The 57,671-nt window shown below is 59.3% G+C and carries 39 protein-coding genes (2 of these 39 running past the window's edge); 13 read left to right on the top strand and 26 right to left on the bottom strand.

Annotated elements, in window-relative coordinates; genetic code table 11:
* Positions 1-681, top strand: partial view of an energy transducer TonB family protein gene (locus tag NQ491_RS09530; RefSeq protein ID WP_019245798.1) — the 3' portion only. 162 nt of this gene lie to the left of the window's left edge; the window shows 681 of its 843 coding nt (coding positions 163-843); the start codon falls outside the window, past its left edge; it ends in the stop codon at positions 679-681.
* Between the two features lie 59 nt (positions 682-740).
* Complete coding sequence (locus NQ491_RS09525) at positions 741-1,592, top strand: enoyl-ACP reductase FabI (protein WP_019245799.1); 852 nt, start codon at positions 741-743, stop codon at positions 1,590-1,592.
* Between the two features lie 398 nt (positions 1,593-1,990).
* Here the strand turns inward: NQ491_RS09525 and gldE are convergent, their stop codons facing one another.
* The 14 genes from gldE to NQ491_RS09455 all read right to left on the bottom strand — a co-directional run bounded on the left by gldE (position 1,991) and on the right by NQ491_RS09455 (position 21,125).
* Positions 1,991-3,295, bottom strand: a complete 1,305-nt coding sequence (gene gldE / locus NQ491_RS09520; protein WP_019245800.1) for a gliding motility-associated protein GldE — start codon at positions 3,293-3,295, stop codon at positions 1,991-1,993.
* Between the two features lie 118 nt (positions 3,296-3,413).
* A complete protein-coding gene (gene ftsZ / locus NQ491_RS09515) occupies positions 3,414-4,859 on the bottom strand; it encodes a cell division protein FtsZ (RefSeq protein ID WP_019245801.1) in 1,446 nt (481 codons plus the stop codon).
* 80 nt (positions 4,860-4,939) lie between these two features.
* Complete coding sequence (ftsA, locus tag NQ491_RS09510) at positions 4,940-6,403, bottom strand: cell division protein FtsA (RefSeq protein WP_019245802.1); 1,464 nt, start codon at positions 6,401-6,403, stop codon at positions 4,940-4,942.
* A 1-nt stretch (position 6,404) separates the two neighbouring features.
* A complete protein-coding gene (locus NQ491_RS09505) occupies positions 6,405-7,238 on the bottom strand; it encodes a cell division protein FtsQ/DivIB (RefSeq protein WP_019245803.1) in 834 nt (277 codons plus the stop codon).
* Positions 7,239-7,379: 141 nt separating this feature from the next.
* Entirely contained in the window at positions 7,380-8,765 is a 1,386-nt protein-coding gene (gene murC / locus NQ491_RS09500) for a UDP-N-acetylmuramate--L-alanine ligase (RefSeq protein ID WP_019245804.1), read from the bottom strand.
* Entirely contained in the window at positions 8,762-9,895 is a 1,134-nt protein-coding gene (murG, locus tag NQ491_RS09495; protein ID WP_019245805.1) for an undecaprenyldiphospho-muramoylpentapeptide beta-N-acetylglucosaminyltransferase, read from the bottom strand. Before murG ends, murC begins: the two co-directional genes overlap by 4 nt.
* 167 nt (positions 9,896-10,062) lie before the next feature.
* Entirely contained in the window at positions 10,063-11,385 is a 1,323-nt protein-coding gene (locus tag NQ491_RS09490) for an FtsW/RodA/SpoVE family cell cycle protein (RefSeq protein WP_019245806.1), read from the bottom strand.
* Positions 11,386-11,635: 250 nt separating this feature from the next.
* A complete protein-coding gene (gene murD / locus NQ491_RS09485) occupies positions 11,636-12,982 on the bottom strand; it encodes a UDP-N-acetylmuramoyl-L-alanine--D-glutamate ligase (protein WP_019245807.1) in 1,347 nt (448 codons plus the stop codon).
* A gap of 2 nt (positions 12,983-12,984) precedes the next feature.
* Positions 12,985-14,232 (bottom strand): phospho-N-acetylmuramoyl-pentapeptide-transferase, encoded by a 1,248-nt coding sequence (mraY, locus tag NQ491_RS09480; protein WP_019245808.1) that lies wholly within the window; start codon positions 14,230-14,232, stop codon positions 12,985-12,987.
* Between the two features lie 14 nt (positions 14,233-14,246).
* Complete coding sequence (locus NQ491_RS09475; RefSeq protein WP_019245809.1) at positions 14,247-15,812, bottom strand: outer membrane protein assembly factor BamB family protein; 1,566 nt, start codon at positions 15,810-15,812, stop codon at positions 14,247-14,249.
* A 17-nt stretch (positions 15,813-15,829) separates the two neighbouring features.
* Positions 15,830-17,278, bottom strand: coding sequence for a UDP-N-acetylmuramoyl-L-alanyl-D-glutamate--2,6-diaminopimelate ligase (locus tag NQ491_RS09470; protein WP_034282850.1), 1,449 nt, complete (start codon positions 17,276-17,278; stop codon positions 15,830-15,832).
* Positions 17,279-17,389: 111 nt separating this feature from the next.
* Positions 17,390-19,666 (bottom strand): cation:proton antiporter, encoded by a 2,277-nt coding sequence (locus tag NQ491_RS09465; RefSeq protein WP_259800660.1) that lies wholly within the window; start codon positions 19,664-19,666, stop codon positions 17,390-17,392.
* A 343-nt stretch (positions 19,667-20,009) separates the two neighbouring features.
* On the bottom strand, positions 20,010-20,549 hold the full coding sequence (locus NQ491_RS09460) for a hypothetical protein (protein ID WP_147524820.1): 540 nt from the start codon (positions 20,547-20,549) through the stop codon (positions 20,010-20,012).
* 177 nt (positions 20,550-20,726) lie between these two features.
* Positions 20,727-21,125 (bottom strand): hypothetical protein, encoded by a 399-nt coding sequence (locus NQ491_RS09455; RefSeq protein ID WP_157365667.1) that lies wholly within the window; start codon positions 21,123-21,125, stop codon positions 20,727-20,729.
* An 824-nt stretch (positions 21,126-21,949) separates the two neighbouring features.
* On the opposite strand from NQ491_RS09455, the gene NQ491_RS09450 reads away from it, so the two are divergent.
* Positions 21,950-22,456, top strand: coding sequence for a hypothetical protein (locus tag NQ491_RS09450; protein ID WP_147524821.1), 507 nt, complete (start codon positions 21,950-21,952; stop codon positions 22,454-22,456).
* Between the two features lie 274 nt (positions 22,457-22,730).
* Here the strand turns inward: NQ491_RS09450 and NQ491_RS09445 are convergent, their stop codons facing one another.
* Both NQ491_RS09445 and NQ491_RS09440 read right to left on the bottom strand, forming a co-directional pair.
* Entirely contained in the window at positions 22,731-24,935 is a 2,205-nt protein-coding gene (locus NQ491_RS09445) for a penicillin-binding protein (protein ID WP_019245816.1), read from the bottom strand.
* Between the two features lie 3 nt (positions 24,936-24,938).
* The gene (locus NQ491_RS09440) at positions 24,939-25,373 is read right to left on the bottom strand and encodes an FtsL-like putative cell division protein (protein WP_019245817.1); all 435 of its coding nucleotides are present in this window, start codon (positions 25,371-25,373) and stop codon (positions 24,939-24,941) included.
* A gap of 724 nt (positions 25,374-26,097) precedes the next feature.
* On the opposite strand from NQ491_RS09440, the gene NQ491_RS09435 reads away from it, so the two are divergent.
* The 4 genes from NQ491_RS09435 to NQ491_RS09420 are packed head-to-tail and all read left to right on the top strand — an operon-like array spanning position 26,098 to position 36,229.
* Positions 26,098-29,337: a SusC/RagA family TonB-linked outer membrane protein gene (locus tag NQ491_RS09435; RefSeq protein WP_232423199.1), complete on the top strand. Its 3,240-nt coding sequence runs from the start codon at positions 26,098-26,100 to the stop codon at positions 29,335-29,337.
* 19 nt (positions 29,338-29,356) lie between these two features.
* On the top strand, positions 29,357-31,297 hold the full coding sequence (locus NQ491_RS09430; RefSeq protein ID WP_026089632.1) for a RagB/SusD family nutrient uptake outer membrane protein: 1,941 nt from the start codon (positions 29,357-29,359) through the stop codon (positions 31,295-31,297).
* A 39-nt stretch (positions 31,298-31,336) separates the two neighbouring features.
* Positions 31,337-34,408 carry a SusC/RagA family TonB-linked outer membrane protein gene (locus tag NQ491_RS09425; protein WP_019245821.1) on the top strand — a complete coding sequence of 1,024 codons (3,072 nt, stop codon included), beginning with the start codon at positions 31,337-31,339 and terminating at the stop codon, positions 34,406-34,408.
* Positions 34,409-34,450: 42 nt separating this feature from the next.
* On the top strand, positions 34,451-36,229 hold the full coding sequence (locus tag NQ491_RS09420; protein WP_019245822.1) for a RagB/SusD family nutrient uptake outer membrane protein: 1,779 nt from the start codon (positions 34,451-34,453) through the stop codon (positions 36,227-36,229).
* Between the two features lie 984 nt (positions 36,230-37,213).
* Here the strand turns inward: NQ491_RS09420 and mdh are convergent.
* The 5 genes from mdh to NQ491_RS09395 form a co-directional block, all read right to left on the bottom strand.
* Positions 37,214-38,155 (bottom strand): malate dehydrogenase, encoded by a 942-nt coding sequence (gene mdh / locus NQ491_RS09415; RefSeq protein WP_026089634.1) that lies wholly within the window; start codon positions 38,153-38,155, stop codon positions 37,214-37,216.
* An 80-nt stretch (positions 38,156-38,235) separates the two neighbouring features.
* A complete protein-coding gene (gene gcvH, locus NQ491_RS09410) occupies positions 38,236-38,613 on the bottom strand; it encodes a glycine cleavage system protein GcvH (RefSeq protein WP_026089635.1) in 378 nt (125 codons plus the stop codon).
* A gap of 104 nt (positions 38,614-38,717) precedes the next feature.
* Complete coding sequence (locus NQ491_RS09405; RefSeq protein WP_259800659.1) at positions 38,718-39,806, bottom strand: endonuclease/exonuclease/phosphatase family protein; 1,089 nt, start codon at positions 39,804-39,806, stop codon at positions 38,718-38,720.
* Between the two features lie 189 nt (positions 39,807-39,995).
* A complete protein-coding gene (locus tag NQ491_RS09400) occupies positions 39,996-41,072 on the bottom strand; it encodes a glycosyltransferase family 9 protein (protein WP_034282989.1) in 1,077 nt (358 codons plus the stop codon).
* Between the two features lie 11 nt (positions 41,073-41,083).
* On the bottom strand, positions 41,084-41,686 hold the full coding sequence (locus tag NQ491_RS09395; RefSeq protein WP_026089636.1) for a DUF4254 domain-containing protein: 603 nt from the start codon (positions 41,684-41,686) through the stop codon (positions 41,084-41,086).
* Positions 41,687-41,867: 181 nt separating this feature from the next.
* On the opposite strand from NQ491_RS09395, the gene NQ491_RS09390 reads away from it, so the two are divergent.
* The 3 genes from NQ491_RS09390 to NQ491_RS09380 all read left to right on the top strand — a co-directional run bounded on the left by NQ491_RS09390 (position 41,868) and on the right by NQ491_RS09380 (position 44,468).
* Positions 41,868-42,854, top strand: a complete 987-nt coding sequence (locus NQ491_RS09390; protein ID WP_026089637.1) for a glucosaminidase domain-containing protein — start codon at positions 41,868-41,870, stop codon at positions 42,852-42,854.
* Between the two features lie 78 nt (positions 42,855-42,932).
* Positions 42,933-43,625 carry a hypothetical protein gene (locus NQ491_RS09385; RefSeq protein ID WP_019245829.1) on the top strand — a complete coding sequence of 231 codons (693 nt, stop codon included), beginning with the start codon at positions 42,933-42,935 and terminating at the stop codon, positions 43,623-43,625.
* 69 nt (positions 43,626-43,694) lie between these two features.
* Complete coding sequence (locus NQ491_RS09380; RefSeq protein ID WP_019245830.1) at positions 43,695-44,468, top strand: 3-keto-disaccharide hydrolase; 774 nt, start codon at positions 43,695-43,697, stop codon at positions 44,466-44,468.
* 956 nt (positions 44,469-45,424) lie between these two features.
* Here the strand turns inward: NQ491_RS09380 and dusB are convergent.
* Positions 45,425-46,447: a tRNA dihydrouridine synthase DusB gene (gene dusB / locus NQ491_RS09375; RefSeq protein ID WP_019245832.1), complete on the bottom strand. Its 1,023-nt coding sequence runs from the start codon at positions 46,445-46,447 to the stop codon at positions 45,425-45,427.
* A 301-nt stretch (positions 46,448-46,748) separates the two neighbouring features.
* Between dusB and argS the strand changes: the two genes are divergently transcribed.
* Entirely contained in the window at positions 46,749-48,533 is a 1,785-nt protein-coding gene (gene argS / locus NQ491_RS09370) for an arginine--tRNA ligase (protein ID WP_019245833.1), read from the top strand.
* A 440-nt stretch (positions 48,534-48,973) separates the two neighbouring features.
* Positions 48,974-50,470: a lipopolysaccharide biosynthesis protein gene (locus NQ491_RS09365; protein ID WP_019245835.1), complete on the top strand. Its 1,497-nt coding sequence runs from the start codon at positions 48,974-48,976 to the stop codon at positions 50,468-50,470.
* A 260-nt stretch (positions 50,471-50,730) separates the two neighbouring features.
* Here NQ491_RS09365 and NQ491_RS09360 read toward each other — a convergent pair whose 3' ends face one another.
* The 3 genes from NQ491_RS09360 to NQ491_RS09350 form a co-directional block, all read right to left on the bottom strand.
* A complete protein-coding gene (locus tag NQ491_RS09360) occupies positions 50,731-51,774 on the bottom strand; it encodes a 2-oxoacid:ferredoxin oxidoreductase subunit beta (RefSeq protein WP_019245836.1) in 1,044 nt (347 codons plus the stop codon).
* A 2-nt stretch (positions 51,775-51,776) separates the two neighbouring features.
* Positions 51,777-53,627 (bottom strand): 2-oxoacid:acceptor oxidoreductase subunit alpha, encoded by a 1,851-nt coding sequence (locus NQ491_RS09355; RefSeq protein ID WP_019245837.1) that lies wholly within the window; start codon positions 53,625-53,627, stop codon positions 51,777-51,779.
* A 94-nt stretch (positions 53,628-53,721) separates the two neighbouring features.
* Complete coding sequence (locus NQ491_RS09350; RefSeq protein WP_019245838.1) at positions 53,722-55,272, bottom strand: glycosyltransferase family protein; 1,551 nt, start codon at positions 55,270-55,272, stop codon at positions 53,722-53,724.
* Positions 55,273-55,404: 132 nt separating this feature from the next.
* On the opposite strand from NQ491_RS09350, the gene NQ491_RS09345 reads away from it, so the two are divergent.
* Positions 55,405-56,730 carry an acetyl-CoA hydrolase/transferase family protein gene (locus NQ491_RS09345; RefSeq protein WP_019245839.1) on the top strand — a complete coding sequence of 442 codons (1,326 nt, stop codon included), beginning with the start codon at positions 55,405-55,407 and terminating at the stop codon, positions 56,728-56,730.
* A gap of 342 nt (positions 56,731-57,072) precedes the next feature.
* Here NQ491_RS09345 and NQ491_RS09340 read toward each other — a convergent pair whose 3' ends face one another.
* Positions 57,073-57,671, bottom strand: the 3' portion of a protein-coding gene (locus tag NQ491_RS09340) for a DUF4251 domain-containing protein (protein ID WP_019245840.1). 19 nt of this gene lie beyond the right edge of the window; only the last 599 of its 618 coding nucleotides appear in the window; the start codon falls outside the window, past its right edge; it ends in the stop codon at positions 57,073-57,075.

The following is a 57,671-nucleotide window of genomic DNA, read 5'->3' as shown; positions in this document are numbered from 1 at the left end:
TTCGGTATCGTGTTCGTTTCGGCCAAAATCGTTCTCCAGCAGCGCGTCACCTACAATACGATCTACATGGACCTGACCGATCTGCAGGCGGCTCTTCCCGAAGAGCAGGAGCCCGAGCAGCGGGACGAGCGCAGCGACTATCGCGACGTAAGGAATCTGGTCTCGGACGAGAACGGCCGCAACGAGTCGGTCGGAGAGCGGAGCGCGTCGTCGGGAAACCTTTCCGAAGCGACCGAAGAGTTCATGGAGAGCCTCGACGAGGAAGCCGCCGCCGTCCGGGGCAGAATGCAGGCCTCGCGCGAGGCGTTCGAGCGGGGCCGCCGCGAGGAGCGCGAAATGATCGCCCGGCACAAGGCCCAGCGGGAAGCCAAGGACGGAGAAAAGCCGAGCGGCGTGAAGCAGAAGGGACGCGTGCTGGTCTCCTACTCGCTGCCCGGACGGACGGACGTCTACCTGCACACGCCGGCCTACCAGTGCGAGGGAGGAGGCGAGGTCACCGTAGCGATCACCGTCAACCGCAACGGCAAGGTAACGGCAGCCTCGCTGAAGGAGACCACGACGTCGAGCAATTGCATCAACGAGACGGCCGTCACGGCCGCGCGCAATTCCCGGTTCAATGTCGACGGCTCGGCCGCCGACCGTCAGAGCGGGACCATCACCTATATCTTCGTACCGCAATAGGCTTTTGGCAGTTTGGCATATTTCGCTACCTTTGCCCGCGACTAAAAGGATTAGGAAATATGTCTTACAATTTGCTGAAAGGGAAGAAGGGGCTGATTTTCGGCGCCCTGAACGAGAATTCCATCGCATGGAAAGTGGCCCGGCGCGCCGTTGAGGAGGGAGCCGAGATCGTGCTGACGAACACGGCCGTATCGATCCGCATGGGCACGATCAACCAACTGGCCGAGCAGTGCGGCACGATCGTCGTACCGGCCGACGCCACGAGCGTGCCCGATCTGGAACGCCTCATCGACCGGACCATGGAGCACTTCGGCGGCAAGTTCGATTTCATCCTCCATTCGATCGGCATGTCCCTCAACGTACGAAAAGGACGCAAATACGACGATCTGGACTACGATTATCTGGCCAAGACGCTCGACATATCCGCCATTTCGTTCCACAAGGTCATTCAGGTGGCCCGCAAGAAAGACGCGCTGAACGACTGGGGGTCGATCGTCGCGCTGACGTATATCGCCGCCCAGCGCACGCTCTACGGATACAACGACATGGCCGACGCCAAGGCGCTGCTCGAGTCGATCGCCCGCAGCTTCGGCTATATCTACGGCCGCGAGAAGCACGTCCGCATCAATACGGTCTCGCAGTCGCCCACCCCGACGACGGCCGGCAGCGGCGTCATGGGAATGGGCGACCTGATGGATTTCGCCGACCGGACCTCGCCGCTGGGCAACGCCACGGCCGACGACTGCGCAGGCTATGTGCTCACGCTGTTCTCCGACCTGACGCGCAAGGTTACGATGCAGAATCTCTATCACGACGGGGGCTTCTCGAGCATGGGCATGAGCCGGCGGGCAATGAAGCTCTACGAGAAAGGGCTCGAAGTGGAATATCAGGATATCAAAAACAAGATATAGATAGCCACTCGGGGCTTGTCGCCGGAGCGGTTCCGCGAGTCCTTCGGGCGCACGCCGTGTACGGAAGCGGACGGGCGCATCCTCGAAGCAGGCGAGAGAACGCGTCTCCGAGCGGGCACATTCGGAAGCGGACAGGTCGTCGGGCCTGTCCGCTCTTATTTCGGCCTGTTCCTGCGCCGGCATGCGCCGCACGACTCCTGCCGAACCGGCCACAGGGGAAACGGCTGTCGAACAAACCGCCCGACAAATAAGCCTCAGCGGCTATTACGGAACATGGAATTAAGAGACAGGGGAAAATCGGTTTCTCAGGCTCGAAAGGCAACCTGCTCCGGCATGCGCATCGTTTTACGGCACTCGGCCGGCATACGGTCCGCCAGAATATTCCGCGATCCTCGGGCTCAATCCTCCGAGTCGGCGACCGTAACCCGTATCTTATCGATCCGGCGACCGTCCATCGCGTCGACACGGAGAGTCAGCCGGCGATACGCGAGCGTCTCGCCCCGGCGCAGAAAATCCTTCCTGATCTCGAGCATCAGTCCGGCCAGCGTCTCGGCTTCGCCTTTCGCCTCGTCCAAATAGTCTTCATCGAACGAAAGCACCTTCAGGAAATCGTTCAGATGCGTCTTGCCGTCGAACAGATAGGTATTCTCGGACAACTTCGTGTAAAACGACTGCTCGATGTCGGACTCGTCCGAAATCTCGCCGACGATTTCTTCCAGAATATCCTCCAGCGAGACCAGACCGAGCGTCGACCCGTACTCGTCGACGACGATCGCCATATGAATCTTGTTGTTCTGGAACTCTTCGAGCAGATCGTTGATCTTCTTATGCTCAGGCACGAAATAGGCGCGGCGGATCAGGTGCTGCCACTCGAAGTCGTCGCCGTGCGAAATATAGGGCAGCATGTCCTTTACGTAAAGCACGCCTTTCACGTCGTCGATCCCTTCCTCGCAAACCGGAATCCGCGAGAAGCCCGACTCTATGATCACGCGGCGGACTTCGGCGAAATCGTCCTTCAGATCGAGCGCGACGATATCGACGCGAGGCTTCATGATCTCGACGACTTCGGTATGCACGAAACCGACGATGCCGGACAGCATCCGTCTTTCCTCGACGGTCTGGTCGGTGGTCATCTCGATGGCGTTCGACAGCTCGTCGATCGAAATATTGACCCGCTTCTTGGCCACGCTCTCGTTGATGTAGCTTCCCGAACGGATCAGCACATAAGCCAGCGGACGGAAGACCGACTTGAGCAAAAGAAGCGGAATCGAAGTCATCCGGGCAACGCGCAAGGGGTTGTACGACGCGAATATTTTGGGCATGATCTCGCCGAAAAGCAGCAGCAGAAACGTCACGACGACCGTCTTGACGACGAACTCTAGCCCGGCCGCTCCGCCGAAATCCGTCAGCGAATCGATCAGTCCGTTGGACAGGATCACGATGCAGATATTGACCAGATTATTAACGATCAGAATAGTGGCCAGCAAATATTCCTGCACCGACAGCAACTTCAGGATCGCCCGGCCGCTGCGGCTGCGACCCGTCTTGAGCTGAGCGATGTTACGCGGAGTCAGCGAGAAAAAGGCCGTCTCGGAACCCGATACCAGCGCGGAGCAGCCGAGCAGCACCGCGATGACGATCGACACGGCAACGTCGTGGCCCGTAAACGGGCGAAACATCACGGTTTGTATGATACACTCCATCAAGGCTTCGGTATGAAATATGATCGGAACGCCGCCGGGTACGCCCGGTCTCCGGCCGTACCCGCCCCCGACTCATCCGTTCGGTCGCGGTTCGCGGCTCGGACGACGAAACGCCGCGCTAATCGAACAGCGAGCTGTTCTGGGTCTTGTCGCTCGGCGCGCTATCGTCCTTGAGAGCCACGCGCGAGCTGCGTCCTCCCTCCGCCGAATTGTCTTTGACGAACTTCACGTTACGACGCACGAAAGCCGGACGGTTCTCCAGCTCGTCGATATCGATATCGGACTCCTTGTCGCGCTTCGAAGCGATCGTCTGCTGAGCGACCGGAGCGGCGAAAGGATTTTGCGCCTGAGGCGCGGCCGGTCTCGGAGCGGGCCGTTCGAACGGGCGGGGCGCTTCCGGAGCCGACGGCTGCGCCGCCGGAGCGACCGGCTTGCGGATCCGAGTCTTGAACGGACCTTCCGGCTCGCGGGCCTCCGGTTCGACGGACGGTTCCTCTTGCTCCGCCTGCATCCCGGGCTCCTCGGTCGGCACGCTTTTGCGCAGCGAGTCCTTATAGCCCTGCAGGGGCGAATACGACACCATATTCATTTGGTTGTAGTCGAAACCGGTCGCAATGATAGTCACCTCGATGTCGGAGCCCAGCGAGTCGTCCTTGCCGGCGCCCCAGATGATGTCGGCGTTGTTTCCGGCGCGCTCCTGAATGTACTCGGTAATCATGTACGTCTCCTCGAGCGTGATCTCCTCCTCGCCCGAAGTAATGTTGATCAGTATGTTCTTCGCTCCGGCAATGTCGTTATGGTTCAGCAGAGGCGACTCGAGCGCCATGTTGGCCACCGCCATCGCCCGGTCCTCGCCCGACGCGCGTCCCGAACCCATCAGCGCGACGCCGCTGTTGGTCATCACGGTCTGCACGTCGGCGAAGTCCACGTTGACGGTGTTTTCGCGCGTGATGACTTCGGCGATGCCCTTGGCCGCCGTGGCCAGAATGTCGTCGGCCTTGTGGAACGCCTCGGTCAGCGTCAGTTTGCCGAAAATCTCCTGTATGTTCTCATTGTTGATCAGCAGCAACGAGTCGACGCACTCCCGCAGCTCGTCGATACCCTGATAAGCCTGCTTCATCCGCTTCGGCCCCTCGGTCTTGAACGGAATCGTCACGATCGCGACAGTCAGAATCCCCAGTTCGCGGGCCGCTTTCGCAATGACCGGAGCAGCTCCCGTACCCGTGCCGCCGCCCATTCCGGCCGTGATGAAGACCATTTTCGTCCCCTCGCGCTTGTAAATCTCGACGATCTCGTCCAGACTCTCCAGCGCCGCCTGCCGTCCTTTCTCGGGATTGTTGCCCGCTCCGAGCCCGTTCTGGCCCAAGCGCACTTTGACCGGCACCGGACTGTTGCGCAACGCCTGAGGGTCCGTATTGCACACCATGAACGACACGTCGGCAATCTCCATTTCGAACATGTGATTGACGGCATTGCTTCCGCCGCCGCCGACGCCCGTCACCATAATAATGGACGGGGAAAGTTTCGGAATCTCAAAATCGATGATCTTATCTACCTCGGGCATATCGTTTCCGCTTCGTTTTGTTCTGTTTCCGTCAATATATTGTGCCGCACGCTTCGGAGCAGGCCTCCGCAACGTGCGTACTAAATCTCGTTATCGTCGATCTCCTCGTCGAACATGTTGATCATTTTCTCCTTGATCTTGGAGAAAAATCCGGGTCCCCGGCTTCCTTTCTGCTTCTTGGCCTTCTTCGGCTCGAACTCCTCTTCCTCCTCTGCGACGGACTCGCCGGGAACGGACTGTCCGTAGCGGGACGCTCCCGCGTCGTTCCGATACAGATCGTTGATCTTCTGCCGGCTGACGCCGGCCTTGGGCTCGGTCGCATCGTAAGAACCGGAAACGGGACGGGGCGAAGAAGCTTTCGGGCGGGCCGAACGCGCCGGACGGTCTTCGGCGAAAGCCTTGGCCAGAATTCCGACGGCCGTAGACATATCGGGGCCCGTCACCTCGTCGGGGCTATCGGCCGCGAGCACCGCCTCGGGGCCCGCCACGCGGACGTCCATGCCCGTATAGCTTTTGAACAGCGCGTCCAGATCGCGCAACTGCGCGCCCCCGCCCGTCAGTACGACGCCTGCGGAGAGTTTGTTCTGGTATCCCGACTTTTTGATCTCCTCGACCGCGAAATCGATGATATCCTGCATGCGGGCTTCGATGATCGCGGCCAGATTCTGGCACGAAATCTCCTTGGGCGCCTTCGCGCTCAGGCCGGGCGTGGTGATGAACTTGTCGGGCTGGGCCTTCTCGCGCATCGCCCCGCCGTAACGGGTCTTGAGGCTCTCGACGTGCTTCTCGAGTATTCCGTAGGAGCGGATATCCTTATTGACCACGTTACCGCCCATCGGAACGATCCCGACATGGCGGATGATATTCTTCTCGTAGACGGTCACGTCGGTCGTGCCGCCCCCGATGTCGATCACGGCGACGCCCTCCTGCTTTTCGTCCTCGGAAAGCACCGCCTCGGCCGAAGCCACGGCATTCAGGAACAGGCCCAGCGGAGCGACTCCGCCGCGCTTGAGCGCCATCTCGACCCGGCTGATCGCCGTCGAGTCGCCCAGCAGAATGTTGAACGTCGAGGCGAGTTTGGTGCCGAACGTGCCCACCGGGCTCGAGGTTTCCTCCTCGTCGTCAACGACATAGCTCTGCGGAATGATCTGCAGTATCTTTTCCCCCTCGGGAGCCGGCACGTTGCGCATGCTGTCGTGCAGATGCTGCACGTCCTCCTGACGGATCTCGCCGCCCCGGCTGAACACATGGTACGGATGTTTCACGCAACGGATATGCTGGCCCGAAACGCCGGCGTAAGCCTCCGTGATCCGGATCTGCTGCCGTTGCTCGATGGCCGCTACGGTTGCCTTGATGCTCTGCGAGACAAGCTCGATGTTCTTGATCTCGCCGCGGACCATGCCCATCCCCTGCACGGGGGAAACCTCCCGGTCCACGATCCGGATCCGGCCGTCCTCATCTTTCGTACCGACGACCGTGACCACCGTGTTGGTTCCCAAATCGATCGCAACGACGTAATCTCCGTTTTCCACTCTGTTTTCCATATTATTTGACGCAGACAATCTGATCCTTGTATTTCAAATTCACGTACCGGTAACGGTCCCATCCCTCGTAAAGCACCGCCTTGCGGTAAAAGCTCATCAGCTTGTCGAGCTTCTGCTCATACGCGTCGATCCCTCCGAGCGCGATCACCTGATCGCCCGCCCGGGGCACGATCTCCACCTGAGGCTCGCCTTCGGTCTGAGGATCAGCGCCGTTCACGCGTATTTGCACGATGAACGCGTTCCAGAAGTCATCATAACCGACGAATTTTACAAAATTAATCAGTTTAGCCAAAAACAAATAATTTTTCTCTACTTTTTTTTCGCCGCCTCCGGCCAGCGAGTCGAGCGGTCCGACATAGTCGCGGGGGAACGGCAGCTCGAAACGGCCCGTCACGATCGGGACATAACAGGAGAACTGTCTCTGCTGCGGCAGGACATAACCGTCGTCGGTCACATAGAAGTTATACCCGTCGTCGGTATTGAATCGCATAACGGGCTTCCGCTGGGCGATCTCGATCGTCAGGACGCCGTCGATCGACGCATAGACGCGGGCCGAGCGGACATATCCCCTCCGCCGGACGAAACGCTCCAGCTCGAGCGTATTGATCGACGAGAGCTCGCGTCCGACCAGCGGAATCTTTTCCGAGGCGAACCACCCCCGTACCATGGCCGGCGTGATGAACCCGCGCTCGGCGCTGTCGAGCACCACGACACGCACCTCGCGGCACGGTCTCTGCTGCTTCCGCTCGCGCGTGTAGCGCGACGACAGCAGCAGATAGACGAGGATGGCTGTCCACGAAAGCACGTTCAGGGTTATGACGAGCGGCCTTTTCAAAACACGACGCTATTTTTCGTTCCGGTCTTCTCCGGCAAGAAGACCCGATTCGTTCCGTTCAAAATTAAGCACAATCGCGGTATCCGCGAAATTCGGGCCGGAAAATCTCCGGTCTGCCGGCCGGGAACCGCAGGAAATCTCTCAATCGGCTTTCGCGGCGGGCCGACCCGGGACGGACAGCGTCTCCGCGATCCGGCCGCAAAAGCGGTCGATGTCCCCTGCGCCGAAAGTCACGAGCAGTTCCGGATTCTCGTCCCGGATCGCATCGAGCAGTCCGTCCTTGGACACGACGCGCGCGGGAACGGTCAGCAGCGGCAGCAGCATCTCGGAACGGACGCCCTCGATCGGCTCTTCGCGCGCCGGATAGATCGGCAGCAGCAGCACCCGGTCCGCCAGCGAAAGCGCCGAGGCGAATTCCTCGCAGAAATCCCGCGTGCGGGTGTAAAGGTGCGGCTGAAATACGACGGTCAGCCTCCGGCCGGGAAACATCTCGCGCAGGGAACCGATCGCCGCCCGCAACTCGTTGGGATGATGCGCATAATCGTCCATATAGACCCGACCGGGCTCGTTGACGTAGAAATCGAACCGCCTCCGGACTCCCGAGAACGAGGCGATCGCCTCGCGGAGCTTCCGCTCGTCGAACCCGGCAACCCAGAGCAACGCGGCGGCGGCCACGCAATTCTCCACGTTGACGCGCCCCGGAATGCCGAGCGTACACTCCTCCAGCCTGCGGTCGGGGAAAACCAGATCGAAGCGATACCGCCCGTCGTCGAGCACGCGGATCCGGTCGGCATAGAAATCGCAGGGCCCGTCGTAGCCGTACCGGTAAACCGAAATCTCCGGATTGCGCAGATCGAGCTCGACTCCCCGCTTGACGATCAGCGCTCCGCCGGGCTTGATCTGCGCGACAAACTGCGCGAAAGCCTCCTTCACGGCCTCGTGCGTGCCGTAAATGTCCAAATGGTCGGCATCGGCCGCCGTCACGACGGCCGCATCGGGATGCAGCTGCAAAAACGAGCGGTCGAACTCGTCGGCCTCGACGACCAAGCGCGGTCCGGGTCCCAGCACCAGATTACTCCCGAAATTTTTCGATATGCCGCCCAGAAAAGCGCTGCCCCCTCCTCCGGCGACACGGTTGAACCAAGCGGCCATCGTCGTAGTGGTCGTCTTGCCGTGCGTGCCGGCAACGGCCATCACGTACTTTCCCTCCGAAATCGCGCCGAGCAACCGCGAGCGCTTGACGACCTCGAAACCGCCGTCGCGAAAGAAGCGCAACTGCGGATGATCCTCGGGGATCGCCGGCGTATAGACGACCAGCGTATCGTCGCTGCTGCGGAAATCGGCCGGTATCGCGTCGGTCGACTCGTCATAGGTCACTTCGGCGCCCTCGCGCCGCAGCTCGGCCGTCAGCTCCGAAGGCGTGCGGTCGTAGCCGGCCACGCGCCGGCCTTCGTGCAGAAAATAGCGCGCCTCGGCGCTCATGCCGATTCCGCCTATGCCCAGAAAATAGACTTTCCCGTATTTCATTCCGATCGTTTTACGACTTTCAGTATTTCATCCGCCACGCGGTCGGCCGAGTCGGCGACGGCCAGCGCGCGTATGTTCTTTTCCATTTCCGAGCGTACCGCATCGTCGGCCAGCAGCCGCCCGGCCTCGGAGAATACCCGGGCGACGGCCTCGCGGTCGGGCACGACGAGCGCGGCCCCCCGATCCGCGAGCGCCATGGCGTTCTTGGTCTGATGATCCTCGGCCACGTTGGGCGAAGGCACGAAAACGACCGTCTTGCCGACCAGGCAGAGCTCCGAGACGGTGCCTGCCCCGGAACGGGCGACGACGACGTCGGCCGCCGCATAGGCCAAGTCCATCCGTTCGATGAAGGCCCCTCGCCAGATGCCGCGCGCATCGCGGCCGCGCATGAACTCGTCCATCTCCCGTTCGTAATACTTCCCGGTTTGCCAGATAACCTGAAACCGACCCTCGCGCACGATCTCATCCGCATGGGCCTTCATCGCCTCGTTCAACGTCCGGGTGCCGAGGCTTCCCCCGACGACCAGCACGACCGGTTTGCCGGCCTCCAGCCCGAAATGGGCCAGCGCCTCGGCTTTCAGCGCGGCGGCGTCCCCGGAAGCGGCGAAACGGCCGCGCAGCGGATTGCCCGTCAGCACGATCCGATCGGCAGGGAAAAAGCGCTCCATGCCCTCGTAAGCTACGCAGATGCGCCGGGCCCGCGATGCGAGCAGCTTGTTCGTAACGCCCGCATAGGAATTCTGCTCCTGAATCAGCGTCGGAATGCCCATCCGCTGCGCGCTCCACAGCACCGGAGCGCTGGCGTATCCCCCGAAGCCGACGGCCACATCGGCCCCGAAGCGGCGGATCACCCGCCGGGCCTTAACCAACGACGCGAGCACTTTGGCCGGAACGGTCAGGTTGCGCAGCGTCAGCCGCCGCTGCAGCCCCGCCACGGGCAGGCCGACGATCGGATAGCCGAGCGCCGGCACCTTCTCCATTTCCATCTTGCCCTCGGCCCCGACGAACAAGACGTCCACACGGTCGCCCAGCCGGCGTCCGAGCGCCTCAGCGACGGCGACGGCCGGATAGATATGGCCTCCCGTGCCTCCGCCGCTCAGTATGACTTTCAATTTGCGTTCCTCGCTCATTTTGCGTTTCAACTTGATAGATCGAATTAAAAAATCCCGTCCGACATCCGGCCGGGACGTCGCTCCACCTGTCCCGCCGTAACGGGATTCAGGCCCCTTTCTCCCCTCCATCGCCGATTCGCCGACCGGCCGGGCTTCGGATTCGGAATATCCGTCCGCCGGCCCGCTCAGTCGAGCATCGTCTCTCCCCGGGGCCGGTCCAGCGACTGCTCCTTGACCTGACGGCTGATGCCCAGAATCAGCCCGAGCGCCACGCAGGTGAACACGATCGACGACCCGCCGAGGCTGACCAGCGGCAGCGTCTGACCCGTCACGGGAAATATGCACACCGACACGAGCATATTGCAGATCGCCTGAAACGTAATCATCAGGCACAGCCCCAGCACGAGCAGGCTCGGGAATGCCGTTCCGCACCGCCGGAAAGTCACGATGCCCCGGAAGAAAATGCAAAGGTACAAAAACAAAATGCCCATGGCGCCCACGAAGCCGTATTCCTCGACAATGAACGCATAGGCGAAGTCGGAATAGGAGTGCGGCAGGTTCGAGCGCTGGGTGCTGTTGCCGGGCCCCTTGCCCAGCAGTCCGCCCGAGGCGATCGCGATGCGCGCTTGCTCCTGCTGCAGGTTGTCGTCGTCGCTCTGCTCGGCGACCTGCTCCGTCTCCCCGATCAGCGAACCGATCCCCAGCCGGTTGACCCAGGTGTGCGAGCGTCCGATGTCGAAAACGTACATGAACGAAACGGCCAGCACCATCGCAACGACCACCAGCGCGACGAGACGCCACAGTTCTCGCACGCGCACGCGTCCCATGTAAAGCATGATGCAGCAGGTGCAGAACGTAATGGCCGCCGTCGAAAAGTTCGACATGAAAATCGCCCCGCAGGCGATCGCGATCGGTCCCAGCACGGGAAGGGTCGTCTGCGTGAGAATATCGAGATTTTTCCGGGGGTTCTTGCGCCAGCCCCGCACGGTGAGCGCCGGAAGCAGCGGAATCCGATGGATGAAGCGCTGGCGCTTGGCCAGCTGCTGCGCGAGGATCGCTATCAGCGCGATGCGCAAGAAGTCGGAAGGCTGGAACGTCACGCCGATCACCGGAATCCGAATCCAGCGCGACGCGCTGTTCAGGTTGACCCCGATAAAAAAGGTCAGCAGCATGAACAGCAGCGCGGCGACGAACACCAGAGCCAGCAGCCGGGGCCGCGCATAGCGCTGGTAGTTGAGTCGGTGCACCGCGATCATCGCGGCGAATCCGAGCACGATGAACTTCAACTGGGCGAAAAAGTAATGCGACGTGTCGCCCCCGGCCTTACGGTAGGCCATCGACGCCGTCGACGAGAAGATCACGAGCAGCGAAGCGACCGACAGAATCGCGATAATCACCCACAGCACGCGGTCTCCCCCGAAAAAACGGTCGAAAAACCCCGGCTTTTCGGCCGATTCGGCCGAAAGCCCCCGCGTTTCCATTTTCCGGATATTCCCGTTCAGTTCCATTCCATCGGTTCTCTTTTAATTCCTCATGCGCGTCCTCGGCAGGGCCGCTGCCCCCGTCCGTACCGAGAAACGGCCCGGACGAATACGCACGACCGCAAGCCTCGCTCCGGGACACCGCTTCTCCGGACCACATCCCGTCCGCTCCGCCGGGAGGCTCCGGATGCGGGAAATTCTCCCCGTCCGCACGATCCGGACATTTCGTCCCGTCGGCCCTCCCGCCTCCGGAAGGCGAGCCCCGGCACGGCTGTCGTCAACGGTGCTTCTGCGAGAGCGTCGCCACCCACTCCTTGAACTGACGCCCCCGTTCCTCGTAATTCTTGAACAGGTCGAAGCTCGCGCAAGCCGGCGAAAGCAGCACCGTATCGCCGGAGGAAGCCGCAGCCCGCGCCGCAGCCATCGCGTCGTCGAGCGAGTGCGTGTCCTCGATGCGGGGAATGCGCCCGTCGAAGGCACGGATCAGCTTCTCGTTGTCGACGCCCATGCAGACGAGCGCCTTGACTTTCGCTCCGGCCAGATCGTACAGTCTCGAATAGTCGTTGCCCTTGTCGGTTCCGCCGGCGATCCACACGACCGGCCGCGTCATGCTCTCCAGAGCGTACCATACCGAATCGACGTTCGTCGCCTTCGAGTCGTTCACGTACTCGACGCCGTCGATCTCGCCGCAAGGCTCCAGCCGGTGCTCGACTCCCTCGAACGAGCGGAGCGTCGGCAGAATCGCGTCCGGCTCGATCCCGGCGGACAGAGCGGCCAGCACGGCCGCCATCACATCGTATGTGTTATGCATCCCTTTGATCCGAAGCTCGGAAACCGGAATTTCCAGCCGGCGGCCGGCAGCCTCGGCCCGTATCGTCCCGTCGCGCAACACGGCGGCGCAATCGCCGCGCCGGACGCTGAACGGGAGCGTCCGCATGGAGAGCGGATGCTTCGGCAGATTCTCGAGCGTCAGCGGATCGTCGGCGCAATAGATAAAGCAGTCCTGCGGACGCTGGTTGCGCAGGATGCGGAATTTGCTGTCGACATAGTTCTGCAGCCGGTACTCGTACCGGTCCAAATGATCGGGCGTAATGTTCGTCAGCACTCCGATGTCGGCCCGGAAATCGTAGCACCCGTCGAGCTGAAAGCTGCTCAGCTCGATCACGTACCAGTCGCGCCGCTCCGTGGCGACCGACAGCGCGAAACTCCGGCCTATGTTGCCCCCCAGAGCGACGTCCGCGCCCGCGCGACGCAGAATCTCGTAGGTCAGCGTCGTCGTGGTCGTCTTGCCGTTACTGCCCGTGACGCAGATCGTGCGAGCCGATGTGTACGGGGCGGCGAACTCGATTTCGGACACGACCGGAATTCCGCGTTCGCGGACCGCCTTCATCATCGGCGCCTTGTCGGGAATGCCGGGGCTCTTGACGACCCGGTCGGCATCGAGTATCCGCCCGGCCGTATGCTGTCCCTCTTCGTAGGGCACGTTCCATTCGGCGAGCAATGCTTTATACTTGGGCGCGATAACGCCCATATCCGACAGGAATACGTCGAATCCTTTCACGCGGGCCAGCACGGCCGCCCCGCAGCCGCTCTCGCCTCCTCCCAACACGACAATCTTCGGCATGGCTATCTGATTTTAAGCGTAACGAGCGTAACGGCCGCCAACAGCAACTGCACGATCCAGAAACGCACGACGATCTTCGACTCGAAATATCCTTTTTTCTGATAGTGGTGATGCAGCGGAGCCATCAACAGCACGCGCCGGCCCTCGCCGTAACGTCTTTTCGTATATTTGAACCAGCCGACCTGAAAAATGACCGACAGGCTCTCGACGAAGAAGATTCCGCACAGGATCGGCAGCAGCAGTTCCTTGCGGATCAGCAGCGCGAACACGGCGATGATCCCGCCGATGGCCAGGCTTCCCGTGTCGCCCATAAATACCTGCGCCGGATAACAGTTGTACCACAGGAAGCCGAACAGCGCCCCGGCGAAGGCCGCCGCATAGACGACCAGCTCGCCGCTCGACGGAATGTACATGATATTCAGGTAATCGGCATAAATCACGTTGCCCGACAGATAGGCCAATATGCCGAGCGTCACGACGATCGTGGCCGACACGCCCGAGGCCAGCCCGTCGAGTCCGTCGGTCAGATTCGCCCCGTTCGACACGGCCGTAATGACCAGAATCGCGACCGCCACGTAGGCGATCCAGCTCCACCGCTCGGAGCGGGGACCGTCGCCCGGAATCAGCCAGTGGTAGTCGAACTCGTTGTTCTTGACGAACGGGATCGTCGTCCTGACGCTTTTCTCGGCCGGCGTCACATAGACCGGACTGCTCTGGCCGTTCTCGGTCACGTACTCGATCTGGGCGCGAGGCGACTTGCCTTCGAGCTTCTCCTTGACGACGATCTGCGGACTGAGCCACATCGCGCAGCCCACGATAACGCCGAGTCCGACCTGACCGACGATCTTGTACCGGCCGCTGAGACCTTCCTTCCGCTTGCGGAACACCTTGATGTAGTCGTCCAGAAAGCCGATCAGCCCCAGCCATACGGTCGAGACGATCATCAGCTGCGTATAGACGTTCGTCAGATCGCCCAGCAGGAGGATCGGAACCAGAATCGACAGCAGAATGATCAGACCGCCCATCGTCGGCGTGCCCCGTTTCTGAAGCTGCCCCTCGAGGCCGAGATTGCGCACTTCCTCGCCGATCTGTCGGCGCTGCAGCAGGCGGATGATCTTCCGGCCGAAAATCATGCCGATCGTCAGCGCCAGAATGATCGCCATCGCCGCGCGGAACGACAGCGAGAGAAACATCCCCACGCCGGGAATGTCGAAATGCTGCGAGAAATATTTGACCAAATGGTATAACATAAACTACACGTTTTCTAATGATTCCATCGATTGTCGGCGACGAACGCTTTTTCGAAAGGATCAGGATCGTTCCAGTCGCGTCCGAGCGACGGACTCAGATCGACTTTCACCAGCGAGTTCTGGTCCATGATGCAGTACAAAACCGGCGCATGCAGAGATACCGGCACGCCCACCTTCATTTCCGCCCGGACTTTCCCGTCCGATCCCACCAAACGGGTCAGCTCTTTGTCGTACAAAACGCTCAGATCGCCGACACGGGCGAAACAAAAGATCAGGGCATCCGTAACGTACTGTCGCCGTATTCTCAGGCTATCGTCAAGCACGGCCAGCCATCCGTCGTCGGTCCGGATCGCCCACTCGTCCTCTCGGTCCACTACGGGCCGGAATCCCCCGCTCTCCGGAGCGAACCAATCGCACTCGTCGGAAAAGATAGAATGGATTTCTCCCTCGGAAACGGTAGCCAAGGTATTCTCGGCCAGCAATTCCCCGTTTTTCGCGTAAAGCGCTATTCTTTTTTTTCCCGCCAACAGCAGGCGGTCGTCCGACCAAGGAATCGAAAAGTAGACGGCGTCTTCCTTTGTCTCTCCGATTCCTTTGAAAAACGTCATCCGGCCGTCTTGCTTGGCGAAAATCGCCATATATGCCAATCCGTAAGGCACCGGCCCGTACGCCGAGCCGGCCACCCCTTTATTGACCAGAACAATCGTAGTATCCGTCTCGTAAATCCGCGATATGCCCGACTTGCCATCGGGCAGCGGGGTCGCCCACAGAACGTTCCCCCGGAGATCGAATGCGAACATACTGTCGCAGGACGCCTGATACAAAACGGGCTCCGAAAGCATCGAACCCGAGAGAATCACATTGGAAGTCAGGGGATGCTTCGTATCGCTCAGCGAATTCCGGAACGTCCGCAACGGACGATCCCACCCCTGTCCCGAATACAGACCGACCCAATGGAGTCCTGCCGCGGAAATCAGAACCGCCGAGTCGCCCGCGATCACCTGATTCCACCGGTCTCCATGAAACTTCAATTCCCGCGTCCACAACTCCTCTCCCGTTCTCAAATCGATTCCCTTGAGTTGCTGCGGCCGGACTTTATCGTACCCCAAAGCGATGCCGGCATCGCTCAGATAATACAGTCCGTAACGGTTCTCGGACAACAACTCGCCGCTCGTCGCATCGAAACACCGGTTTCGGAGGCCGTCGGATTGGACCAGAACGTCTCCGCAAAGCCTCACGGAGTTCTGGTATGCGCCTCCCCCGGGATACCGAACGTCCTGCGCCCAGCGAACTTCCCCCGTACGCATATCCCACCCGATCAGTTTGCCGAAAGACTGGATATACTTGCACATCGGCGCCAGCTTGCTCAACTGACAGATCGCCCAATCGCCCTCGGGACGGGCGTCGAAACCGGAAACCGCATACCGAGAAGTAAAACCGTACCGCACGGCCGAAAGACGCTCGCCGGTCACGGTGTCGCGGCCGGCGACGATCGTATCGACGCGCATGCCCAGCGCGCTCGGGTCCCGAGCCGCCACGGCCGTGCATAAAAGCGGGAGCAAAAGCAAAAGGCGTTTCATGTCGCAGTCCGTTTCTTCTATTCCAGTCCCATCGCCCGGCGAACCTCCTCGCGGTCGTCGAAATGATGCTTGACGCCGCCGACGTCCTGATAGGTCTCGTGTCCTTTGCCGGCCACCAGTACGATGTCGCCCGGCCGCGCCAGCGCGACGGCCGCCTTGATCGCCTCGCGCCGGTCGGCAATGCAGAGGTAACGCGAGGAAGCGTCGAGCCCGGCCTTCATTTCCGCAAGAATCGCCTCGGGATCCTCCTTCCGGGGATTGTCCGAGGTGAGCACGGCCAGATCGGCCCCGTCGGCCGCGATGCGAGCCATTTCGGGACGCTTCGTCCGGTCGCGGTTGCCTCCGCAGCCTACTACCACATACAGCTTCCGGTCCTTGCCCCTGATTTCGTCGATCGTATCGATGACGTTCTGCAACGCGTCGGGCGTATGCGCATAATCGACGATCGCCGTCACGCCGTCGTGCGAGCGGATCGATTCGAAACGGCCGTCCACCGGACCCAGGCCACTCAGCGTGCGCAGCACCTCGTCGCGGTCGGCGCCGAGCAGCAAGGCGGTCGCATAGACGGCCGTCAGGTTGTAGGCATTGAAACGCCCCAGAAACTTCACCCAGACCTCGCGGCCGTCCAGATCGAGCTGCATGCCGTCCAGCAGCATCTCGACGACGCGGCAGCGGAAATCGGCCATCGTGCGCAACCCGTAGGTTCTGACGGAAGCCTTCGTGTTCTGCACCATGACCGCGCCGTTGCGGTCGTCGGCGTTCGTCAGCGCGAACGCCTCTTTTCCCAGCGCGTCGAACAGCATTTTTTTCGCGCGGATATACTCGGCGAACGTATGGTGATAGTCCAGATGGTCGTGCGTGATATTCGTGAACACGGCCCCGGCGAAATGCAACCCTTCGGTGCGGTGCTGCACGAGGCTGTGCGAGCTGACCTCCATAAAGCAGTACTCGCACCCCCGATCGACCATCTCGGCCATCATCCGGTTGAGCCGGACGCTGTCGGGAGTCGTGTGCGTCGACTCGCGCCGATCGGAGTCGATGCAGTACGTCACCGTCGAGATCAGGCCGACCTTATAGCCGAGGCTCCGGAACAGGCGGTACAGCAGCGTCGCGGTCGTCGTCTTGCCGTTGGTCCCCGTCACGCCGACCAGCCTGAGCGACCGGCTCGGGTCGCCATAGAAAGCGGACGCCATGCGTCCCAGCGCGACCGACGAGTCGGCGACGCGCAGATAGGCTACTCCCTCGGCCAACCGCGCGGGTATCGTCTCGCAGACGACCGCAACGGCCCCCGCCCCGACCGCCGCCTCGATGAAAGCATGCCCGTCCGCCTGCGTGCCTCGCGTAGCGAAAAACAGCGCGCCGGGAGTCACCCGCCTCGAGTCGAACTCGAGCGACGAGACGTTCGCCGAACAATCGCCCGCAGACTCCAGTACGTCCGCCGCTTTCAAAAGATCGTTCAATAACATGCCTTGCACTTTTTATCCAATGTACAAAAGTAGGGTTTTCATACGCAGAAATACAAAACGAGACGCCTTTTAATCGACAACTTATCGACAATGCGACCCGGCACGGCCGACCTACGACCGCTCCCGCGGAGAGTGTTCCGGAGCTTCCTTGCGCACCGTCTTGGGCCCATGCTCCCCGGCTCCGGCGATCACCCGGTCGATCGACTCCTTGTCGCCGGCCACCCATACCATGTCGTAAGGGCGGAAACGGACCAGACTGAGCGGTCGGACGTAAGTTCCGTCGCTGCGGTCGATACCGATGATCAGACAGCTTCCGCGCGTCATCATGCCGAACTGGGCGACGGTCATGCCGATCAGCACCGAGCGCTCGCCTACCGAAAACTGGTACATTGTCACATCTTCGCGGTCGACCGGCGACAGAGGCACCTCGACCGCACGGGCGAACTGCTGCAACTGCTCGTCCGTACCGACGACGGAAATCCGGTCGGCCGGCATGAAAACGGTCTCGGCATGCGGAGCATTGACACGGTGACTGCCCCGCAGGACCGAAACGACCGTCACGCCGTAGCGCAAACGCAGGTTCAGCTGTCCGAAGCTGCGGCCTACCAGCGGACTGTCGCCCGACACGGTCAGCCGGGCCAGATGCAGATGCTTCGCCTGCGAATCGGCCGTACGGACGACCGTGCTGAGTTCCTTCTCGTTCAGATTGGCGAAGAACCGCTTCTCGAAACGCAGGAACTGCCGTTTGATCCGCTTCCAGAACAGAATCAGCGACAGCAGCACCAGAGCGAACGTAATCAGCGAGCCGAACCGGGAAGTGCTCAAATGGGCCACGACCGTCATCAGAAACATCAGCGCGACGAGAATTCGCAGCACGACGAGCGTCACGATCAGCCCGTGATTGAATCGCGGATCGTTCCACAACGGCACGAAAAGCCGTTTGCTGAGGTGCCTCAGCGCGAGCGCCCACAGCAGCGGAGCCATGACGAGGACGGTCGTCGTCGTCGCGATCAGTTTGCCCCAGAAACCCTCGAACTTGCTCTCGATCCAAGGAGCGTAGTAGCTCGAAGAGATCCAGACGACGCCCCCCAGCAGAATCGAGTAGAGCGCGATATTGAGCAGCGACCTCTTCAAGAACCTCATCCACTCGCGCTCGGTGTTGACGGTCTGAGTACCGGCGTCGTAACGCTTGAGCAGGCTCTTCACATGCGCGGGCATGATCCGGTCGAGCCAGCGGTAAGCCGGCTCGCTGAGCCGGATGATGAACGGAGTGGTGAAGGTCGTGACGACCGAGACGGCCACGGCCACCGGATAAAGGAACGAACTGGTGACACCCATCGTCAGTCCGAGCGAGGCGATGATGAAGGCAAACTCGCCGATCTGCGCGAGCGAGAACGACGACTGGATCGCAACCTTCAGATTTTGCCCGGCAGCCAGAAAGCCGAGCGTCGCATAGAAAATCTGCCCGACCACCACTACGAACGTCAGGAACAGAATAGGACCGAGGTATTGCACGAGCACGGCAGGCTCGACGAGCATGCCGACCGATACGAAGAAGATCGCTCCGAACAGGTCCTTGACCGGAGCGGTGATCTTCTCGATGCTCTCGGCCTCGGTCGTACCGGCCAGAATGGACCCCATGATGAAAGCGCCCAAGGCGGGCGAGAACCCCGCGTAGGTCGCCACGACAACCATGCCCAGACAGAGAGCCAGCGACACGACGAGCAACGTCTCGGCATTAAGGAAGCGCCGGATACGCTTGAGGAAAGTCGGAATCAGATAGATGCCCACGACGAACCACAGCACCAGAAAGAAAACGAAACGGAAAAGCTGCCACGACACGGACAGATCGGCCACCGCCCTTTGGGCGAAAAGCGTCGAGAAGAGCACCATCAGCACGACCGCGAACAGGTCTTCGACCACCAGCACACCGAACACGAGCGACGTAAACCGCTGATTGCGCAGCCCCAAATCGTCGAACGCCTTGATGATGATCGTCGTCGACGACATCGACAGCATGCCGCCCAGAAAAACGCTGTCGGTCGACGTCCAGCCGAGCAGCTTGCCGGCCATGAACCCGGTGCACATCATCCCCGTGATGATGACCAGCGCGGTCAGCAACGCCGGGCCGCCCACGTTGACAAGCTTCTTGAAGCTGAACTCCAGTCCCAGCGAGAAAAGCAGGAAGATGATGCCGATCTGAGCCCACAGGTCGACGTTCGCCATATCGGAAACTCCCTTGAGCAGGAAATTGCCGCTGCACAGAAAGCCGGCTACGACATAGCCCAGCACGACGGGCTGCTTGAGTCTTTTGAAAAGGAGCGTCGTGATTCCCGCCACGGCGAGGATCAGCGCCAGATCGGATATCAGCGGATCGAGATGCGACATAGCCTGAAAATATACCCGCTTCCGTCACGGCCGACCGAAGCGCGGCGTACAAGAATTTTCCGGCGTGAAACGCCGGGCTCGCGACGAAGCTGGCACGCGGACCCGGTCAAGACACGAAACGACGGGAAAGCCGCCGTACGTCCTGTTCTCCGCCCTTAGGACCGCCCCGAACAGGTACAAAAGTAATGCTTTTTCAACCCAAAAACGCGGATCATGGCAATTTTCTCATGCTACGGCGGCTGCGGCAGGAGAAAATTCCTGCCGCAGCCGCCGTAGTTTAAGGAAAAGCAAACGGAGAATCCGCCTCTTCTCCGGATCAAAAGACGAGGTCCCGCCCCTACCCTCAGAGCATAGCGGCCACAGCACGCCCTTGCTCGGCAGAGAAAAGGACCACCTCGGTCACAGGCTCGAAAGCGTGCGGCACATATTCCAGTACCTGAGCCATTGCGAAAGAGCCGCTACCGGTCGCATACAGGGTCAGCAGCACTCCGCTCGTGGATCCGCCGCGCGGAATCCGGGAGAGACGATCCGCATCCCCCGCCTCGAGGGCGGCGCACAGCTCCTGCTTCCGGGCCGTGTCGTAATAGATGCTGCCGCGCCGGATCCTTTCGCCGGTCGGTTCGTAGACCGGCGAGCCGGAAGCGAGCGCGATGCCTGCCATGATCAGTCCGACCAGCGCGACGCCCCCTCCGAGCAGCATCAGTATGGAAGCCAGATTTTCATGCTCGGACATAGAGGAAGCCGTCAGGCTCCAGATCGCCAGTCCGGCACCGGCTACGCCGATCAGCAAGGCCGGAAGCGGATTTTTCCTGCGGCGGACGATCCGCCCCTCCGTTACGGCATACAACACGTCGTCTATCGATTCCGATTTTTTCTTGTCCATTTTTTCAAAATTCAGTCGGTTCATAAATACATTCCCGGGAGGCCCGGCCGCATACCCTTGCGATTCGCGACCGTACCCAAACGACATTTCGGCACGGACTCCCCGGGAAAGTCCGCCCATGCCTGCGGCAGGGAACCGCATCGGAGACGCGTCCCGCTCGCCTGAAACTCGAACCGGCTAAATAATGATTTTCCGCAAGGCCAGGACATAATATCCCGCTTGCGCGAGCGAGGCGCAGAAGCGCTCGCAACAGACACGCTGAACGGCGAAAAGAATTTCGGAGCGCCCCTCTTCCGCCGGACGCTCCGGGACCGGACACTGCCAGCCGTCCCGCCCATGCGACGGCAGCCTCAGAACGGGAATATGGACCTGAACGGAGTTCGATCCGCAAACGGCCGGAACCAAATCGCACGCCCATGCGGAAACGATCAGCTCGTGCAATTCATCGAGCGTCCCTGCCGCAGCAATCGTCTCGACAGGACCGGCGCAAGGGAGAAGCCGGGAGCGCGACGGCTGCAAACAAGCCGCATGCAACGCGAAAATCATCGCGACCGCCGCCCATACCGCATATTTCATCCGTTTCCCCATAAGGTCCCGAAAACAATTACCGCACAAATATAACGCTATCGCCGGCCTTTTACAAAAAAGTTCGGCGCACAAACGGTCTCTCCCGATCCGACGCGACAACAACGAACAGAAAGCGCACAGGCAAAACGCCGTGTAGATCTATCGTCCAATCATCGCCGCCGACAAATTCCGCAACGCCGACCGAACCGGCAAAACGTTTTTCCGTCCCGACCGCTTCTCCGACAAGAGCGGCACCGCGCAGAGAATCGGCGGAACGTTAACGTAACCTCAATTTTAACCTAGGCCATACTTACGCTGACTATCAGCAATATACCCATATATAATTATACTAAATTAGTACTATACAGGAAAACGGTTAGAAACGATTTATAGATAATTTACGGTCGTTAACTTTATTTATTAGCCTTGATTTCATTCTTTTGGTGATGCTGTTCTGTGGGAAAGTAAGGCTGGTGAAAAGAAAAACGGATAGGGGCATTTCTCTTTTCCCCCGTATATATTTATAAGTTTGGTTCAGTATAGGTGTATATATCTAATTCCCAACCAAACTTATTTTTTTGCACAAGCTATTGACATGAGCCTTAAAATGTTGTAACTTTACAGTTGATCGAGTGAAGTTCCATCACGACATTTTGAAAAATAAGAAGCGTTATGCTTATCTCTTGAGAGTGGAAACCTGGTAACTTCGACAGACAAGAGTAGCATAGTGGTTCTCACGCTATGGCGTGGCATTGCAGTCCCACACTTCGTGATCTATAATTGCACTTATGGTAACTGAGGTGCGTCATGAAGTTTTCAAAATAAGGTTTTGTATGAAAAAAATTCTATCCTTTCTTGTGTTTGTGTTTCCTTTTATTTCAATTCAGGCGCGATCTCAAGATTCACTGCCCCAAAATCCACAAGTAGAAAAACAAACACTTGTTCAGAGAGTTGATTCTCTTGAACATGAATTATCATATCTAAAATTGACATACGAACTTTATACACTTAATTCAGACATAAAAATGTTTGCAAACGAAGTGGACACTAAATCTATTGAAATTCGGTTAGACCTCTATAATCGGAATTTTAATTACAAATTAGGTGATTCATATAAACAATATTATGAATCATGCCAACATCACCAACAGTCCATTTTTAGACTGATTGAAGCAAGGAAAAAATTTTTCGCTCTTAAAGTCATGACATATCCTTATTCAGAAAGTGAGCTAAATACATTAATGGCAAGTTACAATGTAGTCAATGAAGCATATGACATCTTGGACAGATCTATGAAAAAGCTGAAAATCATAATAGACGCATATAATGAATTAATGTGATTGCACTATGGATTCTAAAGGTTGACCTTTGGAATATTGGGGATATTTTCAGCGTTACCTTGGCAATGCGGCTCGGAAAGTTCCCTAATATGCCAAGGACCGCTTTCCGCCGAACCTTCGAACAAGCCACCCGCGCTTTCGGCTTCCCGCCGTTCGTAAAATCGCCCCGCACGGCAGTCCTCCGTCGCCGAAAGGTTCCTCGACGGACGCGCCCGCGCCCGAAAGAGCGCCTCAGACCGATTGCCCCCGGATGCGCATCGGCCCTCAAAAATTTCTATTCCGTCCGGCGGGTCTTCTCGTGCCGGACCGTCTCCCCCTCGGGCAGCGGCTCCACGCCGAGAATCAGCGAGACCGTCTGTCCTCGCCGGGCCTTCGAGCCGGCAGGCACGGACTGGCTCAAAACCGTCCCCGCCCCGGAAAACGAGACGATCATTCCCTGTCGCTCGAGCAGGTAGATCGCATCCTTGAGCCCCATGCCGACGACGCAGGGCACCGTTCCGCCGCGCTCGTCGTACTCCGTATAGACCGCTCCGGCCGAATCGATCGAGGCCAACTCCTTCCACGGCTTTTCGCGGCGACGGCCCTCGTAAGGAATATCGAAACGGTAACCGACTTCGCGCATCTGCTCGACGCGGCCGGCCTTGACGAAAGGCTTCTTCGCGGACTTGTCGCCCGTTTCCGAAACGGGTTTCTGCCAAGCCGTATTCTTCGCATACACCCGGTCGGCGATCGCCTTGAACACCGGCCCTGCCACCGTACCCCCGTAATAATAGCGGCGATGCCCCGGCGCATTGTACGTCTTTACGGCGACCAAGCAACTGTACTTGGGATCGTCTTCCGGGAAATAGCCCACGAAAGTGCCCAGATAATGGCGGCCGCCGTTGCGGTCGGTGTAACCGCTGCGTCCCATGGCGATCTGGGCCGTGCCGGTCTTTCCCCCGACCGAATAATACCGGCTCCGCATCCGGCGCGCCGTTCCTTCCTCGACGACTCCCCGCATCGCCTCGCGCACCTCCTCGAGCGTCTCGCGCGAGGCGATCGACGAAACCATCGTCCGCGCACCGAACGTCCGCAGCGTCTGTCCGTACTGCCGCAGCTCCTTGACGAGCAGCGGGCTGACCATTTTTCCGCCATTGGCTACGGCGTTGTAGAAAGTCAGCGTTTTGAGCGGAGTGAGGCGCAGCGCATAACCGTACGACATCATCGTCAGCGTAGTGCCGTCCCACCACTTGTCACCGGGCTTCCGGATAACGGGCTTCTGCTCCCCGGCGATCTGAAGTCCGAGCGGCTGATCGAGTCCCATCTTGCAAAGATGATCGACGAAGCGTTTCGGATCGTCCCGGTAATACTTGTTGACGGCCATTGCGAACCCGACGTTCGACGACTTCTCGAAAACGCCCTTGAGCGTCAGTAATCCGCACGCATGCGAATCGACCACTTTGGCCCGGCCGATCACGATCCGTCCGTCGCCGGTATCGTACGTCTCGTCGAGACTGGCCCCGGCATCGTCGAGCAGCGTAATGAGCGAAGCCAGCTTCTCGGTCGAGCCGGGCTCCAGATTCATCCCGATCGCGTAGTTGAAATCCTCGACGACCCGCTCGTCGCTGTACCGCGTCAGGTTCGCCATCGCACGGATCTCGCCCGTAGCGACCTCCATCAGGATCGCCGTGCCCCAATCGGCCTGCATGGCGATCAACTGGTCGCGCAGCGCTTTCTCGGCCACGTCCTGAATATCGACGTCGAGCGTCGTCACCACGTCGATTCCGTCCACGGGATCGACGTTCATCTCGTCGGGCACGGGTACGCGGAAACTGCCCGAAACGCGCTGCATCATCACGCTGCCGTCGATACCCCTCAGCACGCTGTCGAACGCCCCTTCGATCCCGAGCCGCGTTCCCGCCTCGTTGACCATCCCGATCGTACGGGCGGCCATCCGCCCGTGAGGCAGCATCCGCTTATTGATCTGCCGGGCGATGAAACCGCTGCTGTTCTGTCCCAGACGAAACAGCGGGAATTTCGCGATCTGTTTTATTTCCAAATGATTGACCCTTCGGGGGGAAATCAGCGTATACCGGTTCTTTTTCCTGTTGCGGAACGCATTGACCAGCATCAGCTTGTATGCGCCTTTGCTCTTGTCGCCGAAAAAGGAAGAGAGACTACCCGCCAGCGAATCGACGTCGCGCAGAAAGACCGAGTCGATCAGACCGTTCGCCGCGAAGTCCATGCGCACTTCGTACATCGGAACGGACGTAGCCAGAATGCGTCCGTCGCAAGCCAGCACGTCGCCCCGGTCGGCCTCCAGCTTGACGCGCTCGTAAGTGATCGTCGTCCCCTTGTTACGTAAGGCGGGTCCCTTGGGGCCGTATTGCAAGTAGAGAATCTTGCCCGCAATGAGCATTCCGACGAAAAAGAAAAGCGCGTACAATACCCGGACACGCCGGAATATGCCTTTCTTTATATCCGTTCTGCCCTCGCTCATCGTCTATTTCTCGATCACTTTCGGGGGACTCAGCGACTCCTCGAGCGGAATTCCCCGCAGTTCCAGCTCCCGGATAATTTCGCTCTGCCGCGTGGAGATCATCCTCAGCGACGACACGGTCAGCGACCGCGCCCTCAGTTCCTTGACCTGCTCGGTCAGACGGTCGTGACGGCGGTGCAGCTTCTGAATATGAAACCCGTTGGCGATATACAGAAACATCAGCAAAGCCATGAACAGCACGTAGGGATACTGCCGCCGCACTTCGGCCCGCATCAAGAAGCTGCCCGAAAGCATTTGCCCCACATAACGCTCGAAACGCGAGGGTGGACGCACGGGCTGCGGATCGGGCTGTCGCTCCCGCTCCGGCACGGCGGCAGAGGGACCTTCCGCAGGTCCGTCCTGTCGCCACGATCGCCCGAAATCATCCTCCATATCCATACCCGGCCAATTTGTACGAACAAAAGTAATATTTTTATCCGAACAAAAAGCCTCCGGCAGCATCGAAACCGAAGTCCCGCACCCGAACCGGCCCGAAGAATCCGGACTGCGGATAAAAAAAGTAAAGGGAGCTCCCTGCCCAAGAACAATCGTGCAACAAGGAAACGCCGGAATCCGAGGCCAGCCGGAAACGATGTACCGGCAACCGGCAGGACAATATCATCGCTTCCGTCGAACGATAAGCCCGCACGCTTCGGACAAAAGTCGCCACAGACACCCCCCCAATTTTGAAAGGGAAACATTCTCAAACGCGCTCGATTCTTCCGATCGGACCGCGCCGTAACGCGTTTCTTTAATAATACTACCTACGGTCCGAAATTTGTTTCAAAAAGGCTTTACTAGAAATATTGTATTGAATATCAAAACGTTAACCCCATATTTTCTTATACCCTCTCATTATGCCGCTTTGAAAATCAAACCATTCGCATCCGTCCCCGACTTTACATGGCATATCCTGCCGATTTTTGTTATTAAAAAGGCGGAAAATCATTCCAGGATTTCAAAAAAAAGGCCAAAACACATGAAATTTAACCGGTTAAATACAAAAAACATTCCCCTACGTTCTTTTTTAAATAATAAAACTTTTATATTTACGGAAGTTTTTGTCTTACGACTACACCAGGAATAGTCCTAAAACTTAATTTTTAACCTAAAATTTCTATCTATGAACAAACCTCTACTCAGCGTATGGACATGGATGACAGCAACGAGCGGCACCCGAGCCGGAGCGAGGATATTCGCCGCACTCGCTCTGCTGGCGTCGGCTCCGTTCGGAGCCTATGCTGCGGAGAGCGGCCATCTCGGAGCGGCCCCGTTATCCGCCCAGCAAGCCAAGCAGCCCGTTTCGGGTACCGTTACCGACGAGTCGGGCGAACCTCTGGTAGGAGTGACCGTCATGGTCAAGAACACCACTACCGGCACGACGACCGATGCGCAGGGACATTTCCAGCTCTCGGTCGAACCCGGGGCTACCCTCGTATTTTCTTATTTGGGCTACAACACTCAGGAGATAGCGGTCGGCAACAAGACATCCTTGAAAGTAGCTCTTCAGGACAACTCGCAGAACATCGACGAAGTCGTCGTCGTAGCCTACGGAACCCAGAAAAAAGTTTCGGTAACCGGCTCGGTTTCGTCGGTTCAGACCAAGGAGCTCAAGCAAAGTTCGTCGGCGAACCTCTCCACGGCCTTGGCCGGACGCCTGTCGGGTCTGACCTCCCTCCAGCAGAGAGGCGGCCAGCCGGGTAAGGACCAATCGACGCTGATGCTTCGAGGTGCCGCTACGATCAACGGCACAAGTCCGCTGATTCTGATCGACGGCGTGCCGCGCGACAATATGGACTACCTGAGCGCGGACGAGGTGGACAACGTGTCCGTGCTGAAGGACGCCTCGGCTACGGCCGTATTCGGCGTGCGCGGAGCCAACGGAGCGATCCTGATCACGACCAAGCGCGGACAGACCGGCAAGGCCAAGCTCGATTTGAACTTCGAGCAGAGCTGGACCTCGTTCACGCGGGAACCGGAGCGCCTCACCTCGCTCGAATACATCGACCTGCGGAATCAGGCTTCGAGAAACGACCATAAGGAAGCTCCCTTCGATGCAATTACCCGGGCCAAGTATGCCGACCCGCTGAAAGGGCTCGATCCGAACGATCCGGATTACGCCAAGAAGGCGGCTCAGATGCAGTACCTGTATCCGAACCACGACTATTATCGGGAGCTGATCAAGCGCTACACGCCCCAGACCCGCGTCAACATGAACATCAGCGGCGGGACGGAAAAAGTCAAGTATTTCGTCAACGCGGCCTATCTGCATCAGGGCGGCAACCTGAAGGTCGAGCCCAAATCCTTCCTCGGCTACGACCCGTCGGCCAAAATGGACCGTTACAGCTTCCGGGCGAATCTGGACTATCAGGTGACCAAGAGCTTCAAGGCTTTTCTGAATCTGGGCACGTACATCGAACAGGTCAACATGCCGAGCGGCAGTACCTATCCCAACACGGATACGGGTTGGATGATGCGCGACGTGCTGTACCAAGCCACGACGATCACGCCGATCACGCCGGGCCCCTATGTCGATCCCTACTCCGGACTGGACGAGAAGGCTCTGGTCTTCCCGACCTATTTGGACCGTTCGGCCATGGAAGTAATCAACCGCCAAGGCTATCACAACGACGTCAACACGAGTCTGAACGCCACGCTGGGAGGCGAATGGGACCTGAGCTTCATCACCAAAGGGCTCAGTCTGAAAGGGATGGCCTCTTACGACGCCTTGGCCGTCACCAACCTCGACGCCGCACAGCGACAACTGCTCTACGTCGTGAGCAACGTGGACGACGTTCCCTCCTACTCGATTTACTCGAATCAGGAATACTCGCCGCTGACGATCAGCAAGAGCGCAGCCTCGCGCTACACGATCAACCTGCAGGCCTCGCTGAACTACAACCGTACGTTCGGTCTCCACACGGTAGGAGGCATGCTGCTCGTCCAGCGCGACTATTGGGAAACGAACGGAGGCGATTTACCGTATAACGTGATGGGACTCGTCGCGCGGGCCACATACGACTTCGACAACCGGTACCTGTTCGAGTTCAACATGGGCTATAACGGCTCCGAGCAGTTCGCGCCCTCTAACCGCTACGGCTTTTTCCCCGCCGTATCGGCCGGCTGGGTAATCAGCAACGAAAAGTTTCTCAAAGATAGCCGCACGCTGACGATGCTCAAACTTCGCGCCTCGTACGGCAAGGTCGGCAACGACAAGCTCGGCAATAACCGCTTCCTGTACATCGACAACATCACGATGGGAGGCGGCACGCTGGGAAGCCTCGGCAACGGGCAGGGAGTCAGTGCCGGACTGTTGGGCAACCCCAATCTGTCATGGGAAATCGCCAAGAAGCAGAACTACGGCTTCGACCTGCAACTGTGGAGCGAGCTGAACCTGACATTCGACTACTTCATCGAGAACCGGGAAGACATCCTGATCGATCGCAAGTCGGTACCGATGATTCAAGGCACGCCGCTGGCCAATATTCCCAAAATGAACATGGGCAAAGTCAAAAACCAGGGCTTTGAAATCGAGCTGAACTATATCAAAAGGGTCGCCAAGGACCTCACCTTGCAGTTCCGGGGCATGTTCAACTACAACAAGAACAAGCAGATCTACATGGACGAACCGATCAATCCTTCAGACTACGTCTACCGTTACCGCCAGACCGGTTTCCCGATCAACACGAACTGGGGCTACAAAATCGACTACAGCAACGGCAACGGCTTTTTCAACACGCAGGAAGAGCTGGACGAATACCTGTCTCATACGAAATACAGTTTCGGAACGCCGGGACTCGGCGACTTCAAGTACATGGACCTGAACGATGACGGGGTGGTGGACGAGAAAGACCAGGTTCCCCTCCGCTACACGAAGATTCCGCGCATTACTTACGGATTCACGCTCGGACTCGACTACAAGGGTATCGACTTCACGATTTTCTTCCAAGGCGTTTCGAAATACTCCCATTTCTCGGGCACTACTCAGAACGTGTACGAATGGACCAAGGAAGGCACCTACTACAACTATCACAAGCGGGCATGGACCAAGGAGCGCTACGAAAACGGCGAGAAAATCACCTACCCCGCGCTGCACACGGGCGATAATGTGAACACGCGGGCGAACGACTTCTTCGTTTTCGACCGCTCGTTCATCCGTCTGAAGAACATCGAGCTCGGCTACACGCTTCCCCAGCGCTGGCTCCGCGCGATAGGCATCAGCAAGGTTCGGGTTTACGTGAGCGGGCAGAACCTGTGGACCCATTCGCCTCAGGTCGCCGACCATATCGATCCCGAGCAGGACGACCCGATCGGATACCCCCTGACGAAAATGATGAACGTCGGAGTGAATATCACGTTCTAATCCTATTAAAATCAATATTATGAAAATAAAATACCTTTTCTTGCCGGTCGCCGTAGCGGCGCTTGCAATGGGCTCGTGCGCCAAGGTGCTGGACACGGCTCCCGACGGGAAAATCAGCTACGACGACGTATTTGCCGACAACGACAAGACCGGCGCCTTTCTGAACAACTGCTACTGGAAGATTCCCAAGTGCGGGTATCGGTACTATTTCTGGACGAACTGGTTCGTCTGCACCAGCGACGAGTGCTTTGACAACGATGCCGACAGCGACGGTTCGGGCATGGTTCCGAACAACATGTACAACGGAAACATTTCGGCCGGCGGCACCGACATCGGCAATATCGGCAACGGTGCGCTCTATGCCGACGCAGCGGCCCAAAGCTATTGGGAAGCCTACTGGAACGCCATCTGGAACTGCAGTTACTTCATCAGCCGCATCGGGACGGCCAACGTAGACAGCGAGTCCGACAGGCAGCGGTGGAAAGCCGAAGCGCACGTACTGCGGGCCTACTACTACATGCTGTTGCTGCGCCTCTACGGTCCTACGTTGCCGATAGAGGACACGCCCTATAACATGGCCGATGATTTTTCGGGACTGACACCGGCATCGATCACCGACCTGACCGATTTCATCCTGAGCGACTGCGACTCGGCGATCAATACGGATGCCTTGCCATGGAGAATCACTACCAGTGCCGAGCAGCAGCGCGTCACCAAGGCGGTTGCATGGGCGATCAAGTCGCGCGTGATGCTCTATGCGGCCAGTCCGTTATATAACGGAGGCAACAACCTTTGGGATAAGGCATACGAAGTGACGCAAGACGCCTACAACGCGATCAAGAGCGCCGGCTACGAACTCTACAAGACTTCGAAAATCGAGGAGTATACGAACGATCAGGCCCTGATCACGCCCGAAGGTTATCCGGCCGACCAAGCCGCTGCAGCAGCCGCACTGAACGAGTATTTCTGCGAGTGGCACGACTACGGCGGGGGGCGCGACTTGGAAACGATCTGGGAAGACCGCAACGGCAACGGGCAGGTCTACCATATCGGCGGCGTCGGCATGCAGGAAGGATACAAGTCCGGCCCCGTTCCGACGCAGGAAATGGTGGACGCCTACCCGACGAACGAGGGAGACTGGATTCTCGACCTGAGCAGGCCCTACCTGAACGTCGAGCATACGCAGCCCAACCTCAACCCCAATGCCAAAGACTCCAAAAACGAAGCATACAGCGAAAGCGACCCGTACTCCTGCTTCCGCGATCCGCGCTTCTATGCCTCGATCTATTATCACGGCTCGAAGCGCTATACCCGCTGGAGCTTTGCCGAAGGCGAATACGCCGTGAATACGTTCCGCGCGCGGGAAATCGATTGCAGCCAAACCGACCCGTGGACCGGCTCCGACCTCAAGGCGTCCACGACGAACAAGCGGCAGCGCACGCGCACCGGCTATTACTCGCGAAAATACCTGAACCCAACCAAAAACCCAACTTCACCACGCAACGACGCCCCCGGCTTCAAACATTTCCGCTTCGCAGAGATCATCCTGAACTATGCCGAAGCAGCGGCTGAAGCCGGGCACACGTCCGACGCGCTCGAAGCGCTGAAAGAGATCCGCGACCGGGTAGCCATGCCCCATATCACGACGACCGATCAGGCGGCGCTGATCCGGGAAATCCGCGCCGAGCGCCGCATCGAGCTGTTTTTCGAGGAGCACCGCTTCTTCGACATCCGCCGCTGGCAGCAGCCCGACGGCAATTTGGAAGATATCCTGCACTATACCACGGCCATGCAGATCGACGAGCAGCCGAACGGCACTTACACCTACCAGCGGATCAAGATACGCGACAACGGGTACGCTTGCTACACGAACAAGTTCCTGTTCCTGCCGCTTCCGTTGGCCGAGGCTTCCCGCTTGGAGTCGATTACCGGCATGAACTGGCAGAATCCCGGATGGTAGCAGCCAATTTCTTTAATGGATTTAAAACCGACAAACGAGATGACACATAAAACCCTTATCAAAATATCGTTGCTGCTCGTACTCATGCTGACCGGTCCCCTGTCGGCCGCGTACGCGCAGAAAGGCGCGGCCATGAAGGGCATGGTCCGCGACGAGTTCGGCAAGCCGCTGGTCGGTGTCGCCATTCGCTCGGCCAACGGAAACAACCGCTCCGTCACGCAGAAAGACGGATCGTACTCGATCGACGTCAACGACGGCAGCGACCGGGTCGTATTCTCCTATTTGGGATATGCCGACCAAAGCGTTCCCTACCGGAAAGGCGCCGACGTCGACGTGAAGATGCTCGCCGACGGGCACTACGGCGACCAGACCATCCATATGGGCTATACCGACCAGAAGCTCAAGGACGTATCGGGCGCCGTCTCGGTCGTCACGGGCGACGAGTTGCGCAAAAGCCCGGTAGCCAGCCTGTCTCAGGCGCTGACCGGCCGCCTGACGGGCCTCTATCTGGACGAGTACCAGTCCGAGCCTACGCGCGAGAAACTCTACGCAATAGGACGCGGACTCCACACCCAGAACTACAACACGACGCCGCTGGTAGTCATCGACGGCATTCCGTGCTCGTATAACGCCAACGAATCCTATCAGTACATCAACGCGAACGAGATCGAGACGGTCACTTTCCTCAAAGACGCCTCGACGGCAGCCTTGTACGGCATTCAGGGCGCCAACGGCGTACTGGTCATCACGACCAAGCGCGGGCAGCCCGGCCGCACCAAGATCGAGGCCAGCTTCGACCAGTCGTTCCAGCAATGGATCACCCATCCGCGCATTTACAGCTCGTGGGAATACGCCACGATGCGCCGGCAAGCCGCCATCAACGACGGCCTGAGCGGCGACCGGCTCCCCTTCACCGAGGAGCAGATCGCCCAGTTCAAGTCGGGCGAGAACCGCGAGCTGTACCCCGACAACGACTGGTACCACATGTTCATGAAAAGACTTTCGTCGCAGCAGCGCGTCAATGTCAACGTATCGGGCGGAAACGACAACGTCCGCTTCTTCTCGAACGTCAGCTTCCTGCATCAGGGCAGCTGGTTCAAGACCGAGAACGAGGAATACAAGTCCAACCCGAACTTCACGTGGTTCAACTACCGCACGAACGTGGACGTCAAGCTGAACAAGTACCTGAGCGGCTATGTCAATCTGAGCGGCAACATCCGCCGCGAGCGGACGCCCGATAACGCGACCTACTCGCTGTACGGCATCTACCAGAGCCTGTTCATCGTTCCGCCGACGACGCCCGGTCCTCTGACGCCCGACGGAAAGGTCGTCGTGACGCAGGATTACGACTTTCCCGCCTACGGACGCCTGAACCGGGCCGGATTCACGCGGACGACCGTCACGAACATCAACTCGCAGGTCGGACTGAATCTGGACATGAGCTTTCTGACCAAGGGACTCTCGCTGAGCGGCGTATTCGCCTACCAGACCAATGCCAACGGCTATCACATCACGACGCAAAGCTACGAGAAATACCGGCGGACGGATGACTACGACGTGCTCGAGTTCGTCCGCAAAGGAAGCGACATCGACACTCCCCTGTCCGTCGGCAAGGGAAGTACCGAGTACTACCATCTGGACGGCATCGTCCATTTGGACTACGCCCGCCGGTTCGGACGGCACAGCGTCAGCGCGATGGGATACATGCTTTACCAGAGCCTCTCGCAGCAATACACCGGAAGCGGAGCCAACAACCTGAATTACAAAAGACTCCACTCCGGATTCCAAGCCACTTACGGATACGACGACCGCTATCTGGTGAAGTTCGACCTGGGCTATTCGGGTTCCGACCAGTTCGCCCGCGACCACCGCTTCATGGCTACTCCTTCCGTATCGGGCGCATGGGTCGCCTCGAACGAGGCCTTTCTGCGCGACTCGCGCTGGCTCACGCTGCTCAAAATCAGAGCCTCCTACGGCAAAACCGCCAACGACCTGCTCGACTCTCAGCGCTTCTCCTACATGGACGACGTGCGGCAGGTGCGCGGAGGAACCGTGACCGCTTACCGCTACGTGCTTCAGGAGGGTCTGATCGGCAACCCGCTGTTCGAGGCCGAGGTATCGAAGAAGCAGAACTACGGCATCGACATCGGGCTGTTCAACTCGCTGACCCTCTCGCTCGACTACTTCAAGGAACGGATGGACAACATGGTCGTTCAGGCCGTCGCCCGCATTCCCGCCTATCAGGGCGTACCGCTGGGCAACTACCCCAAGACGAATGTCGGCAAGTTCGAGAATCACGGCGTAGACCTTTCGCTCGGCTTCACCAAGCAGATCAACAAGGACTGGCGCGTATTCGCCTACGGCACGTTCACATGGGCCGACAACAAGGTGATCGACGTAGCCGAGGCGATCAAGGACGAGGGCTACGTATACCGCCACCGAACGGAAGGATTCCCCGTGGGCACCCAGTTCGGATACGTCACCGACGGCTACTACAACACGCAGGAGGAGCTGGACGCGGCACCCGAGCACTCGTTCGGCACTCCCCGCTTGGGCGACCTGAAGTACGTCGACCTGAACGAGGACGGCCGGATCACCGAAGCCGACCAAGTCCCCCTGAACAAAGGCTGGATGCCCAAGATACAGTACTCCTTCTCGGCCGGCTTCACATACCGGTCATGGGATTTCAGCGTGCTGTTCCAAGGACAGGGCCAGTGCAACTCGGTCAAAAGCGGCGTCGGCATCTACGAGAACAATTATTCGGGCATCTACGGCGCCCGCCACTGGAACGCATGGACATGGGAACGGGTGGCCAACGGCGAGCCGATCTCGGGGCCTGCCCTCTCGATGAACACCAGCACCAGCCACCAGCCCAGCGACTATTATCTCTACGATTTGGCATTCCTCCGACTGAAGAACGTGATGATCTCGTACACGCTGCCGGCCCGGATTTCACGAGCCATCTCAGCGGAAAAAGTCCGTATCTACCTGAGCGGACAGAACCTCTGGACATGGGACCGCATGAAATCGGGCGACTTCGGACCGGAAAGCAACTATTGGGACTTCCCCGCCTACCGGACCTACAACATCGGCATCAACGTCGTATTCTGACAGGAGGACTCTATTCTAATCTAACCGAAGGAAACAATCACTATGAAAAAATACGTCATCATTTTAGCCGCAGCCGTCCTCGGACTCGTATTTTCCTGCAACGACAAGCTGGACCTGACTACCGACGGACGCATATCGAGAGGGGAAATATTCCAGGACCGATATAAAATCATGGGGTGGCTCAACGGTTGCTACAACTATTGCCCGGGCGTCAGCCTGACCCGCGCGGGGTACACTGACGAGACGCACCACTCCGACGCGGGAACGTCCAACGGACAGAACTACTACAACTTCTATCAGGGCTCTACCTCGTCAAGCAACTGGTACGGTCCCGACAATCCGTGGGAGTCCTTGTTCCAAGGCATCCGCAAGTGCAACATTTTCATTACCGGCATGCAGGTCAACACGCTGCCCGGCAACGTAACTCAGAAAGACAAGGAGCAATGGATGGGCGAAGCCTATACGATGCGTGCGCTGTACTACTGGCAGCTGGTCAAGCGCTACGGAGGCGTCCCGATCATCAAGGAGGAGCTGGGCGTCGATCACGACTTCTCGTCCGACCGTCGCGCCACGTTCAACGAGTGCGTGGAGTTCATCATCGAGGACTGCCGCGCGGCGCTCGAATCCCCGGCCAGCTCCTTTCCGTGGACGGCCGATCAGGGCGACAACAACGTGACGCGCGGCATGGCTTACGCGATCATGTCCGAAGCGGTGCTGTACGCTGCTAGCCCGAAGTGGTCCGACGGAACGTTCTCTTGGGAAGACGCGGCGAAAATCACCGGCGAAGCGGTCGACGCCTGCATGAACGAAGGCGGATACGTACTGTATAAGACCGCTCCGGCAGCCGACGTGGCCCAGAATGCCTACGCCTATTTCCACATTCTGCTCTCCGACGCTTCCCGTTCGACGGATAAGGAAACGATCTACGGCTACGGAGGCCGTCAGTCCGTTTGGCGAGATGCGGGACTTCCGTCGAACGACCGCATGTCGACCGCCGGTCCCTGCCCTACGCAGGAGCAGGTCGACGCCTACGAGTTCGTCGCTCCCGACGGGGAAAGCTATCCCGTACTGGATCTGAACACGCCGTACATCGGCGGCGACCATACCAAGCCCAACTATAACCAGCAGGCCCTCGCCGCAGGCTACGACCCTCAGGACCCCTATGCGAGCCTCGATCCGCGTTTCTACGCCTCGATCTACTACAACGGCGCGCAACGCAATCTGGACGGTACGGGCAACCGGGTCGAAACGTTCGTCGGAGGCCGCGAAGGGCTGACTCTCAACATCGACCGGACGCACACCCGCACGGGTTACTACATGCGCAAGTTCAACAACTGGAAATCGAGCCATGACAACAGCGCCGACGGAGCCGTGCGCGTATTCCGGCTGGCGGAGCTGCTTTTGAACCATGCGGAAGCCTCCAACGAAGCCTATGGTCCCGACCAGAATCCCGACAACCGGATGACGGCTCTCGAGGCGATCAACGAAGTGCGTAGCCGCGCCGGCATGCCCTTGCTCGACATCGCTTCTCAGGACGAATTCCGCCTTCGCTGCCGCAACGAGCGACGCGTCGAGCTGGCTTTCGAGGAACACCGCTATTGGGACGTACGCCGCTGGGGTATTCTGGGCGAAACCGACCGGACCGTCACCGGCATGCGGATCACCAAGGAAGGCAACCGATTCACCTACACCCGATTCAAGGTAGGCGACCGTGCCTGCGGAGCCGACAAGTTCAATCTCTATCCCCTTCCGCAGAGCGAAGTGAACAAAGCCAATAACAATACCGGCGTTCAGTGGCAGAACCCGGGTTGGGAACAATAGCCGATTTTTCGCCTTGCTCTATACTATAAACCTATTTAACAAGATTATGTAATAAAAATTCTGCCAATTTGTTAGTTCATGTTATTTTCAGAAAACGGCGGCCCTTCCCGGCCGCCGTTTTCCGTTTGGTACATACCGCTTCCGTCGTCAGCAAAATCGCTTTCCCGACCGTTCGTAACTCCGTGACCGGCCGGGCGGCGTCGAGAAGGTGCTGACGCTGAACCTGACGGCCGACGAGAAGGCGCTGTTCGAAAGCAATCGCTTCTCTGCCCGCCTCGACCGGCGACCAAACGCCTCGCGTCGAAACCCGTGTTCACCTCAAGATGACGGCAATCCGACTACGATCGGGACCGGCCAGACGATCCCATGCCCCGCAACCGAAGCGACCGCACACGCCCCCTACGTCAACCATGCGATTGACGGCACGACGGCGGCCAGACGGCTCCGACGACGCTTACGGGCATAAGGACGGTCACGACGCCGACGGCCACGCCCCGAAGCTGCTTCCCAACAAATCGTATTCCATAGCTTCTTAAATAGTTTTCCACGGCGTACCATAGAATGCCTTAGCAGCCTGCGGTTTCACGGGCTATCCATATAAGAGCCGACATGCCCGCGCATCTGTGACATGCCAGATCATCGTCCACACGTCGCAGACCGGTCCTGTGCCGGGCATCCCCGCTCACGCTCCGTAAGGCTTTCCCGTCGACGGACGCCGGCCCCTCGCCCTTCACGGGCCCTGCTTTTCGGCTCCGTACATCCTTTCCCCCGACAAGTACCGTTCCCCGGAACATCCCCGTTCCACCTCCGGTCCCGCGTCCGAGCCTGTTCTCCGATACGTATCCGGATCGTCTCTCCCGCAAAATCCATTCGGGAACCGGGCAAGGAACTCCAGCCCGCTCAGAGGCTACGATTCTCCCCCCTTACAAAGAAAAGCCGGACGAAGGGAAATCCCCCGTCCGGCTTTATTCCGATCCGGCGTCCTTAGAGCGCCTTGATCTCGTGCAGGATGTTGTTGGTCTTGCGAACGGCCTCGGCGCTCTTTTCGAACAGCGCCTTCTCGTCGGCCGTCAGGTTCAGCGTCAGCACCTTCTCGACGCCGCCCCGGCCTATCACGGCCGGAACGCCGATGCAGATGTCGTTCTGACCGTACTCGCCTTCCAGATACGTGCACGACGGCACCACCTTCTTCTGGTCACGGATGATCGACTCCACTACATAAGCGGCTGCTGCGCCCGGTGCGTACCAGGCCGACGTGCCCAGCAGCTTGGTCAGCGTCGCTCCGCCCACCATCGTGTCGGCAACGACCTTCTCGACCTCTTCCTTGCTCAGCAGTTCGGTTACCGGAATGCCTTTGTAGGTAGCCTTCGAATAGAGCGGAATCATCGTCGTGTCGCCGTGACCGCCGATCACCATGCCCTCGATCTCGTTCGAGTTGGCTTTCAGCGCCTTGCTCAGATAACACTTGAAGCGGGCCGAGTCGAGCGCACCGCCCATGCCGAAGATCTGATTCTTCGGAAGTCCGCTCTTCTTCAGCGCCAGATAGGTCATCGTGTCCATCGGATTGCTGATCATCAGGATGACCGCTTTCGGGGAATACTTCAGGATATTGCCCACGACCGAAGCGACGATGCCGGCATTCACGCCGATCAGTTCCTCGCGCGTCATGCCCGGCTTACGAGGCATGCCCGAAGTCACGACCACGACGTCGGAATCCGCCGTAGCGGCATAATCGTTCGTCACGCCGGTCAGCTTCGTATCGAAGTCCATTAGCGTAGCGGTCTGGAAAATATCCAGCATCTTGCCTTCCGAAACGCCTTCCTTGATATCGAGGAGAACCAGCTCGTCGGCAATCTCCCGCGTCGCGATCACATTGGCACAGGTCGCACCCACGTTACCTGCACCCACTACTGTAACTTTGCTCATGATTCTGTATGTTTTTTAAGTAATACCTTGGATAATCGCTGACTTTCTCCGGAGCGGACGCCGCGCGTCGGCACCGCACCCTACCCGATCAGTTTCGCATAATCGTCGGCCGACAGCAATACGCCGAGCTCGGAGGGATCGCTCATGCGGATTTTGACGATCCAGCCTTCTCCGTACGGATCGGCATTCACCCGATCGGGAGCGTCGTTCAGGCTCTCGTTGAACTCGAGCACCTCGCCGCCGACGGGCAGAAAAGCGTCCGACACGGTCTTCACCGCCTCGATCGTTCCGAAAACGTCGTTCTGCGCCAGCGTCTCGCCCACCGTCGTCACGTCGACGAAAACGATATCGCCCAACTGACTCTGCGCGAAGTCGGTGATTCCGACATACGCCTCGTCGCCTTCCACGCGAATCCACTCGTGGTCTTTCGAATACTTCAAATGATCAGGTACGTTCATACGAATAATGGCTTTTGGATTTGAAAACCCGTTGTTTCGGAACCCAAAGGTAGCACATTTTTGCGGAATCGCGAAACGAACTGTGAATTATTTAACACAAAAACTCAGCGGCACGCATCCGCCTCTTTTTCCCACGCGATCCGAAGCAGCACGGGATCGTGATCGCTCGACCGGAACCCGAGCGGAAGCGTTTCTACCGAAAGTACGCGGATGCCGCCGGAGAGAAGGAAAAAGTCGGTCAACGTCGTCGTCGGACGCTCCATACTGGCCCGGCTCGGGACATAGGGCCGGTCCAGATAGCGCAGCGTCGGCCTTGCCGGATCGTACGCGAAACGGAAGCCCGGCCCGATCAGCGACGAGTCGACCGCCTGAGGGACGAAAAAGCGGTTCGACAGTTCTTCCTCGGAAGGCTCGTAGCCGGGCGGATACTGATTCCAGTCGCCTCCCGTCACGGAGCGAACGCCCCGGAGAGAGGCCGCGCGCAGCAGCTCTCCCAGAAAGCGCATCTCGTCGGAACGCATGCCGCCCGTGTCGTAAGCCGTGTTATGCGTGTTGCCGATCCATACCGTATCGCCGCCACGCGTAACGAACTCGGCCTCGAGCAGGCAACGCTTCAGATTGAACAACCGTACAGGAAACCCGAAAGCGGACGGATAGCCGTAGCGAACCGTCGAGACGGGAGCATAGCGCGAAAGCGTCACGACTCCTGCCTGTACGCGCCCCAGCGGAGCCCGCAGCGGAACGGGGACCCAACATACCTTATAATTGTACGCGAAAGCGAGCGTATAGCCGGGGAACGCCGCCCGCAACGTATCGACCTCGCGGATGCGGTAGCTGCGGCGCGAATCGAGATCGACCTCCTGCAGCAACGCTATGTCGGGATTCACCCGGGAGATCGTCTCGACGATTTCCTTCAGGTTCCGGGCCGTTCGCTCGCGGCTGTCGCGCACGCGCCGGCCGCCGTCGTAGAAAAAGTCCATGTTGTCGCCTAGTCCCGCATAACCGATGTTCCACGACAGGATCGTCAGCGTATCGGGCAACGGCACGATCTCTCCCTCCGGGCAGCAGATTGTCGTTTCCCGCTCCCCGGGCCGGTATTCGACCGCCCACGACACGGCGATGAAAAGGGCGACCGCCGCTGCAAGCAGGGCCGTTCCGATTCCCACCGCACGGAATATCTTTCGGAGTATCATTCGTTTTTTGAGTTTCATGCGAGCGCATTCCCGCGAAAGAGTCTCCGCCGCACTCGGTCCCGCGACCTGCCGCCGGACCTTCGCATGCCGCGCAGGAGCATTTCCCCTGCAACCGGCAAAAACCCAACCGGGCACGTTCCCTCCATGTCTCGGCGCCGCCTCGCCCGGCGCACTCGGCCCGTCTTCGCTCTACCGATTCGGAACGTCGCACTCGGGCGGCATTTCCACGCCCAGCCGACGGCATACCTTCTCGACGATCGCCTCGGGCGGAATACCGCTCATGCAGGCATAGGTTCCGTACAAGCAGGGTTTATTGCCGTACACCGAACAGGGACGGCACGCCATATCGAGCTGCACCGCCAAGGACGGGTCCTGCCCGAAACCGTAAAATCCCGCGAAAGGATGCGTCGCCCCCCAGACCGATACGACCGGTACGCCGACCAGCGACGACATGTGCAATGCCGAAGAATCCATGCTTACCATCAGGTCCAGGTTCGAGATCAGTTCCATTTCCTCGCCCAAACGGACCCGCCCGATCGCCGAAACGACATTCTCGCGAAGCGCGGCGACCCTCTCGGCATAAGCCTGCTCCGACGCGCCGCCTCCGAACACGAAAACCTTCGTTCCCGGAATTTCAGACAACCGGACGATCACGCGCTCCATCATCTCGGGCGGATAGATCTTGCCTCGGTGCTGAGCGAAGGGCGACACGCCGATCCACCGCTTCTCCCGGGCGCCCGCCAGTTCCCGGACGGTCTCGCTCATCGGATAGCGTATCCTCTCCGGCAGCGGAACCGGCGGCAGATCGAAGCCCAGCTTCAGAAACACATCCCGGTAACGCTCGACCGTCGTTTTCAGCTGAACCTTGATTTTTTTTTCCGGCGCGGTCAGAGCCTTCTTCTCCTTCTGCCCCTTATTTATATAGGCCACCCTCGATCCTTTGAGGCGCATCAGCTTGCGCAGTCCCTTGCTCCGAAGCACGTCGTGCAAGTCGGCGACCAGATCGAAACGCCCCAAATCGCGGCTCATCGTCCATATCCCCTTCACCCCCTTGTGCCGCCCCTTCAGGTCGGGAGCGAAAAAGGAGACGTCCGCCACCTCCCGGAAGAAAGGTTGCAGAAACTTGGTCGTCAGCACGGTGATCTTTATTTCGGGATACTGCCGGCGCAACAAAGCCAGCACGGGCACGGTCATAGCCACGTCGCCCATGGCGGACAACCGGATAACGAGTAAGCTGAGCGGAGCGGCACGACCGACAATTGCCATATCGGGGCCGGTTATTTGGACGCGTACAAGACAGGGTTAAGCTCCGGGTCGTTGTACATTTTCATCTGCTTGTACACCTTCATGTACTTGCGCCCGGCAGCGATGTCATCGAGCAGCGCGTCGATCGCGCCCGACAGGTCGACCTGTTGCTGGCGCAGCACGTCCAGCTTGCGCCCGCACTCCTCTATATGCTTCTGCGACACGTCCTCGCGCCGCACCTCCTGCTCCATATGGTAAATTTTCAGCGCGAGGATCGACAGCCGGTCGATCGCCCACGCCGGGCTCTCGGTATTGACCGTCGCGTCAGCAGCTACCCGAACGTCCTTGTACAGATCGAGAAAATAGCTGTCGATGTACTCCACCATATCGGTCCGCTCCTGATTCGAGCGGTCGATGCGGCGCTTGATTTTCAGCGCCTCGACCGGATCGATATTCGGATCGCGGATGATATCCTCCAGATGCCACTGCACCGTATCGATCCAGTTTTTCAGATACAATAAATACTCGATCGAGCCGTTCGCATAAGGATTTCGGACCGGAGCATCCACGTCGTCGCAACGGTGGTAGTCGTCGATGACCTGTGCGAAGATCCGGTTGCTTTTCGAGGTAAACATGATCATTTGGACGTTGGATTATATGACAAAGCTAAAGATTTTTGCGCAAATTGCAAGAAAATATTAATTTTGTAACGGCTCGTACCGCCGGCCCGCGTCCGGCGAAGCGCGCAGACCGACCCGCGGAGCCGCACGCTTCGCCGGTCATTTCAGCAACATTCACCCGAAAAGCGCCGAAACTATGAATCCGAACCGAATCGTCCCGCTGCTGATCGCCGCCGTGCTGAACGTCGCCACTCTGCTCGGGCAGCAGAAACTGTCGCGCGAGGAGTATATCCGCCGCTACAAAGGACTCGCCGTCGAGGAGATGGACATCTACGGCATCCCGGCCAGCATCAAAATGGCACAGGCGCTTCTCGAATCGGACAACGGCAACGGCCGGCTCGCCCGCGAAGCGAACAATCATTTCGGCATCAAATGCAAGAGCACATGGACCGGCGCCACGATCTCGCACGACGACGACGCGGCGGGCGAATGCTTTCGCAAGTACGCCTCCGCCGAAGACTCCTATCGCGACCACTCCGAGTTTCTGGACCGTTCCGAACGCTATCAGGACCTGTTCAAGCTCGACCCGCTGGACTATAAAGGATGGGCCTACGGGCTCAAGCAGGCCGGCTATGCGACCAATCCCCAATACGCCGAGCTGCTGATCAAGATCATCGAGGACAACCGTCTGTACCTGCTCGACGAAGGACGCGACATCGATCCGCAGATCATGGGCAATCGGCCCGACAAGCAGGCGCTGATCGCCGAGGAGATACCGCACGCCGCGCCCGCCGACATCGTGGATATCGACAATTATTCCGTTTCGGTGCAGGGCCGCAAGGGAGGCCACACGGTTTACCAGAACAACGGCAGCCAGTTCGTCGTGCTCCGCGAGGGCGAAACGCTTTCGTCCGTTGCGGTCGAATTCGGACTGAGCGAGAAAAAGCTGGCCAAGTACAACGACTTCGATGCCGGCACGCAGCCCCGTCCCGGCGATATGGTCTACATCCGGGCGAAAAACAAGCGCAGCCAGAACGGCAAGCTGATCCACATCGCCAAGGACGGCGAGACGCTTCACGGCATCTCGCAGATGTACGGCATCCGGCTGAAGAACCTCTGCTCGATCAACCGCCGCAGCCGCGACTCGCAGGTAAGCGCGGGACAGCAGATACGGCTCATGTAGAGGCTGCGCAGGCAGTACGATTCAAAAAGACCAGACACTCAGATAATAAAAAACACTCATTAACCAATCGAAAAGACCATGGACGGTGACCCCGGCAGTATACGAGGCAACCTGATCGAGAAACTGAGCCAGAAAGCATCGCTGAGCCAGAAAGTGTTCGACAACACGTTCTCGGTTTTCGGCCGCCTGAAAGAAGTGCTGCATGAAATGTCGTCGGAAATCGACGACGCCCTCGAGGAGGAAGGAAAGGACGAAGTGAAGATCGAGTACCGCGACCGGGGCAAGTTCGAGGCCCAGCTGCAGATTGCGGAAGACATCCTGATTTTCAGCATGCACTCGAACGTCTTCGAGTTCAACCGCGAGCACATCATCTGGCAGAACTCCTATGTCCGCGACAACCGGGACAACTCCTACTGCGGCATCATCAACATATACAACTTTCTCTCGGATTCGTTCAAATACAACCGCAGCGCCGACGAGGGATACCTGATCGGCCGGATTTTCGTCAACCGCGAAATGCAGTATTTCGTCGAGGGCAAGCGTCAGATCAGCATGAGGCACAACAATTTCGGCACCCAGCGAATCGACCGCGACGCGCTGCTCAACATCGTCGAGACCGCCATCGACTATACGATCGACTTCGACCTGCTCGTTCCGCCGTACGATGCCGTCAAGATCGTATCGGTCGATCAGCTCAACACGAAAATCGAGAACTCGAAGATACAGACGGGCAAGCGCCTCGGCTATAAATTCTGTTCGGACGACATTTAGACGATCTCCGGTTCGGAGCGAGTTCCGCAACCGAGCCGAACCCGCTCCGAACTTTCGATATCCCCGGCTATGAAACAGGTAAAATACTCTTTCGGCGGAGCGATCGACCGTTTTCGCCCGTTCTTTTTCGCCGCAGCGCTCTGTCTGACGACTTCGCTCGGCGCCCAATCCCCGTTCCCGGACGAGGGTATGCCCGAAACGGACTTCCGTCCGATTTTCGACGGCCGCACGCTCGACGGCTGGACCTACGACCCCGTCTATTGGAGAGTCGAGGAGGGCTGCATCGTCGGCGAAGTGACGCCCGAAACGTTGCTGGAACGGAACTCCTTCATCATCTGGCGCGGAGACGCTCCCGCCGATTTCGAGCTGAAGATGGAGTATCGGGTTTCGGCCGAAGGCAACAGCGGCATCAACTATCGCAGCAGCGAGGTGCCCGGCGTGCCCGATGCGCTGCGCGGTTATCAGCTCGACATCGACGGCCAGGGCGAATGGACCGGACAAAACTACGAGGAGCGGGGCCGCACCTTCCTCGCGCTGCGCGGGCAGGTAAGCTGCGTGGAAACGGGCAAAAAGCCTTACGTCGTCGGCTCGACGGGCGATAAAGCCGAATTGTTTTCACAAATCGACCGCGACGGATGGAACGAGTGCCACGTAATCGCCCGGGGCCATACGCTGATCCATCTGATCAACGGCCATGTGATGAGTGTCGTCGTGGACGACGACCCGCAGGAACGTACTTCCGAAGGACTGATCGGCATGCAGGTACACGTCGGACCGCCGATGAAGATCGAGTTCCGGAATATCCGACTGAAGACGGATCGCAAGGAAGTTTCCGGGCGATAGCCTTATTGCGCCATCGGATTTTCCGCAAAACCGCATGCTTAGCGGTTGTTTACAGCGGGCTGTCTGCTCAGACCCGTTGTCGTCCGACATACGGGAAAAGTCGGACGGCCCGACAACCTCTGCCGGCTCCGCATTCCGCAATTTCGTCCTCGACCGGGCCTCGTATGACGAAACGCATGGCACGGAACATACGGATGCCGATAGCTCTCGCCGCCGCCCAGCAGTTCGTCGAGCAAATACCCACAAACAAAAGCCGCGTCGGAACCGATCCGCACGAACTCCGAAACGGAATCGACCGCGTCCTCAAAATACGCGAAACGCTACGTACCGGCATGTCGCGCCTTCATTACGAATTTTACGTCCCTAATTTGAACGGGAAAGGGGAAGCGTGATAATCCGCAGGCGATCCGCCTGTCCTTTTCTCGGACCGTGCACTCTCCCGATACAGCCGACGCAACGGCCCGTGCGAACGATCCCGTTCCGCCCGTCGGCAGCCGCATCCGTTTCGGGACGACACTTCGCACCAGCGCATGGATATCCCCAAGCCATACCGAACGCGCACCTTCGACATGCTCATCCGGAACGAGACGGCCGCCTCGTCAGAAGACCGCGAAACGGACACGGCACTCCGGATATTATCCCCATGCCGGCCCCTATCGGCTGCGCTCCGCAGCACCGAATCCCTCCCAAACAACCGAGGGACGAATCGACGACTGACTGAAAAACTGCCGGCATATTGGAAACGACCCGGCACGGCATCCGGCAAAGATGCGGAACGGAGCGCCGGAATGCCCCTATTCTCCAACGGCGCTTTTCTCACCGCGATCCGTGCGACAACGGGGGACGTCTCTAACTTCCGACAGCAGCCGGTACCGAAAACCCCTTCCGCAACGTCTGCGTCGGACATTTCCGGTCCTTCGGCCATTCTACGGAGAGTCCGGCCGAAAACGGGACGATCACACTTCGTGCGACAAAGGCTTGGGAACAATCTCCGAAGCGTCGTAGTCGCCCCACACGCGGGCGATCTCGTCGAGCGTGGCGACGATCTGCTCCGGATCGGTCAGCGTGACCAGCTTCAGCCGGGTCGCCTTGAAATCGGGCAATCCTTTGAAATAGCACGACAGATGCCGTCTCATCTCCAGCACGCCCACCTTTTCGCCCTTGAATTCGAGCGATTTGGCCAGATGCAGCTTCGCCAACTCGACCCGCTCGCGCACCGAAGGCTGCTTCATCGGCACGCCGGTCGACAGAAACTGCCTGATCTCCCGGAATATCCATGGACGGCCATACGTCGCCCGACCGATCATCACGCCGTCCACGCCGTATCGCTCGAACGCCTCGGCCGCTTTCTCCCCCGAGTCGATATCGCCGTTGCCGACGATCGGAATCCTCATGCGCGGATTGCGCTTCACCTCGCCGATCAGCGTCCAGTCGGCCTCGCCCCGATACATTTGGGCGCGCGTGCGCCCGTGAATCGTCAGCGCGGCGATCCCCGCATCCTGCAGCCTCTCGGCGATCTCGACGATATTCCTAGAATCCTCGTCCCACCCCAGCCGCGTCTTGACCGTCACGGGCAGACGGACCGCCTCGACGATGCGGCGCGTCATCTCGACCATTTTCGGCACGTCGCGCATCATGCCGCTGCCGGCGCCGCGCCCGGCGATCTTGCGTACCGGGCAGCCGAAATTGATGTCGATCAGGTCGGGTCCGGCCGCCTCGGCCACACGGGCCGCCTCGACCATCGGTTCGATCTGATGGCCGTAAAGCTGAATGCCGACCGGCCGCTCGTAATCGTACAGACGGAGCTTGGCCACCGTCTTGGCCGCATCACGGATCAGCCCGTCGCACGAAATGAACTCCGTGTAGACCATATCGGCCCCGAACATCTTGCACACGTAACGGAACGACGGATCGGTCACGTCTTCCATCGGCGCGAGAAACAGAGGCTTGTCGCCCAAATCGATTCCGGCAATCTTCATCGGCGCAAAAGTACGAAAAAGATTCGTTCCCGCCGCATCCCGGCACGGAACGATACGCTTCTCGGTCCGTACCCGAACGGTATTCGCGAAGACTTTCCGACGCGGACAGATTCCGGACAAGATCGCCCGTACCGGGGAACCGTCCTCACGGTACTTGCGGACAAGCAGCTCCCTCTCGCCGCCGGCAGGGTCTGCAGACGCCCTCCACGACGGGACTTCGCGCTGAAAATGTAAAATATATTGCTTACATTTGCTCCGAATAGAGCAAACCAGATACAGAACATATCCCCGTAAGACAGCCATGAACATCGAGCAATTCCTCCAACAGCACGTTTCCCGCTGCATCGAGTCGCTTTACGGCGACACCGGCGGCGCCCCGGTCCAGATACAGAAGACCCGCAAGGAGTTCGAGGGCGACATGACCCTCGTCGTCTTCCCGCTGCTCAAGCTCAGCCGCAAGAGTCCCGAGGCTACGGCCGAGGAGATCGGCAGCGCTTTGGTCGGCGCGGTACCGGAAATCAGCGGCTACAACGTGGTCAAAGGCTTCCTGAACATTTCGCTCTCGCCCCGCTTCTGGGCCGAACGGCTGAACGAAATCCTCGGCACGCCCGGCTACGGCCGCCGTGCGGCCAACGGTCGCACGGTCATGGTCGAGTACTCCTCGCCGAACACGAACAAGCCGCTGCATTTGGGGCACGTGCGCAACAACCTGCTCGGCTACTCCGTGTCGCTGATACTCGAAGCGGCCGGCTACCGCGTCATCAAGGTCAACCTCGTGAACGACCGGGGTATTCACATCTGCAAGTCGATGCTCGCATGGCAGAAGTTCGGCCGGGGCGAGACGCCCGCCTCGTCGGGCAAGAAGGGCGATCACCTAGTAGGCGATTACTACGTCGCTTTCGACAAGGCCTACAAGGCCGAGGTGAAAGAGCTCACGGCCGCCGGCATGAGCGAGGAGGAGGCCAAGCGCGAGGCGCCGATCATGCGCGAGGCGCAGCAGATGCTCCGCCGGTGGGAAGCCAAGGACCCGGAGGTGTACTCGCTTTGGGAGACGATGAACGGCTGGGTTTACGAAGGCTTCGACAAGACTTACGAGGCGATGGGCGTCGGATTCGATAAGGTATACTACGAGTCGCAGACCTATCTGCTCGGCAAATCGATCGTCGAGGAGGGCCTCGCCAAAGGCGTGTTCTACCGCCGCGACGACGGATCGGTATGGTGCGATCTGACTTCCGACGGGCTCGACGAGAAACTGCTGCTGCGCGGTGACGGCACATCGGTCTACATGACGCAGGACCTGGGCACCGCGCTGACCCGCTTCCGCGAGGAGAAACTCGACGAGATGATCTACGTCGTGGGCAACGAGCAGAACTACCACTTTCAGGTACTCAAGCTGATCCTCGGCAAGCTGGGCTACGCGTGGGCCGACCACATCACCCACCTGTCGTACGGCATGGTCGAGCTGCCCGAGGGCAAAATGAAGTCGCGCGAGGGAACGGTCGTCGACGCCGACGACCTGATCGACGAAATGGTCCGCACGGCCCGCGAGATGTCGCAGGAACTGGGCAAGTTCGACGACATGAGCGAGCAGGAGACGGCCCTCATTTCGCGGACGGTGGGTCTCGGGGCGCTGAAGTATTTCATTCTGAAGGTCGATCCGCGCAAGACGATGCTGTTCGACCCGCGCGAATCGATCGACTTCAACGGCAACACGGGCCCGTTCATCCAGTATACGTATGCCCGGATCCGCTCGGTATTGCGCAAGGCGGCCGAACGCGGGATCGCCCCGGCCGAACGGTTGCATGACGGCATCGTCCTGTCGCCCGACGAGATTTCGCTCGTCAAGGCGCTGGCCGACTATCCCGCAACGGTAATTCAGGCTGCCGAGAACTTCTCGCCCGCCGTCATCGCGAACTATCTGTACGAGCTCTCCAAGCAGTACAACGGCTACTACCATGACATTCCGATCCTGCGCGAGAGCGATCCGACCGTGCAGGCCGTGCGTCTGAGGCTGTCGCAGACGGTAGCCGAAGTCATCGCCTCGGGAGCGGGCCTGCTCGGGATCAACGTACCGGAAAGGATGTAAGCGACGGGGACGGCACGGCGGCCTTCCGCAGACTCCGCCTCCCGTATTTCCCTTAAAGTAACCGCAGCCCTCGACCGGCGGCCGCAGGATTTCGCTCCGGATTCGGAGCCGGTTACGGAAAGTCCCCTTCGGATACGAGTTCCGTCGCAGAAACGGGCGGGTTCGTCTTGTCCGGAGTCCCGGAATCCGGCCCATGCCGCAAGGAAACCGGACGGAGGGAATCCTGCCCCGTTTCCGCAAGCAGGTATGTTTCCGTGCAAAGCGGGCAGACACCGCCAAAAGCGAAACGGCATGGAAACGACCGCCGCTAAGATGCATCGGCAGCGACCGCGTGAAACGGCAGAAAACACCGTAATACCGCAGAAGAGAGCCGAATCTCCGTCGGCAGCCCGTTCCGCGAAACCGGCCGCAAGCGAGTTGAAACCATAAAACGCCAGCAAGTGGGCATCGTCAAGCGCAACAGCATCACGATCACGATTCTCTCCTATTTGGGTATCGTCGTCGGGTACGTCAACAAAATTCTGCTGTTTCCGAACTTTCTGAGCGAGGAGCAGGTCGGGCTGGCCAATATTCTGGTCAGCATGGCGGTGATGTACGCCCAGTTTTCGGCTATGGGAATCAACTCGACGATCGTCAAGTTCTTCCCGTTTTTCCGCACGCCCGACAGACGGCATAACGGCTTTTTCTTCTGGACGGCCTTGGGCGTCAGCCTCGGTTTCGTGCTGTTCACGACGCTCTTTCTGATCTTCCGCGAGCCGGTCACGGAGTACTACGCCCAAAAGTCGCCGCTGCTGTCGAAATACTATCTGCTGCTGATTCCGCTGGGCTTCACGACGCTCTTTTTCAATTTCTTCACGGCCTGGTTGCAGGCCCTCTACAAGACCGTCGTCTCGTCGTTCGTCTACGAAGTCGCGCTGCGGCTGCTCGTCACGGCCGAAATTTCGCTCTACGCGCTCGGGGCGATCGACTTCGAGCAGTTCATCGTCGGATACGTGCTGATCTATTTCGTGCCGACGCTCGTACTGCTCGTCTACACGCTCTGGACCCGCCGGATCGACTTGCGTCCCGTATGGACGGGACGCACGCGCAGGCTGCTGTCTGTCGCCGCAGTTTACGGTCTCTGGCAGTACCTCGGAGGCACGTCGATGTACATCGTGCCGGTTATCGACCAGTCGATGCTGGCCGGCATGCGGGGACTCGCCCAGCAGGCCGTCTACTCGACGATGGCCTACATGGTGGCCGCCATGCTGACGCCCTACCGCTCGATGATCAAGGTCGCCACGCCGGTCGTCACGAACCTGTGGAAAGAGCGCGACATGGAAGGCATGCGCCGCATCTCGCGCGAGATGTCGCTCGTCAATCTGATCGTCGGCAGCTTTCTGTTCCTGCTGATTTGGGTCAACCTCGACAATATCTTCTCACTGATGCCGGGCAGCTACTCGGACGGGCGCTACGTCTTTCTGTTTCTGGGCCTCGCCCGCGTGATGGACATGTACTCGGGCCTCAACGGCACGATCCTCGTCACGTCGAAGAAATACCGCTACGACTTCACGTTCTCGCTGATGCTCGTCGCGCTGACGGTCGCGTCGAACGCGCTGCTGATCCCGCGCTGGGGCATGACAGGCGCGGCGCTTGCCACGATGATCACCGTGCTGGCCTACAACGCGATCCGGATCGCATCGGTCTGGAAATTCTACCGCATCCAGCCGTTCGCGCTCTCCGATCTGCTCGTCGTCGCGCTGGCGGCCGGATGTATCGGCGCGTCGGCCCTCGTTCCGCCGATGGGGCACTTCATCGCAGACGGTCTGATCCGCAGCGCGCTGGTCGCCGCGCTGTACGGCGGAGCGATCTATTCGTTGAAATTGTCGCCCGAAATCAATCGCACGATCGACCGCACCCTCTCCCGGTTGGGCATCCGCCTCGGTCGACGAGCCTGACGAGCCGGGACGGCTACGCCAGATCTGCCCTCGCCGATCCCGCTCGCAACAAGCTTCCTCTCTCCGCTTTCCGCATAGCCCCGACTCCGGTATCAACCGACCAGTAGTAAAGAGCACGTACAGGCCCGCAACCGCACCGAAACCCAACGGCGCATGGAGAACGGCCGCAACCCGGAAGCGGCATGACTTTTCACGAACCGCACGTCCGGCACAGGCCCGGGCCGCAATCTCGTCTCCGGCCCGGCCTGCCCAAACGCCCTCTATCGTATTTCCCACGTCTCCCCGCTGCGAAGCAGGTCGTCGACGCAATGGATGTTCGATTTCGCCCGGATCTCCTCCAACTGATCGACGATATTGTCGTCGTACGTATGATCGGGCACGTCGCGGATCACGCCCAGCGCGACCGGATAGTTCGGATAGCGCATATTCACGAGCATCATGTGCACGCCGGGGTTCGGCTCGTGCGCATTGTGAATCAGAATATCCTCTTCCGTCACGCCGCCCTCGCCTATGCGGACCACCATCAGCTTCATGCCGATCTGTACGAGTCCTTTGTCGCGGTTGCGTCCGAAGATCATCCGCTCGCCGTGACGCAGCGTGATCGTGTTCTCCTCGCGCACCTCCTTGTTCAGCGCGAAATCGGCATGCGTCTTATCGTTGAAGATAACGCAGTTCTGCAATATCTCCACGACCGAGGTCCCGTCGTGCTTCGCGGCGGCCACCAGACACTCCTGAGTCAGGTTCAGCTCGACGTCGATCGTGCGCGCGAAGAACGTGCCCCGCGCGCCGAGCACGAGCTCGCCCGGATTGAACGGGTGCTCGATCGTCCCGAACGGCGAGGTCTTCGTCACCTTGCCCAGCTTCGAGGTCGGCGAGTACTGCCCTTTGGTCAGTCCGTAGATCTCGTTGTTGAACAGCAGGATATTGATGTCGATATTGCGCCGCACGGCATGGATGAAATGATTCCCTCCGATCGCCAGCGCGTCGCCGTCGCCGGTCACCTGCCATACCGACAGCTTCGGATTGGCCACCTTGACGCCGGTAGCGATAGCCGGTGCCCGGCCATGAATCCCGTGAAAGCCGAACGTGTTCATATAGTACGGGAAGCGGGACGAACAGCCGATGCCCGACACGAAGGTAAACCGTTCGTGCTTGTAATGCAGCGCCTCGGCCACTTGGGGAAGCGCCCTGACGACCGACGTCAGGATCGCATGATTGCCGCATCCGGGACACCACTTGACCTCCTGATCGCTCTTGAAGTCGGCCGGCGAGTATTTGTACTTATCGTTCTTTTCGTTGTTCATGGCTACGATTTTAACAGACGCGCGAACTCGTCCCCGAGCTCCGTCACAGTGAAGGGCAGCCCCTGTATCTTATTGTACTGAAGGAACTCGAATTCCTGAAACTGCTGTCGCAGATAGCCGGCGAACTGCCCCGAGTTCAGCTCGCAGACGACGATCCGCCGGAAACGCGAGAAAATCTCGCGCACGCCCCGGGGCAGCGGATGAATGAAGTTGAAGTGGCAAAGCGATACCTGCTCGCCCCGGCGCTGTAGCTCGCGCACGGCCGTCAGCAGATGGCCGTACGTGCCGCCCCACCCGACGACCAGCAGCTCGCCCCGGCGCCCTCCCACGACCTCCTGTTTGGGGATGAAATCCTGCACGCGGGCCACCTTGGCCGCACGCAGGCCGACCATGCGCTCGTGATTCTCCGGATCGTGCGACACGGCCCCGCTCAGCGAATCCTTTTCCAAGCCGCCCACCCGGTGCTCGACGCCCTTGGTCCCGGGCAGCGCCCACATCCGGGCCAGCCGCTTCTCGTCGCGCGCATAAGGCTGAAAACCTCCCTCCGGAGCCCGGGTAACGATCGGAGGCGTGATTTTCGGGTATTCTTTCATCGACGGAATCCGCCACGGCTCCGAGCCGTTGGCGATAAAGCCGTCGGAAAGCAGCAGCACGGGCGTCATGTGCTCCATGGCGATCTTGCCGGCCCAGAAAGCATAGTGAAAACAATTCGAAGGCGTGCTCGCAGCCATGACCACCAGCGGGCACTCGCCGTTGCGGCCCCACAGCGCCTGATTCAGATCGGCCTGCTCGGGTTTGGTCGGCAAACCCGTCGAAGGACCTCCGCGCTGCACGTCGACGATCACCAGAGGCAGCTCGGTCATCACGGCCAGCCCGATCGCCTCCGATTTGAGCGACAGGCCCGGTCCGGAAGTCGTCGTCACGGCGAAATTGCCGGCATATGCGGCTCCGATGGCCGTGCAGATGCCCGATATCTCGTCCTCGGCCTGAAGCGTCTTGACGTTCAGATCCTTCCGCTTGGCCAATTCCTCGAGAATAGCCGTAGCCGGCGTGATCGGATACGAGCCGCAAAAAAGCGGCCGGCCGCTTTTCTCGGAAGCGGCCATCAACCCCCAAGCCGTCGCCTGATTGCCGCTGATGCTGCGATAGAGCCCGGCCGGCAACGGCGCCGGCCTTACCACATAGGTATTGGCAAACGCGTGCGTGTTGGACGCATAATTATATCCGCCCTTGAGCGCCAGCACGTTCGCCTCGGCGACGGCCGGCTTTTTCGCGAACTTGCGGCGAATGAAATCGACGGCATGGTCCAGCGGACGATTGTAGATACAAAAGCAGATGCCCAGCGCGAACATATTCTTGCATTTGGACGCGGCCTTGGGGTCCAGACCGACCGTCGCCACGGCCTCGCGCGTCATGCTCGTCATGTGCGGAAAGACGACATTATAGTCCTGCAGGTTCATCTCCGTCACCGGATCGAACGTCCGGAAACCTGCCCGCTCGACGCTGCGGTCGTTGAACGTGTCGCCGTCGCAGATGATCGTCGCCCCGGGCTTCAGCCAGCGGGCGTTGGCCCTCAGGGCGGCCGGATTCATCGCGACCAGTACGTCGCAATAGTCGCCCGGGGTAGAGACCGGATGATCGCCTATATGCACCTGAAATCCCGAGACTCCGGAAACGGTCCCCTGCGGCGCGCGTATCTCGGCCGGAAAGTCGGGAAAGGTCGAAATGCCGTTGCCCATCAGAGCTGCCGTATCGGTAAACAGCTTGCCGGTCATCTGCATTCCGTCGCCCGAGTCGCCCGAAAAACGGATGACGACGTCATCGCGTTCGGAAATATGGTTTTCTCCCTCCATCGTGGAAAAGCAATTGTTGTTAGCCGTTGCCAAAAATAATAAATTTTAACCTGAAAATCGATTTTATGTTAAAATTTATTAGTCGAAACGGCATCTATTCCTGCCGTGCGACGGCACGGGAATCGGGAGAGATTCGGAAAATATTCCTGGTACGAATGCTGCGCCCGGCCCAGTCGTTGAAGTTGAAATGGGTCGTCACCCATTTCGGGAAAGGGCTCCATGCGACCCGCTGCAACGTACATCCCGGTACTTCCGGCTCCGGGTCCTCGCTCAGCAGATAAACGTCCATAGAGGAACTCAGTTCGCGGACTCCCCGGCCGAGCTCCTCGGCCGAGTCGAACGTACGGTACGCCGCATCGGCCGGCATCCAATAATACGACATGACCAGACGGGGCACCGAATCGAGAATCGCCTCGTTATAACAGTAGTACGTATTCTGGTTCCTGAGATGCACCAAGGCGAGCGGCCGTCCGCTCTCGGCCAATCGTTCCACCCGGTCGAAAAAGCATATGTTGGTTCCGGGAACGGCCAGCGCCGCGATCATGATCATACCGTTGACGACCGCCAGTACGACGCCGACCGCCCTGACCGCACAACGGCGCAGGAAATCCGGAGGGAGGTTCTCGGCCAGCCGCACGATGAAAAAAGGCGCGAACAGCAGGGCAGGAAACAGGAAACGGACCTCCTTGTGACCGATCGCCTGGTGCGCAGCCAGAAAAAGCAGCAACGTCCATGTCAGCATATGGCGGGGATAGCGGACGAAGAACCATGCGGCGGCCGCGAGCACGACGCCCCCGAACACGATCCCTCCTTCGAGCGGAATCGCATAGAGATAATAGTACCACGGATCGATTCCGAACGTATCGATATGGCCATGCAGCATATTCTCGGTCAGATAGTTCAGCGGAGTGCACGTCCACTCTCCGTAGAGCCAGCGGTCGCACAGCACCCCTGCGCCGATCATCAGCGAGAACGAAAGCAGCATGCCCGCGATCATCCGCCAGCGCCGGTCGAACGCCAGCATCCACAGACCGAAGCCCAGCAGCGCGAATCCGATCTGATAGCGCGCGACGAAAGCCCCGCCGGCCAGCAGGCCCAGAACGAGCCCCCGACGGAACACTCCCCGGTCACGGTCGGAAAGCAGATAAAACGAAACGAACAGCATCAGCAGGTTCCCCGCGAGAATCTCGGAACTGAACCGCACATGCAGATAGACCAGCATCCACAACCCGAAGCTCAGCCCGAGAAACCAGTTCCGCCCGGACGGTCCGAGCCATCCCCGGCGAACGGCCGCCCGTCCGAACGACCAGACGGCCCACATCGAAAGCGCACCGCTGAAAAGCCGGAGCAGCAAAGCGAGCAGATGAGGCGAATAGACGTCGGCAAATAGCAGCAGCTTGCCGACGGCATAAGCGATCATGGGTTGGAATCCCGGCCTCATTTTCAGGCCGTACTCCCACGGCAGCTGTTCGGGAGCGGGCTTGCCGAAGAGCTTCATATGGGCGTATTCGAGAATCTGGAAATGTTCGTCGGGATGATAGACGCCCGTGCTCAGCACGGCATACAGCAGCGTGACGAGCCCGCCCCAGAAAACGAGGCGGCCCGCCGTAAGCTCTCCGCTGAAAAATCTGCCCAGACGACGCATCGGAAGGTATCGATCGGATTTTCTGTGGGCAAAGATAGTGATTTCGGCCGCGCCTATCCGTTTTTTATTATCTTTTTATTGCTTAAATTTGTATGTTTTAAGACTTCAAATCGAACTAACCGTTTAAACGCAATGACCAAACCGATCCATTTCATCACGGCCGAGGAGGCCGTCCGGGCAATCAAAAGCCATGACCACGTCCATCTGAGCAGCGTGGCCAGCGCTCCGCAATGCCTGATCAAGGCCATGTGCGAGCGGGGCCGCAACCGCGAGTTGCAGCACGTTCACATACACCATCTGCACACCGAGGGCCCGGCTCCCTATGCCGCTCCCGAGTTCGAAGGGATTTTCCAGCTCGACTCGTTTTTCGTCGGCGGGAACGTGCGTAAGGTGACGCAGTCGGGCTATGCCGACTACATTCCCGTCTTCCTGAGCGAGACGCAGAAGCTCTACCGCAGCGGCGTGCTTCCGTGCAACGTCGCGATGATTCAGGTTTCGCCGCCCGACGCGCACGGCTATGTATCGCTCGGCACGTCGGTCGACGCGACGCTGGCCGCCGTCGAATGCGCGCAAACGGTGATCGCCGTGATCAACAAACATGTTCCCCGCTCGTTCGGCGACGCGTTCATTCACGTCGACGACATCGACCTGTTCGTGCAAGACGACACGCCGCTCGAGGAAGCTCATTTCTCGGAGCCCAACGAAGTCGAGACGGCGATCGGCAAACACTGCGCCGCGCTGATCGAAGACGGGGCCTGCCTGCAAATGGGTATCGGCGCGATTCCGAACGCCGTGCTCGCTCAGCTCGGCGGCCACAAGAATCTCGGCATCCATACCGAGATGTTCGCCGACGGCGTGCTCCCGCTGGTCGAAAGCGGAGTGATCAACGGGCGGAACAAGGCGATCGACAAAGGGAAAATGGTCTCCACGTTCCTGATGGGCTCGCAGAAAGTATACGACTTCATCGACAACAACCCCGGCGTCGCCATGATGGATGTCGGCTATACGAACGACCCGTTCGTAATCGCCAAGAACCCGAAAGTGACGGCGATCAACTCGGCCCTTCAGGTCGACCTGACGGGCCAGATCTGCGCCGACTCGCTCGGTACGAAGTTCTACTCGGGCGTCGGCGGACAGATCGACTTCATTTACGGAGCCTCGCGTTCCGAAGGCGGCAAGGCGATCCTCGCCATGCCCTCGACCACGAACAAGGGCATCAGCAAGATCGCGCCCGAGCTGACGCTCGGAGCCGGCGTCGTCACGACGCGCTCGCACGTCCACTGGTTCGTTACCGAGTACGGAGCCGTGAACCTGTACGGACGCTCGCTTCAGGAGCGCGCGCGGCTGATCATCAGCGTCGCTCACCCCGACCACCAAGAGACGCTCGACCGCGCGGCTTTCGAGCGTTACGGCGAGCATCACCACTACATCAAGGCGACGACTTCCGTAAAAAAATAAATACGACGCCCAAACAAAAAGCCACATGCGGTCCGGAAGGCTCCGGACCGCATGTGGTTTTTTTCTGCCGTGCACGACCGGTCGCGACGCGAACATTCTCGACAAGGCATTCCGCAGTACCGGCAAACCTTTCGGTCCGGCCCTTTCCGGGCAGTCTGCGAGCGTTCGCCGCCGCGCGGACGGTTATGCCGTCTCAGACCTTCGCTACCGCCGTCCCCGAGCTACGCAGGGCGACGCCCCGTGCCGTGCCGCAGGTATGCTCGCACTCGGAACCGACGGGAAGCCGCCCTTATCCCATGACAAGCGACGGGCGCTTTCGGAGCGCCCGTCGCTTGCATCAGATCAGTCGTTCTCCGGCGTCAGACGGCCGGAGGCCCCTCTTTTCATCGGCGGCGCCGGATCGGCAGACCGGGGCATCGCATCGTTCGCGACGATCGTACCGGTATACTGAATCAGATTGCTGTCGGATATCATATCCAGCACGGCACGGCCCGTCACCCGATAAATCGTAAAAACGAACGCATAGGTCATCCCCGTTTCGTCCTCGGCCGAGAACGAGACCTTCCACCCGGTATCGTTTTTTTCATTCCGGTAACCGGACAGGCTGTCGGTATCGAAATTGGCGATCGCGTTGTACGTCAGCGCCCGTCCGACAACGACCGGCATGTGCACCTGCAATTGCTCTTTGAAAATCCCGACATAATAGTAGTAGCCGTCGATGATCTGCGACTGCATCCGCGGACTCCACATCATGCTGACGGGCAGGAACTGGAACTCGCCCGACGAGACCAGCGAGTCGATCCGCGCCGAGAACCGCTGCTGCCGGACCTCTCTTTCTCGGGCTACGCGCTGGCGACGGTCCGGCACGCCCGGGCCGTCGCCCTGCCCGGCAGACAGGGACAAAGTCGGACAAGCGATCGACAGCACGGCGGCGGAAAGCC

This window comes from Alistipes ihumii AP11, assembly GCF_025144665.1.
In the GTDB taxonomy this organism is placed as follows: domain Bacteria; phylum Bacteroidota; class Bacteroidia; order Bacteroidales; family Rikenellaceae; genus Alistipes_A; species Alistipes_A ihumii.
This window is presented reverse-complemented; position numbering and strand designations above follow the sequence as displayed.

Coding starts and splice junctions, on each gene's coding strand:
- NQ491_RS09525 (WP_019245799.1), top strand. CDS start 741: ATGTCTTACAATTTGCTGAAAGGGAAGAAGGGGCTGATTTTCGGCGCC.
- gldE (WP_019245800.1), bottom strand. CDS start 3,295: ATGGAGTGTATCATACAAACCGTGATGTTTCGCCCGTTTACGGGCCAC.
- ftsZ (WP_019245801.1), bottom strand. CDS start 4,859: ATGCCCGAGGTAGATAAGATCATCGATTTTGAGATTCCGAAACTTTCC.
- ftsA (WP_019245802.1), bottom strand. CDS start 6,403: ATGGAAAACAGAGTGGAAAACGGAGATTACGTCGTTGCGATCGATTTG.
- murC (WP_019245804.1), bottom strand. CDS start 8,765: ATGAAATACGGGAAAGTCTATTTTCTGGGCATAGGCGGAATCGGCATG.
- murG (WP_019245805.1), bottom strand. CDS start 9,895: ATGAGCGAGGAACGCAAATTGAAAGTCATACTGAGCGGCGGAGGCACG.
- NQ491_RS09490 (WP_019245806.1), bottom strand. CDS start 11,385: ATGGAACTGAACGGGAATATCCGGAAAATGGAAACGCGGGGGCTTTCG.
- murD (WP_019245807.1), bottom strand. CDS start 12,982: ATGCCGAAGATTGTCGTGTTGGGAGGAGGCGAGAGCGGCTGCGGGGCG.
- mraY (WP_019245808.1), bottom strand. CDS start 14,232: ATGTTATACCATTTGGTCAAATATTTCTCGCAGCATTTCGACATTCCC.
- NQ491_RS09475 (WP_019245809.1), bottom strand. CDS start 15,812: ATGAAACGCCTTTTGCTTTTGCTCCCGCTTTTATGCACGGCCGTGGCG.
- NQ491_RS09470 (WP_034282850.1), bottom strand. CDS start 17,278: ATGTTATTGAACGATCTTTTGAAAGCGGCGGACGTACTGGAGTCTGCG.
- NQ491_RS09465 (WP_259800660.1), bottom strand. CDS start 19,666: ATGTCGCATCTCGATCCGCTGATATCCGATCTGGCGCTGATCCTCGCC.
- NQ491_RS09460 (WP_147524820.1), bottom strand. CDS start 20,549: ATGGACAAGAAAAAATCGGAATCGATAGACGACGTGTTGTATGCCGTA.
- NQ491_RS09455 (WP_157365667.1), bottom strand. CDS start 21,125: ATGAAATATGCGGTATGGGCGGCGGTCGCGATGATTTTCGCGTTGCAT.
- NQ491_RS09450 (WP_147524821.1), top strand. CDS start 21,950: ATGAAAAAAATTCTATCCTTTCTTGTGTTTGTGTTTCCTTTTATTTCA.
- NQ491_RS09445 (WP_019245816.1), bottom strand. CDS start 24,935: ATGAGCGAGGGCAGAACGGATATAAAGAAAGGCATATTCCGGCGTGTC.
- NQ491_RS09440 (WP_019245817.1), bottom strand. CDS start 25,373: ATGGATATGGAGGATGATTTCGGGCGATCGTGGCGACAGGACGGACCT.
- NQ491_RS09435 (WP_232423199.1), top strand. CDS start 26,098: ATGAACAAACCTCTACTCAGCGTATGGACATGGATGACAGCAACGAGC.
- NQ491_RS09430 (WP_026089632.1), top strand. CDS start 29,357: ATGAAAATAAAATACCTTTTCTTGCCGGTCGCCGTAGCGGCGCTTGCA.
- NQ491_RS09425 (WP_019245821.1), top strand. CDS start 31,337: ATGACACATAAAACCCTTATCAAAATATCGTTGCTGCTCGTACTCATG.
- NQ491_RS09420 (WP_019245822.1), top strand. CDS start 34,451: ATGAAAAAATACGTCATCATTTTAGCCGCAGCCGTCCTCGGACTCGTA.
- mdh (WP_026089634.1), bottom strand. CDS start 38,155: ATGAGCAAAGTTACAGTAGTGGGTGCAGGTAACGTGGGTGCGACCTGT.
- gcvH (WP_026089635.1), bottom strand. CDS start 38,613: ATGAACGTACCTGATCATTTGAAGTATTCGAAAGACCACGAGTGGATT.
- NQ491_RS09405 (WP_259800659.1), bottom strand. CDS start 39,806: ATGATACTCCGAAAGATATTCCGTGCGGTGGGAATCGGAACGGCCCTG.
- NQ491_RS09400 (WP_034282989.1), bottom strand. CDS start 41,072: ATGGCAATTGTCGGTCGTGCCGCTCCGCTCAGCTTACTCGTTATCCGG.
- NQ491_RS09395 (WP_026089636.1), bottom strand. CDS start 41,686: ATGTTTACCTCGAAAAGCAACCGGATCTTCGCACAGGTCATCGACGAC.
- NQ491_RS09390 (WP_026089637.1), top strand. CDS start 41,868: ATGAATCCGAACCGAATCGTCCCGCTGCTGATCGCCGCCGTGCTGAAC.
- NQ491_RS09385 (WP_019245829.1), top strand. CDS start 42,933: ATGGACGGTGACCCCGGCAGTATACGAGGCAACCTGATCGAGAAACTG.
- NQ491_RS09380 (WP_019245830.1), top strand. CDS start 43,695: ATGAAACAGGTAAAATACTCTTTCGGCGGAGCGATCGACCGTTTTCGC.
- dusB (WP_019245832.1), bottom strand. CDS start 46,447: ATGAAGATTGCCGGAATCGATTTGGGCGACAAGCCTCTGTTTCTCGCG.
- argS (WP_019245833.1), top strand. CDS start 46,749: ATGAACATCGAGCAATTCCTCCAACAGCACGTTTCCCGCTGCATCGAG.
- NQ491_RS09360 (WP_019245836.1), bottom strand. CDS start 51,774: ATGAACAACGAAAAGAACGATAAGTACAAATACTCGCCGGCCGACTTC.
- NQ491_RS09355 (WP_019245837.1), bottom strand. CDS start 53,627: ATGGAGGGAGAAAACCATATTTCCGAACGCGATGACGTCGTCATCCGT.
- NQ491_RS09350 (WP_019245838.1), bottom strand. CDS start 55,272: ATGCGTCGTCTGGGCAGATTTTTCAGCGGAGAGCTTACGGCGGGCCGC.
- NQ491_RS09345 (WP_019245839.1), top strand. CDS start 55,405: ATGACCAAACCGATCCATTTCATCACGGCCGAGGAGGCCGTCCGGGCA.